This is a genomic window from Microcoleus sp. AT9b-C3 (genome assembly GCF_036705485.1).
GTDB lineage: Bacteria > Cyanobacteriota > Cyanobacteriia > Cyanobacteriales > Microcoleaceae > Microcoleus.
Window position 1 is genome coordinate 55,293 of the sequence record NZ_JAUBUR010000027.1, and the last position, 44,851, is coordinate 100,143.

Sequence of the window (44,851 nt, forward strand, 5' to 3'; positions counted from 1 at the left end):
TGCTGCTGACACAATAGAGTGAGTGAGTGCCATCATTTCACAGCTTCTCCCACAGGCATAACTTTTCCGGCTTCGTCTATTAGCTCTAAACCATATTCTGACGCATCTTCTAAATCTAAATCTGACACTTGACAACAATCATAGAACTCAGCATCGCCTGCAATGCCAAGCTCATAAATGTTTACCCACTGTTCTGGGTGTAACTTGTGCGCTTCTGTTGCAGGAATACCTTGAATCATTGTCCTAACCTCTTCTTGGCACCTTCGACACGCCCTAATTGTTTGGCAGCCATCGCCGCAGTCAGGGCAACGCCACCAAAGATTTGCCAATTCTTGTTACCAGTTCCCATTCCTACATAGCGAATCACGGCAAAAGAGAACAATCCTGCCAGAATGATCGGCATCATCACCAAATACTGGCGATGCTCCACTGTTTGATTGATGCCGTGTTTCTCTTGCTGCACTACTTTCCTGGCCAGCATCGGATTCCTCCCCGCTAGCGGTTGCAGTTGGGAAAGTCGAGCTGCTGTGAGATTCAAACCCAATTTTGCTGCTTCATCTTCCATTGCATATCTAATAGCGCGATCGCTCGGTAATTCTAATTCCACTTCGATCATCTTGATGAAGATATCGCGGGCTGGGTTAGCCACCGCAAAACAACAAACCCTGCAACCAGCTTCGATTAAATCCTCCAGCCAGAATCGAATTCCCGTGGTGAGGCGCTTGGCTTCGGGCAACAGCAATAAGGCATCAGTGGGAATATTGAGCGCGATTTCTTCTTTGAGTTGGTCTAAGGTCAATTGTTTAACTTTGCCTTTGTCATCCTCCACTTCGGTAGGAATGTCCAATTGTTCGGCTAACTGCTGAAAGAATTTCTTGCCACTACCTTTGTAGGTAGCCGTAGCAATGGAGAACTCCCCCGCCAATTCCAAAGCAACCCCCGCTGCCACATCTTCCAATCCCGTGCCTAATTCCCCGGTGACGATGCAGCAGTGACCGCTGCGGAGGATTTCACAGACTTTGGTTACTTCGTTTCTGGATTTTTCTGTTGATTCTTGTTGCGGTGCCGCTGCAACAGTTGCTGAGCTATTGATGCGGCATTCGGCTTTGGGTTGGCTGCATCCCTCACCGCTTGCAGTTTCGCTTTGAGGTCAGGGGGCAGGTCATCCTCGGTCATCCCCGCAGCGAGGTGCAGCTTTATCAGTTCCGGCATCGCTACCTGTTGCACTTTGAGTTCGGCTGCTTCCCGAATTAACTCTTCTAGCCCGTCCTCATCCTCCTCACTCCCAGGTATCTCCGGCTGCACAGGAATCTCTAACGCCGATGCCAAACCCGAATTTTCCGATAGCGCTAGCTGCCCGCCACCACCGAATCCCTGCATCTTGCCCGTTTGTCGAATGTGTTCGCTCAACTCCTCCATCAGTTTCATTTGCTCGGCGTTGAGATACGGGCCATCCGCATCCCGGCTTGCCTCAATTCCCAGGTACTTTAATCTGTTGTAATACGTAGATGTTCCGATACCCAGCTTCTCGCAGATTTCATCGGGTCGTAGTTTGGTGGAAAGTTCTGTTGTCATTGGATTTTTGGTAGTTTTTTAATATTGGATGTACATAATATGTACTATACACCGCACAAAATCCACCTATCAACCGGACTATGGAACTGGAATCCACCCGGAGTTTAGCTCAGTCATTCCACTGTAAGTAATCCTGTAAAACAAGTGTATTTTGTTACTTAGCGGTGTTTAACCAATCAAATAGGAATGAGAAACAATGCAAACAGACATGGGCAACAATCGGAGTCGAGCGTGGAACATGGGAACCTTAGCAAAAAGGCGGAAGAATCGCAAAACTGGGGAAAGCGTGGATATCCTGACTGGTGCAGATTGGAACGAGGGTATGGCGAGCAAGAACCGCAGCGGAGTTTCCACCATCTCTGAAAGCATCGGGGGAGACGACATCACCGACTGGGCGAGATTTAAAGTGAATGTTCCCGTGCAAGTGAACCTGGTAACGGACAATGCCATCGCCGCCATTGTCAACTCTAGTCGCAGCGTGGTTGTGGATTCGAGCGACGGATATTCGAGCAACTTGACAGCTACTTTGGAACCGGGAGTCTACTTTCTCCAATTCAGCACCGAGTCTTCCATTGGGTCTTTGTTTACCTCCAAGTTGACCCTAACGCAGGTGAGTTAATCAATCCGTGCAGATAATGGCATTGGGGCAGTGTTGTTCGATGAGGGAACGGACAACACTCCACTCACCCCGCCCCCCAGACCATCCGAGTTTGTAAGGCAGGAAAGGAGTTAGTTGCAATTCCAAGGATTTACCGTGAAGTTTGGACAAACAAAGCGCCAGGGCTTCGTAATCGGTATAGCGTTTCTTGCTGCCATGTAAGTTTTGACCTGCCATATTGCACACCCAAAGCTCAGGAATGGAGCTAACCCGAACCATTTGGATTTTGCCGGGAACAAAGCGCTCTCCACCCGCATCGGGGCCACAGAAGCGTTGATACTCCGATTCCACCCCTGACCACTTGGCTGCAATTGCTTTGCCCAAACCCGTATGAAGCACACCGGTGCAACAAACTTGATGAGCGATGATGCCCGTTTCGATATCGGGGATGATTTTCAACTTTATTTCTAGTACCATGTGCCTTATGATACTTGCCTGTTAGAAATGCTAAACAAATCCAAGTTGTTGCAAGTAATAATTTTGTAACAAACTGTAATAACCTGGATTAAAGATTAATTGGTGTAGCATCAAAGTCACCTTGGATAGGGCAAGTCTGAGGATACCAAATGCAGATTATCTTGGTGGGCAAGTACACCGAAACACAACGAGAATCTTGGTATGCGGGAGCACCGAAACACAACCCATAGTTGGGTGTACCAAAAGACCGAAACACAACCCATAGTTGGGTGTACCAGAAAACCGAAACAGAGCCAATATCTTGATATGCGGGAGTACCGAAACAGAGCCAATATCTTCGTGGGCGGGAGCACCGAAACAAGCCAATAGCAGGAGTGTACCCCAGCATCAAAACACGACCAATGGCTTAGTGTACCAGAACTCAAGGAATATCTAGATATGCGGGAGCACCGAAACACAGCGCATAGTGAGAGTGTACCCTAGGATCGAAACATAACGAATAATTCGGTGTACCCAAGCATCGAAATAGCGAAGAATATCGGGCAACGGGAGAAGTGAGTAGAATGCAACCGCTGCCCCAAGTGGATGAGCTACCAGCGCCCACAGGCGTGATAGTAATCCGATTCTATTTCGTGCTGGAGTTCGAGGTGAGCTAAATAAGGTTCGATGGATTGTTCTGGTTCGATGTATTGTGCTAATTCTTGTTGTAAGAACACGGCAATGAATTGCACTAAGCTAATTAGGAGCATGACAATTAGGGTTCCTGCTTGTAGTTTTATACCCCTAGCGATAGCCATTTAATTAATTTTTTATTGGTGATGAGGTAGCGTTGATACTTGGTTTTTCTTATTCCCAGCAATCCCCTGATTTAGGTAACAATGCACTAATCTAATTTAGGATTGCTGGGCAATCTAGGTCTGCGGGGGCACCCAAACACCCAGCACCCAAACTCTCGGTACGCTGGGATGAAGGATTAGATGCAGGGATTGGATGAGTTGCCCCTTCGCCCCGTTCTCATGGAGCCTAGCAGGGTACTCACCACGGTGCAGCGTTCTGCATTTTCTTTGACTAGATGAATGCGACCCAAGCGCCCGTTACTCACACCGAGCCAGTTGTACTGCATTCGATAAGCTCCATCTTTCTTGTCGTAATAAAAAGTGGCAGTTTTGATAGTGACTTTGGGGTCTATGCCCGCACTTTGCCACTGAGGAGGTTCATCAACTCGGTGAACTGAATATTCAATGCCCTGGGGTGTTTGTCGAATCTGACACTCCATGATCAATCTTTCACGTCGAGCTTCGGATTTAGCTTTTTGGAAGCACCAATAAATCCGATCGTTTGCTACGCTAACTTGTTGAGAATTCATAAACCCCATCCATCCTGGTACTGCGATGGCGCACAGGATGTTGAGTACCGCGATGAGAATGAGTTTTTCGGTTAGTGTGAATCCAGAATCGGTGGAATAGCGCATGACACTTGCCTCATGATTTACACCCGCTGCGGTAGCCGTTTTCTTGGTATTTCCTGTTTTCTTGTTACCTGAAGTAGTTGATAAACAAAAAAGCGATCGCACTTTGGGTAAGTACGACCGCTTGCTTATTCGAGAGCGCGTTTACTCTCGGTCAGCTTCACTAACTCGGCGTTTGGATTGTTTTACGCTTTTGATTCCGAGTTCGGCATCGATGTCGGGTTCCATTCCTAATAAATGGACGTTGCGCTCCATCCATTCGCTAACTTCATCCAGGGTGGCAGCACGTCGTTTCAATGGCCTTGGTTGAGGTTGTTGAGGCTTTGGATTCTCGGCTTTGATGCGATTGGCTTGATTCCGAGCTTCCTCAAACTCTTGCGGGTCTGCATTCTCGGCTGCGTCTATCGCTTCATTGATGCGGCGGGTGGCCTGCTTTTCGGGAGCTTCCACTTGGCGTTGGGTGAGTTTGTTCTCGTTGATTTCTAGGAGCCTCGCCTTCACTTGTTGGAGATTGCGCTTGCGGGCTTGGGCTGATTCCAAACCTAGGAAGAAATCGGGTGCTGCGATAAATTCCTTGATGCCGCTATTTACCTTGGCTCCCAGTTCGAGCATTTCACCCAGGAGTTTGGCTGACTTGGATGTGAGCGCCGCTACTCCCGTGGTGTCGAAGTAAATCCTTCCCTGCCAGCAAGTATCGCCCCGCATTTGTTCGACCAATACATCCGGGATATTCGAGAAGTTGGGTGCGGAGATGGCGATCGTCCGCTTGTTGGGGTTGCGGAAATCTGCTTCGATGCGGATGCCGTTGGGGAGGTCACTCGTGTATCGGGGTACTGAATCCAGGGATTCCAAGGATTCATCTTCAATGCGTTCGAGGATGCGGTTTCCCCATTCATCCAGGGCCGCTGAGAGTAACTCTTCAGTGACGGCTAACAAATCCTTGAGTTTGGTTAATTCTTGGATGCGTTCTAAGCCAAAGGTATCCTCGAAATGAGAACAGAAACGTTCCCAGAGATATTTATTGAGCTGTTGATAATCCCATTCATCTTTGGAATAGGAACCATCATCTTGACGGCAGCCCGGTGCGATGATAAATTGCTCCAATTCTCCCTTGGATTTAGCATCCATGAAGCTGGCTCGTTTATCTCGATGTTGCCAAGCGACTTGTCTCAATCCGTAGTAAAGTTTCTTGTAGGTGGAGAGAGCATCCTTGATAATGGTTTGGGCTTCGGCACCGATTGCTGCTTTTTCTGAAGCCTTGGGTGCGTAGATTCCGAGTTGGGATTTGTTGATGAAGCTCATGGTCGTTTCTCCTGAGTTAACTTTGTTTACACCGAATGCGAAAGCAGTTTTATTTACTTTCCTTTTTTCTTTTCTCTTCTTGTCTCTGAGCCTTTTTATGCCTTGCTCAGGGCAAGTTTCTAAGGACGATAGCGCACGATTCTCAGAGCCAAGTTGTATTGAGTGGCTAGATTAATCATGTGCTGGGTTCCCCGTGACGAGCCATCCCAGAAAACAATGCAGTGAGTGGCATATTGCGCCATTTCCTCATTGCGCCGATAACCCGCTGATTTACCGTATCGATTCCAATCTGCGGGCATTTCCTTGAGTGCCATTCCCCGTGATTGGGCGTAGCGTTCACCGAGGCGATCGGCACCACGCGCTCCTCCAGATACTATTTCTATTTGGTCGGGAGAATAGCGCTGGAGGTACATATCTACCAGTTGTTCGAGTAATTCGTAATCGTTGAAATCTCTTGAACCCGCGAGAATTACTTTGAGCATTGTCTTTTTCTCCTGTTGTTAGTACCAAAAAAAGGCAGAGAGTAAAATCCCTGCCTCATCTCAATCTCATCCCCAATCTCGTTAACTCAGTTGTTGTTTATACTCGCTCCGCATTTTCCAAAATGTGATGCTAAATCGTTCTTGACTGTGCCACAATATTGCATGGGGTGATTTGCAGTTAAATTCATAGATATCTCCATCCTGCAAATCAATAACTTCCCGATTGTTGGGTAAACCAATCCCAAACTTTGCGGTTCCGAGATTGACACCCCTGGCGATAGCTGTTGCGTAGTTGTGATCTCGATGCCAATCAATTTTCCCGTTATAAGTCAGCAATGCTATATCGCATCCTGGGAAAACTCGTTGAGCAAATTTCTGGATTCGATTATCCGTATAAGCTGGATAAACTCTGGCATTGGTTCGCAAATCACATTCGGCAAATATCCACATTCTCATTCTGCCGGGTGCATAACGGGATACATCTCGGCTCATATCCTGGATTCGTTCTCTACACCAATCCCTCAAATCCTGGATGGAATTTGGGTCTACTTTGTTAATGAATTTAACGGTCATTTCTTTGTCCTCAGCTACTGACCCCTCACAGCGAAGCTCCAACGCTTAGCTCATGCCAGGGAATTACTTAAACTCCCGCAGCGAAGCTCCCACCCTTAAGTCTCAGCTACCGTAAAGCTTTGCACCCATTTCAACCGTCCCTATTACCGCTTGTTGCAGTGACGGCACAGCGCTTAAAGCAACGTCCCATCCCTTTGAATTTCAAGTGCGATCGATACTGCGGGCGGTGGAGGTTTCCCCAGGGCGATCGGTTGTGCGGGCGATCGTTGGTAAGTTGTGTGTGTGGATGGTAGCGGGCGATCGTTACTTACTCCAACTATTCAATAGTGCAGATTTAAAGTGTTGCAAAGATATATCGGGATAGCATTAAATATAGGTTGCGTTTAAGTATGAATTAGGCAGATAATAACTCCCAGGACTAACCTGGGAGTGCGATTCAATTAGTAGGGAATATCATGTTGCCCAAGTATCTGTTACCCGGTTGCTAACATCCCAAGAACTGATATTTTTGATTCCCTTGGGAGTTTTCACAGCAGCGGGAATCACCGATACCTTAACTTCCACATTGCGCTTTTCCCAAGAACGGCGGTTGTATGCTTTAAGTTGTTCCAAGTCCATGCCCCATTTTTGCTGAGCGTAACTCACCAGTTGTTCCAGAGTAAAGCGCTTATCCTGGGGCGTTCCGAATACTTCTGCAAACTTAGCTTTGTAAGCATCCCAGGAGAACGTATCACCCTGAGCTAATTTAGATTTCCTGAGCGCTCGTCCTTGTAGTTCTCGGATGGCATAGTAAACGCTTTCCCACTCTTTCTCGGAGTAATCTTTGACGGTAAAATCATCACCAAAGGCAGCATCAAAGTTAGGGGATTGGGGTTGTTTGGCAGTTGTGCGAGCCATAGTGTACCTCTGATTCGTTGTTTTCACCATTGCGATAGCCGTTTTGTTGCTGTTTATTTGGTTTTTCAAGTGTTTGAGTTATGGGGAATTGCAGTTACATCAAAGTTACTAGAAGTTACTCAATTCCCCACAACTAAGGATTAGCTCTCAGATAAAGCTAAAGGTGGAGATGATGAAAATTGGAGTGCGGGGATGGTCAAAGGGCGTTCTGGTTCCAGGGCTTCCCAAGTCCATTTTTTGGTTTGTTGGTCGTAACCTAGGAAGTGCTGTTTCCAAGTTTCTAGGGTAGGTTTTGTGTGTGAGGTAACATAACAGCAGGGAGATTTCTTTTTCTCTCCTACGATTTGGCGTTCTACCTCAAACTCAAACACGCACAAGCTCTTGAAAGCTGCATTCTTGGGTTTGGCGGCAATGCCGTTTTCGATGGCATGGCACGCTGTAATCTCGGTGCAGAATTGTTGCCAGCGCTGGCTAAAACTAGCTTGATTCGCACCCTTGGCTTTGTAGCTTAAAGGAATTGAATGCAGGGGTTGATTGTCCGAATTGACCAAGAATACTTGGAATAACTGGATGTTGCTAATGCGCTCGTTTTCCTTAGCCGTGCGATCGTACAAGCCTAGGATTACCGTTTGCTGTAGTTTTTCACTTTCATCTCGGTCAAAGGCGAGTACGGGTGTTTTTGGACAAACAATCATCCTAGGTTTGCGGATGAGGATACCCTGTTCAACCTCTCCCGAATTGAAGGTGTACTCAATTAGTTGGGATTCATCAAACTCTAGCCAACCGGCTTGTGCCATCTGATCGGCAGTTATGAAGTAGCCACAATGTTCTAAGTTCGATTCTCCCCGCACTGCTTGAATGCGTGGTAGACGAGCTTCGGGGTCTACGAATTCAGGACTGGCAAACTCATCGCGTTCGATGGTCGGTTCTAGCATTTCGGGAATTGGCATTGCTTCAGATTGGATATCAGATTCAGATTTCTTAGCCATGATAAAACCTCTTACTTTTTCACCCTAGCGAAAGCCATTCTCTTTCACTTTCATTGGTTATTAGTTATTGATTTTTAGCTTTGATTGGCTGCAAGTTTATAGTTCATAGCTTGCAGCCTCGCTAAGATTACTTGGTATCGAAAAGTTGCTTCAGGGGAGCAAAATAAGGCAACAATGCTTCTACTCCTTCGCGAGCAGCAACTCGGATAACATCAGCTTGACAGAAAGGAAAATCTCGTTTAAACGGGTCTTCAAATTCATCAAATTGTCGAGCCCATTCTACTTTTTCAGGATGTTGGGATAAGTGTCGATGCCACAAAGCAATGTAGTATTGGATTCCCCAATCATCGATAGCAAAGCTGGTGCCTTGTTCGTTCGACTTCACGGGTAACTGGCGATCGCCTATTTGCCACGCTATTTGCTTGCATCCTTGGCGCTTCCAATACCTCGCAGCAGTCCAGTTACCGGGGTCGGGGCAACCTTCAAAACGCTTGGCGCATTGGTAGTGGTTCTCGATGGAATCCTTTGTACCAAAAGCTTTCACATAGCAAAAGAATGGGCTGTAGCGCTTGTCTCCACGGGAATGGCACTGCAATATGCGCTTGTCACCTTCAACGCGGAACTCACCCACAAATACTCGGTGGCTCATAACTTTTACCTCAACTCAATGAATTGTTTACCCCAGGCGATAGCACTTACCTGGGGGTTTTCTTTTTCCATCAATCAGCCACTATTGGAGATGGGCTGGATTTACCGAAAGCGGGCTATATTCTTCACCTTCAGGGATGAAGTCTTCAACAAAAGCACCGTTTACTTTAACTGTGGGTACGGGGCCTTGATTGCTTTTCACTTTGTGATACTCGGAACGCACAGCTTCTCTTGCTTTGTCTTGTAAAATTTCGATGCAGCAATCTTCATCTTCTTCGGCGTCTATTTGCGCCCACAACGAGCAGGATAAGTCAACTGAATTGAAGTTAAGCAAGTTGAATTTACGGGTATACACCACGGCTATTGTTCTGATGTTCATGGGTTTGCTCTATTTGGTAATGTTGCACCCCAAGCGATAGCAATTACTTGGGAGTTTTGTTGATTATTGATGCTGTTAGAAATGGTTTGATTCAAAATCATAAGCTTGAGGATTCGGGGTAATCTCGTCCTCAGTCAGCCACTTGGTTTCTCCTTGTCCCATCAAAGCTTTGACTCCGTAGTACCAAACGGGTTGGGCCATCAAAGAGCCATGCTGCCACCTAGGGGCGTAGAGTTCGATGCCAAAGATGCGCTTTTCTTCCCAATCATTAATGGGTAAATCTGGGATAATCAACCACACTTTTTGACCGATCGAGTATGCCGGGGTCGGAACAATCCACTCATCTGAATCGGCTGCAACTTCGAGACAACACCGCAACTCGATGGTTTGAGTAGTTAATGCAATGCGGTAAGGCTTGGGTAATTGAATGGGTTTATTGGGCTGAATTAACATGGCAATTATTGGCTAGTTTCACCCCAAGCGATAGCCATTAATTTGAGATTTTATAGTTCATTTAAATTAGGATTTATCGATAACTTAATTCACTTCAATAAAAGAGCTAACGCTTTGGTTGCAAACAAGATTAATCAAAGCCATGAACCAGAATCAACCAGGCTGCTACTTAATCCACTGGCAACCCGCCATCGGTAATCTAACTAATCCCAGAGGCACGGCATCCCATTATTTAGGTAGCACTCAGAAACCCGTGGGCGATCGCTTGAGGGAACACAAGTCTAAAGTGGGAGCGCGAATCACCAAAGCTGCGGTGGAACAAGGGCGGGAGTTGGTGTTGGTGAGGACTTGGCGCGGGGGGTGGCATCGGGAACGGGAACTTAAAAAGCTCCACAACAATCGATTGCTCTGCCCTATCTGCAATCCCCGGTGTGATAGCAAACACCCTAAATCGAGGACGCACAAGAGTTGTGGAGTAGCACTAGGGAAAGATTAGCGATCGCGCAAGCGTGTATTAGATGAAGCAACTACGCTGTGTTTTCTGAATCTAATGCTCCTTACTTTAAAATAAACTGAGTTGACCCTCACTTACACGGCATTTACGAGGACGCCTTGGGAGTCCGCTACGCCACCCCGGATAGGTTTTTGCCGGCCATCCTGTACTGATAAAGTGGGGAATCTTAGCAACTTCTTGGAGCCATGTTTTGTAGGGAGTGTATTTTCTAAATCCAAAGGGAAAGCGCTCCTTTGATATCCATTTCTTAGCCGCTTTTCCTTCTATTGCTTCTCCCATTAATAAGCATTGAGCTTCGTACTCTAAAAGAGCATCGGCAATGCTATAAATTGCTTTATCCCTCCAAGTCACTCGCTTCATTGCTTGACTTCCTTTTGACTACACTATGGGTGTTTTTTACCCATGCCGAGGCTGTAATATTTATACTTCCTCGGCATAGGTTATTTAGTTATTCTCTAGTTGCTGTTGGTGTTCCTTAGCTTCCGAAATTCTACGCTTGAGGGTGTCTAATGCCATTATCGCTGTCCAATTACCCCGGTTAGCTAGTTGAATATATTGCTGTATCAATTCTTCGGTAATTTGTTGGTCTAGCCACTGCACCAATTCTACGGTTGCGAGGCGCGCTTGGGGATTGGTATTGCCGAACATCTCGAACATTCCCAACTTCTGCATCTGCTCTAAGGTCATATTCTCTAACGCTTTTACGGCTTCTTCAAACTCTTGCTCTGATAAGGTGAGTGACTCCTGGGGATGCTGCTGTAACAGAAAGTAATCGATTTCTTTGTACGCACCGATATACATTTTATGGCTCACTGTGTCACATAAAATAGCGTGTTCTGGCATTTCATCATCAGAGCCTAAGTTATAAGACTCGGCTCTCCTGACTTTATGGTGTATAATGTAACAAACAATACATTAATTATCATGAATTTTTATTTAGACTACATATTAGACTTGCCTGGAGTGAAGGTTGAAAGTTGTACTCAAATTGATGGAAAAATTATATTAGGACTGAGCATTGTAGAAGAAGGTATGGTTTGTCATCATTGCCAAAATTATACCGAACAGTTGCATCAGAATCGACCAATCTTAGTAAGAGATTTGCCAGTGTTTGGTCGTCCTGTGTATTTAAAAGTCCCGCGACGGCAGTTTTACTGTCCTAATTGCCAACGATATCCCACAGAAAAAATAGATTTTTTGGACATAAAAAGACGGCATACTCAACGATACGAACAAAATATTTATGAGCGCGTCAAACAATCGAGCATGGAGCAAATTGGGCGAGAAGAAGGACTGAGTTATCACGAAATAAAAGGAATATTTGACCAGGTAAACAAAAATCAAAAAAAACCAGATTGGGAACAGGTTAAACGAATTTGTCTGGACGAGATAAGTATGCGAAAAGGTCAAGGAAATTTTGTGACTGTTGTCAGTGACCTGGGCGAAGGTAATTTAATTGAAATGATTGATTCCCATCGCTGTGAAGAAATCATTGAAGTCCTGATGAAGCAAGCAATTGAGGTTCGAGAACAAGTTGAAGAAGTGAGTGTTGATATGTGGGGAGGATTTCCTAAAGTTATCAAAAAAGTATTTCCCAATGCCCAAATTATTATCGATCGTTTTCATGTGATGAAAGTAGTCAATAAAGACTTGAATAAATTACGTAGAGCCGCCGGAATAACAGATAGGCAAAGTAAATATTTATTGTTAAGTAATCGAGTAAATTTGAATCTTCTTCAGATTGATAAATTAGAATTGGTACTAGGTAAATCAGAATGCTTGAGAATTGCATATGAGATGAAAGAAAAATTTAGAGAAATATATGAGACTAATTTGACTGTCAAAAAAGGGCAGACAAAAATTAAAGAATGGCTAAATCATGCACAAGTATTTTTTAGAGAATCTGCATCAACAATTGAAAACCATTTTGAGGGTATTTGCAACTACTTTCTTAATCGCACAACAAGTGGAGTGATGGAAGGAATCAACAATCGAATTAAGTTGATAATGCGGCAAGGATATGGCTTTTCTAATTTTAATAATTTCAGAAATCGTGTATTAGCTTGCTTTTCTGATTAGATAAAATTATAACCACAAGTTCAGGAGAGCCTAAGACTCTAAGTGAATTGCTAAGGCTATGTGTTCTATGAGAGGTGCATACACGGCGTAGTAACTAAAGGTAGCCATCCCCCTGCCGTTGCTCCATGTAGCTTTGCTTCCTTGATAGTACATGGCAAAGTATTGACTGTTGCTGACTCCCACCATTTCAGGTAACATGGGTGGCATGGGTACGGGTAATTCGATAAAGTGCGTTCCTAGCATTGGGGTGACTCCTGATTTAGTTCAATAGAAAGAAAACAGCCTTCAGCTTTATGGGGCAAGCTTTTAACCCCATTCATGCCTTGGGTTCTCAAAACTTGGTCTGCTTCATCTAACAACTCAAACGAGTTAAAGTAAACTTGAATTAGGGCTGCGTTTTTATGATGCTTTAAGGTGTATCCTCGTTCGTGGTGACAAGGGTTACGACATTTCACAAAACCAGCTTTTCTGAGTAAATTGTGAATTTTTCTGGTCATTTGAGAGTCTCCTATTCAAATAAGAAGAGCGCTTTATCATCATCTTCATGATTCTTGGCATATTCGATGTCTACCTGCTTTCTCAGTAGGTCAAACTCATTAAATAAGTCAGTGCGGACGTACTTAGTATTCTTGACACTAGAAAGCTTGTAATAGGCGTGTTGCCACTGGTCAAAAGAGTTTAATGATGCGCTGTAGTGCAGTAACCAATCACAGTTATTCAGGTGCTTAAATCCCCATTGCTCATTTGTCCATTCGGTATTCGCATCCCTGCTGTGCCAACAAAGATACACCGCTCCTGGGAATCCTTTGAGTAACACTATGTCGTAGAGATTCCAAGCTTTGGTGTATTCATGGCACAGTTCTTCGTTGATGCAATCTCCGCATTCATCCAAGCCCATCTGAGTACAATCTAACCCTAAGTTGCAGTGCATGGTCTTACCTCTAACTTACTATGTTTTATACCCTAGCGATAGCCATTTTATTCAAATTATTTGATGTTTTTATTTTAACATCAAGCCTGAAACAATCACTTTAGATTTATGATTATTCCAGGCTTAATGGCTATCTATCGAACTCTCAAATGAGTTTCTCTTTCACCGAATTGTGCAACTCGTTGAGCTTCGATATCTCCCGCTTCCAAGGCTTGTCGGATAGCTCCATTATCGGGTGATACTTCAATGCGTTGAAATTGGGGAGGAAGTTCTTGGGGTTCACAAGAAAGTTTGAGGGGCAAGACTCCACCGTTGTTGCTGATAGTTAAACTAAAGCGGTGTAGGCTTAGTTTCTTGACACCCTGGGATTCAAGGCAAATCTTGAGTTGTTGCTTCATCCACTCCACTCGTTTGCTATCGGTAGCTGCGAGTTTACTCAGGCGTTCTGCTTCAGCTTTGCGTTGTTTACTTAGGGCATGGCGGTTGGTAATGGCAGCGCAATAGTTATCGACTTTGGTGAGCCATTGCTCGTAGGTACTATCCCGTTGTTCGAGGAGTTGTTGCACCGCTGCTTCTAATTCAGGTGTGATTTCTTCACCTTCGATGCTGTCGATTAGTTCATCCAAATCTTCCAATTGGGCCGTGAGTTGGTGTAATGATTTACCGCTTACTCGTTCTTTGGCTCGGTGCGCTTCACAACGACTGGAGATAAGAGCGCGTTGGTCTGGGTTCATGTGCTGCCACGCTTGCTGCACAATGGATTCAGGAGTATCGGGAGTGTCGTGCTGTGCCGCTAATTGAGCTTTGAGGGTGCTTAGTGCTTCTATTCCCTGCTCGGATGCTGCTAATAATTGAGCAACAATGCCATCCAATAAGGAAGTGTTAGGCGTAGATTCAATCAATGCAGTGGAGGTAGAAGATTCTAGGGATACGGTTGATTGTGTTTTCTTTCTGGGCATGATGTTGTTGCTATGATTGTTTACACAAGAAAGCGATAGCCATTTTGTTTTAGTTTCGTTAGTTATTACTTATGCGTTATTATTTAAAATGATTGAAGTGCCCCAAGTGCGGACTTGAGGCAAGGTTTATTAGGCAATTACCCAAATTAGATTCGTGACAACTAATTGAAACTGCGCTTCTGTTAACCCAATTGTTTCACCATCCTGCGTAGATGCAGCAGCAATTACTTGACCACTCAGTGCAATACTTCGACGGGTGATGCAGGTTAAGGGTAATTCCTTGAATGAGAATTCCTCATCGCAGATTAAGTCGATGTTGGGGTCAGGAAATTGATGGCGCACGTATTCTATGTACGCATCCTCACCTTCAACGCCTACTCGGTTTTGCAGGTCGGCAAGTTCCCACTTCTCTGCTACTTCTAGTCTGTGGATTCCTGTGTTGTTAATCAAAGCGTAGAGCATAGGTAATTCCCTATTATTTACACCCCAGCGCTAGCCATTTTATTTAAATTATTTGTATATTTGTATTAATATAAATTGGATGCTCCCATGACACCAACAAACTTGGAAAATGTCACAATACCGAGACACAAAGCTGCTCTCAAGCGCCAGGAATTGAGCTTACCAATGGCTGCTGCTGTTGATGGGGGAATTCTGTTACCTCATCACACGCACTTGGATTATGGATGCGGTCGCGGTGATGATGTGCGCTTCCTTCAAGCAATGGGTTTTCGCTCCCGTGGTTACGACCCTTACTACTTTCCCCGCACTCTCAAAAGAACGGTTGATGTTGTCACTTTGCTTTATGTTCTAAGTACAATTGAAGTTCCCGCGCTCCGGTGTGAAGTGCTCTATAGCGCTTACCAACTCGCTCGTCAAACTCTGGTGGTTAGCGCTATCACCGGGCGATCGACTAATCATGCGGGCATTGCTTACAATGATGGCGTAATTACGCGGTGGGGTACGTTTGAGAAGTGCTATTCCCATACCGAACTCAAACACTTAATTGAAGATACTTTGGGCGTACCTGCACGCTACCTGACTCACAATACCTACATTGTTGCTCATAACTCTCATGCTCTTCCTTTGATAATCCATAGCAGCGATCGCTCTTATTTAGCACAATGCCGCTCTCTACTTCATTCCCAGCAGCAGGAATTGAAGAGTGCTTGGATTCCTCCTGCTGATGCCATCATTGAAAAGCATTCCTCCATCCAGAAAGGTAAGCGCTATTGCTATTTCAGGTTAAAGTCTCGTTCTCGTTCTCTCCCCAACGGCAAGCTAACCATGCACCTGGGCAATGCTACCAACGAATGCTACTTGGATGCTGTGCAAGCGATGGAGCGCAGGGACTTACTCCGCATCAATGAACGGAGGTTGATTCGGATTGAAGCTATACTTGATGGGATGAGCGAATGATGGGAGGATAGAGCCATGACTAATGTTATTTCGATGAAAGATTGGGTACCGGGTTGGGTAAAAGATGCCTACCTCACTGAAGATGAAATTGCTACTTTTGAGGAAGAAGCCCGCCAATCTCAATTAAAGCAAGAGGATGTCGGGAGTGTTTCGGATAATCAAGGTGTGTTAGTTAGGGAAGCTGTAACCAAGTTAGAATCAATAGACCGAGACTGTTTAGAGAAATGGTTGCATCGCATTCCTGCTGAATTGTTGGTGGAATTAGTAGAGAAAACACAACACTAAGAAAAATTAATAAAATGGCTTACGCATGGTTTGTAAATAAATAGTAATTCAAAGATTATGGGCAATACAACACGTCTTGGATGAACGGCTGTTCGTTTTAGTGAAAAACCAAAAGTATACACCAAAGCCGGATAATGTAGCTTGGTGTATACACTTGTTTGGCAAAGTAATTAGGAAGTTGCTATCAGTTTCTATGAGAGAGCCATAGTATACACCAAGGTTTCTGATAAAGTTTGGTGGATACTGCTTGTTTGCAAAGTAACAAAAGAGTTACATCCACTTCATTGCTTGCATGGCAGCATACACCCACCGTCCCTGCTGCTCTCGATTCAAGGTAGGTCATCCCCGCTTCAACATTGCCCTTGCCTTGAAAATATCGATTATTGAATCCTGCTAAGCCACCGCACACTCTGCCGTGCTCGTTAGTGGCTCTACCTCATTCAAGCTTCACTATCCACACATTCATGGTTAGCCGATCGGGATAACACAAGGGGTAAGACCCCTTATTGCACCCCGATCGCTGTTGCGTTTCTATGCTGTGTATGCCTTTGAGAAGAAACCATATCAGCAGTCAAGGCGATCAAGGCACATTGTAGGGTCTTACCCCTCATTATGCTGCGATCGCCTTCTAATTCCCTTGTGGTATATGGGTTCGAGTAGAAGCGATCGGGGTGATCAGGGCGATCGGGCACTCCTATCCTTTTTTATTAAGGGGGTGTCTTGTGAATTGAGAACTACCCCTACCCCTTCATTTTTTTGGGGAGTAGTACCCTGATCACCCTGATCACCCTGATCACCACCTTCAAACCATTGATTTTGCGTAGTGTTTTGAGTGATCAGGGCATAATGAGGGGTAAGACCCTACACTATACCCTGATCGCCTTGTTATTGCTCAAACCCTTGATTTAGCGTAGTAAGTTAGCTGATCAGGGTAATATGATGGGTTAGACCCCCCGTTATGCCCTGATCGCCTTGTTACTTAAAATCAGGGGTAAGACCCCTCGTTTGTATGGTGGGTATCGAACGCAGAAATACCCTCCGCACCTAGGAAGAGAGAAAGATGCGGATTGAAGCGGTGGTTGATATGGAAAAAGTTAGAGAGAAATTCAAAAACTAAGAGAGTTCAAAGAAAAAGCTACCGCATGGTTTGAAAAAGACGGGGCCATCAATCACAGTTGCCTACCCAGTACCTCAGTAACTATTGCAGTTACTCCTAAGTTATTGGTAATGGCTTCCCTAACTTTAGGGAGTTTGCCCACAGGAATATAGACGCTCTTCACCTTCCACTTGCCGTTTACTTTAACCTTGTAGCGGTAGTGGTTAACCATGCTTTCTCCCTTCCAAAAGCTATACACCAAGCCACTACCACCCTGAACTACAGGAGCTTGGTGTATACTCTCGGCTAGTGAATCATTACTTGCATTAGTGTCACTTTGATTGCCATCACTTTGGTATACACCAAGACTCTGTGTTGAGGTTTGGTGTATACTTGCGACGGGTGAAGAGATTGGGGTGTTAGTATTAGCTTGATTGCCGTTGTTTTGGGATAAACTAGGAACCGTGTGATGGTTGAGTAAGGCTTGGTGTATACTCTGCTTTGATAGAGTAATGCCAAAGTTGCTGCTAGCAGTATTCTGGATTGCTGAGTATACACCAAGGGAAGGTAATGAAGCTTGGTGTATACTATCGTTTCGTGGACTGAGGGGTACGTTGCTATTAGTAGTGCTTTCAGAGTCAAAAGATGCAATGACAGGAGCTAATTGAGCTTGGTGTATACTCTCGACTAGCGAAGTAAGGTCAGAGTTGCTGTCAGCTTTAGTTTCTGAGTCCGAGTATACACCAAGGATGTCAGCAGTATGGGTTGATACTACTTGATTCAGTGCCACAAATTCAAAGCGTATTACCCACACTTCCTGGCTGCTGTTGCCTTTAAAGTAGTGTTGAATAAACTCTGCTACTGACGAACACATTCCCCCTTCAGCCTGCAAATCTTCATCGGGCATTGCTGCAAGTTGTTCTTTGTAGGGAGCGCAAAGTAACCGACACCAACCAATTTGCTTGCCTCCATAACGGATATCTTTATCCAAAGCTTTGATTAGCTTATTCTGCTCAAAAGCATTGATAAATTTATGGGCGTGTTTATCTTTCCAAGCGCGACGTGTCACCGTTTTATGGGTTAGATAGGGTAGCGTCTTACCGAAGCTAATACCCAACCCCGATAATGCAAACTCGGTGGTGTTTTCAATCAATGATGCCGAAGGCTTTGGCAAGATGCTGCACTCGTTTGAGGGCAATGTAAGCTTGTCCAGGCATAACGGTTTTGGCAAAGACGTACCTGGCTCGGATTCTACCTTTAGTTTTGCTCTTGACTCCAAAGTGGGAGATAGCGATGTTCTGGTAACAAGGCAATCCGTCCAGCCCAGGGGGAATCCGAATATCAACTCCATTCCCATTGCGGATAAATAATGGGATGGGGAAATGATGCCCAGCTTCCTGAGCGATTGTTCGCACTTCGTTAGCCCAGCCGGTCTGGAATTGGTGCTGGTATTGCTGCTGTGCAAAGTCCTGAAGGTAAGCGATGATAAAGACTCGGTTTCTCTGGTGTCCAGCTCCCACTTCCTTTGCCGATAGGAGGAGCGGGTCTGTGACACAATATCCCGCCATTCGCAAAGAGGCAACGACTTCTCTACCTCCTCGGACGAGCAAGCCTTCTGGATTTTCGATAACCACAAAGCTGGGTCGAGCTTCGAGGATAATTCTGAGCATTTCCCACCACAAACTTGATTCTGGATGAGCCAATCCTCCCCGCTTTCCGGCATTGCTCGTCCCGGTGCAGGGGAATCCTCCCCAGATGCAATCGTATTGTCCAAGGGTCGCGCTAAAAGTTCGGATGTCGCTGTGAATTGGGATGTGGGGATAGTGCTGTCGGAGTACATATTGAGCATCCTCATCGATTTCTACAAACTGTTTAACGGTGAAACAATTTAGAGCAGCAGCAGCTAACTCAAAACCACCTATGCCGCTGAAAAGTGAAAGCGTTCGCATCATCTTCGCTTCTCCTTTTTGGGAGTCACAATAGAGCTGATTAAATTGGTGATTTAGCGGGTGCTAATAACCCCTTAGCATCCAGAATTCCCGCTTCTAAAGCTAAGTCTGGTGTATCAAATTCACCCTTTAACTCACCGAAGAGGGAAGCGCTATAAGCCAACCGATAAGCGAACTTCTGGGAATTGCTTGACGAGCGCCACACTTCGACATAGTGCCAGCCTTTCAAGGGTTTGCTGAGCCAGAACTTATTCCGAAGGATTGGAGCTAAAACTTGCTTTGCTTGCCATCGGTGGTTGCAGTTGTCGCAGCAAACCTCCAAGCTCTGGGGATGACGGCGATAAATATCAAGAGAAGCGCAATTTGGGCATTGTTTGTTCATAATTAAAACCAATCCTCCGACTTGGGTGAGAATCTGCTTGGATGCTCTGAAGGCGGTTGAGCATCTGGTAATAAATTGAGTTGCTTGGGTTCAGGATTGGTGAGTTCTGCCTCGGCATTTGTTACTGCCAAATCTTCAAGAGCTTCCGATTTCTCACTAGCTAATTCAATGGCTTGGGCGTACACCGATGCTCCTAAGTCAAATAATCCCGATTTATTGATTCTTTCCACCCAGTTACCGATACCTAACAAACACTGGCTCCATAAGTCAAATTGCTCCCATTGATGGTTCAGTGCATCTACATCCAACACCGACCAAGTTTTTATTGCCTTCCTCCACTTCTCGATATCCTGGGGAATCCGCCTCTCGAACTCTTCCCTCAATCCTTTGAGTCGGTCTTTTACTCCCGGTGTCAAGGCAGCAAAGATTTCAGGGCGCTGGTGATTCGGTACACCCAATCCTTTCACCGCTTCATAGGAGTTGCCATTTCGGTTTGCTACTTCAGAAAGCTTTGATATCCATTCATCAATGCTGAGCAAACGATCAGGTTGATCAGGGTTGATGTGGGTACTTGACTCTGCCCTGATCGCATCCTGGTTTCCTTGTGGCGTATGGGTTTGAGTAGGGGCGATTGGGGTGATCGGGGTAGACGATAACTCCTCACCTCTTTTTTTAAAGGGGGTGTCGTGTTGCTGAGGAACCCCCCCCACCCCTTCATTTTTTAAAAGAGTAGTACCCTGATCACCCTGATCACCTTGCTCACTACCCTCCAACCCTTGATTTTGTGTGGTATCTTTGCCGATCAAGGTAGACTGTGTGGTGTCACCCCTCGTTGTACCCTGATCGCCTTGTTGATTAAAATCAGGTGTAAGAGGCTCCCTCTTTTGTTGTTCGCTCCATTCTTCAAAAGCTAATAAACCACCTTCAGAGCAGAGGAATTTGGCACACCGCCACTCTGGTTCAGGGGGTTGTGGGTTGGGTTTACCTTGGTAGCCGTTAGAAGTCTCCTCAGTGAGTGAAACATCGACCATGACACCGGGTAATAGAGTCATGTGAGTCCAATGAGCTGGGTGTAACTCGCCATCTTGGCGGTGTCTGGGTACGTGGTGTTGGGGGATTACTGTTTTCAGGTGAGCGATGAACTTGCTCATCCCCCGGTTATCGGAGTAGCCGTGTGCTTTGCAGTAAGCGATAAACCAACTGTGGAGTTCGTGGTTTTGGATGGTGGAAGGAGCATCAGTCGGTCGCAAGCACAAATCAATGAAGCTGCGTATCGGGTCGCCGTAAGTAGCGGCATCAAGTTTGGCAAGGCGGATGCGGTTGTTGGTGGAAGGTTGCAGCAGCAAGGCATCGCGTTCAACTCTGGGCATAGCCAACGCCCAAGATACGATATCCGCCTTCACCGCCGAAAGTTTATGGCGCAGGTAGGGGTCTTCCAATCCTTCCCGTTCTTTGGATAGCAGTGGTAAACACCGTCTATCCCACCCATCACCCGCATTCTCAATTTGCAGGTGGCCAACGGAAGCGGCAACAAAACGGCAATTCCATTCTTTGGTGTATCCGCAGGATGAATAAAGGCTACGACCCGAAAGTTTACCGTTGTCCACCAATTCATAAAACGGACGAATCCCGGTGATGTAACCCCCGGTGTCGGGAATGGTGTACAAAGATTTACCGGTTAGGTGCTGATGTCGAGATTCGGGATTTGCCAGTTCCGTGAAGTCCCCGGAATGGGAATCCTCCAAGCCAAAGATTTCACCCCAGAGTCGAAGCAGAGTTCCCTTACCTGAACCCGAAGGCCCGATGATGTGAATGAACTTGCCATAGGGTGCGGTAGGGTCAATCAGCATCGAAGTGTAGGCTCTCACTGCATCCAGTTGGTCTTCACCAAAAGCGGAGGTGATGAAGTTCAGGAAAACATCGGGGCAGGGGCGATCGCGCACGTAATCCGATTCAATGGCAGAAGTGAGGTAGTGAGTGGGGTCGTGGGGCAGGAGTTCTCCCGTTCTCATATCCACGGTGCCATTCTTGAATGCTCTAAAATGCCGATTGGGGGGAGGTTCTAGGTAAAGGCGCTTCAGGGCGTACTTGAATGCGGAGTTGGTGCAACCTTCACTGGAGAAAGGGAACGTTTCTTCCCATTCCCACTTACTCACTTGATGGAGTTTGAACACCTTTTCGCTACACGTCGCAATCATGTGTTCGCATCGCTTCTCGTCCTGCCGTTGCCACCAACCCGCCCCGGTGTACTGATACATGGCGCTGTTGATGGCTTTGTAATGCGTTCCGAATACCTTCCTCACCGCAAAGTCATCGAAAGTCCGCCCCCTGGTGTAGTAGTTGAAGTCGAGGCCCAACTTGTCACAAAGATTTCGATAAAACGCATCTCGCTTGCGGTCGGGGCATTTGGTTACTTGCTCTGAATAATCTTGATTGCCCACACGCAATTCTTTACCAAACTCCAGCAACCAGGAGGGTGGGGAATTTCCCAGAGTTTCACCAATAGTTGGCCAATAGAATATGTTGAGCGCTACGGCATCCTTAATATTGGCTGCCCACTTAGTCGCTTCTAGGAGCACTGCCTGTTTGTCAGCATCGGTGTTGCCCTGAGACTTAGTTATTTGTTGGGCTTTCCACCTCAAGCCATGCTGAGCTTTTTCCAAATGGGTATGTTCCAACCAAGCATCGATGCCGTTGCGGGTAATGAATTTATCTGGGTCGCCATCGCCATCTTCACCCACAGGCAATCGGGGAGCTACGTAGGGTGTAATCCCTGCCAGCAACAAAGATTTAATGCAGCTTTCAATCCCCTTATCTCCCGCGCTATCTGGGTCAAGGCAAATAATCGCTCTCTCGATACCCGATCGCCGTAGTGACTGCACCTGTTCTCCAGATAAACTGGCCGCGACACACGCTACGACTCTGGTATCTCCCAGGGCTTGAGCCACCGCTGCATCGGTAACGCCCTCGACCACCACTACTTCTTTGTGACCTGCCGCCAAAGCTCTATCAAAGTAAAGTGGTGATTCCTTCGTTGCCAGCCACGCCCCCTCCTCATCCTTGGGATTCCAGCAAGCGTATTTCTTGGGGATTGTCGGTTCGAGCCAAGGTTGCTCTATCTTTTGAGCTTCCGAAAGTTTTCCCCAAGCTCGGTAAGCCGCATCTCTCTCGCCCTTCCACCCCCGGTGATGCTTTTTGAGAGGCAAAGGTTTTGTGGGACAGTGACCGTACACAGTAAGCGGTTGACCCAATGCCGTGTGCCAAGGAAAAGTGACATACCCTTCCCACTTGCGGGTCAACACGCCCACTTCTTCCGCAATCTCTAAATTGTGGTTCTGCTCTTTGAGCGCTGCTGCAACTTCATCCTTGCTCAGGTAGTAGCCCAATCCCAACTCGGCGATCGCTTCTCGGCTCATGCCCCTTTCTGCAATCAAGTGGTTGAGAGCGCCCGTCCCCGCCTCGCTCCACAGCCAATCCCGGCACTGAGCGTACACCGCTGCCAATATCCCCCGGCGCGCTTCCCACTTCGTAGCTACTTCGATTTCCCTGGGAGTGTGTTCGCGTTCCGGTAGCGTGACTCCCACCCTCGAAGCTGCGTCCCGCAAGGCTTCTACCCAATCAATACCCTTGGGATGCTCCCAACGATTGGTCTTAATACTGTGGATGTAAGCAATGGGGTCGCCTGCAAACTCGCATCCCGCATCGTAGAAGCGCAGAGTATCGGGCCACACGGTAAACGAAGTTCCCGACTTGCTCTTGCGAAACGGACTACCTCCCCGCCACTTCTGGGCGCTGCGTTGAAAAGCGTGTGAGGGATGGTCGTACACCAAGTCGGCAGTGAGTCGAGGCAGCACCTCCTGCTCCCAAAACCTCAACAAGCTGCTATTTTTAGCGGGGGTGTTGCTGTTTTCCGAAGAATCTGTCATGATAGAATTCCTTATTAATAATTTTTGAGCCCTCTTCTTTTCAACGAGGGTTTGTTTTTTTTTGAACCCGTGTTCTTTTCTGCGTGACCGATGTGTTAACTTTGAGTTATGCTATGAGTCAATTGATTCGCCAATCATTGACAAATTATCCCCTCTGTCACCCATAAGCGACAGATATGTAATAAATATTTACAATGACTGAACCCGTATCACCTTTATTGAGGTGGCTTTGTGAAGAACAGGCGGACATTCACGGCACAGAATTAGCTGAACTAAGCGGTATTGCGCGGCAGACTTGGAGCAAAGTGCGGCAGGGAAAACAAGATCTCAGCAGCGACTTGCTGTGGCGGTGTATGGAGGTGATTGCCCGGTTGCGCCCGCGCAGCGAGTGCGCTCAGGTGGTTCGTATCGTCACCTCTCAAAATGACTTGCAGAGGAAGAAAAGGGAGAGAGAGGAACCTCCGCTGTTGAGAATTGAACGCGCCTTGTCCGAACTCAAAGACGAGACTGAAGAAAACCAAGCCATGCTGTTGATGGCAAGGCGTTTGAGGGAATCGCAGAATAAGGTTACTTTGATTAATTTTTAGGAAAGTCAACTTTAAGCGATGCGTTGCGACACCGAAAATGGCGACGCTGTGCGAGTACCGCCACCTTGATGGAGCGGTTATTTTCATCAGGCGTGTTGTCTACCTTCTTGCTGCTGCCACCAATTGAGCCAGTGAAGGTGGTTCCTGATTGCCATTGTCGGCGGTACACCAAGAATCCAGCATCCGCCCGTACAGCACGCTAGTTTCACAAGCGATGCGGGCGTATTCTTTGCCCAAGGGCGAATCCGGCTCGCATTGGGGGATGAGGTCGATGCCCAGGGCTAGGTGTTCTTGGTCGATTTCGCGGTGAACTACCCAGTAGCGGTTGGTTTTGAGTCCGATTCTGGCGAAAACCGGGATGACTGCCGAAAAGAAGTCGAAACTCACGCCCTCAGAAATGAGATTCATGGCAATAACTTGATGCTCGTAGGATTCCCGCAACACGGAGCGGAAACAGTAGGCGCTCACCAACTGCGTTTCTAGGGTAGCAGCGACGGAGGTCGGGTTTTCTCCCGGTTCCAGGAAACCGTGTTTGTGCATCCAATCGAGCAGCAGCGAGGCGTGGTCTACTTCTTCTGTAGCGTGGTGGGCGAAGCATTGTTGATACCGAAAGTCCCGGCACATTGTATAGCGCATCGCCAGTGCCGCCGTAAAATCACTCGATTGATAGTAGAGTTGCGTGACCCAACCCCGAACATCGTCGGGATGCTGTGCTGCGGTTAGCTGCTTGTAAAAAGACCCTGCCAGCAGATGCTGGCGGTACTTGGCTCCCAAATCCAATAACCATTTCATTTTGGTATCTCCTCTTTACAAATTATGGCAATACAATAAGTGCATTCTATGGTACACCAGTATTATAATGTGAGTCAATCAGTATTTTTGCGGTACACCCCTATCAAAGGTGTGATAGAATGCGCTAAGCTAATTCAAAAGGTAGACTCCTGGATTTCCAACAATGGGGAGCGAAAAAAGTAAAGATTTGTTAGTTGAGAATTTCTGATGCTGTCAATTTCAGAGCGACTACATAATCAAGAGAATGCGGGTATATTAATTGTCAACCACCACCGCCAAATGGTAGGAGTCACGCCCAACTTATTGAGGATTTGGCAGCTACCCGAACTCATTGTGCGGTCATTATCCGACCAACTCGCCTTAGAGTTTGTATCCGAGCAATTTGATAATCCGCAATTGTTCCTCAAGGATATGACAGAAATCTACGAACAAACGCACCTAGAGATTAGGGAAAAAGTGCAGCTCAGGGACGGTCGCATCATCGAGCGCCATTCCCACCCCTTATGGTTTACTGGAGTTTATGTCGGTAGATTGTGGATGTTTCAAGTAAATTAGTGTAATAGATAGCAGAGAATTCTTAGCGCCACTCTGTCTTTTAGTAGTGGCTTTCAATGGGTAAAGTATGAATCAATAATATGAGAAAGAATTATGCCAACTTGTATGACAGACCCGGTTTTACCGCTCATCGTTGTGGATACTGCTTCGCCCATCACCATTGGCGCTCAAATCACCGAGCAAATTAAGCTGTTGATTGCGCGTGGTAATCTCAAACCCAATCAACCCTTACCGCCGATTATCCAATTAGCTAAATACTTAGGAGTGAATCATACCACTGTAGCGCAGGTATACAGCGAACTGATTGCTTTGGGATATTTCGTAGGCAACCGAGGTAAAAGAACGGTGGTTGCCGATTCTTCCTTCATCAGACAGATGGTTGCTCGCAAAAGCTTCTACGACTTGCTCAGTCAAGCTTTTCATTCAGCATCTCAATACGGGTTAACCGCATCCGAGTTTTCAGCAGCAGCTTACGCTCAAGCAGTCATGGTCGAGCGCCATCAAATAAATGTAGCTTTCGTAAATTTCTACCCGGATAGTATCGATATCAGTGCGCGTTTAGAAGCAGCAACAGGATTAGCTTTCGTATCGATACCTTGGACGCATTTACACACAAAAGAACCGGGCGCGTTGGAACAATTATTGTCGGCAGATTTAATCGTAACTACCATCAAAAACCTGTGGGATGTAGCTCAGATAGCTGACCCCAATAAGGAAGTAATCGGAATTGAAGTGCAACCTGATATGCCGTTATTGAGCCATATCTCATCGCTACCCCGCAATGCCAAGGTGTTGTTTGTGTGCCAAGAACAAAGCAGCAGCGAAGCAATGAAGCAAATTATTGACTATAACGTGCATCACGTAGAATCAAAAGCAGTTACCTTAGAATTTGTACAAAATAATGTGGCAGAACTCCCAGGATTTGATTTAGTGGTATGTTCGAGCCAAGTTGAGAATCAGTTGAGTAGGTACATTCCCCCAACTGGGAAATTAATGACCTTCAGCATCGGCATCGATCCGGTGAATTTGCTCGTACTCCAAGCTCGTTTAATTGCGGTAGAGATGGAAAAAGTAATGTAACATTGGTTGCATTAACTATCCTCTTTATCACAACATTAATCCTCAACAATCCTTTGAATTCGTGCCACACCAACTAGAACTTTTTCCTGAATTTCAACCAAAATATTCTGTTAAATTGCCTCAATTAACGATGAGTTCCGAGAGGCTGCATTCTTGGAAACAGCGCATCCTCGAACATCAACAATTTGCTGCTTCCGAACAACCGCAACAAGGAACATTGTTCGAGCTCGCACCCAGTGCCTGTGACTCCAACAGCATTGACCCGTTTATTTTGGAACTGCACAATCTCTCCTTTTGTGAGAAACCCGATTGGGGCGATCGCACTTGCCTCTACTTCGTTATCGACAACGAGCTTCCCTTGCTACTGTATATAGGAGAAACAGACCGTACTCCCAAGCAAAGATGGATGAGCCACGATTGTCATAAGTACATTGCCAACTACATCGAACTGCATCGCCGCTACTCCCTGAATGTGAGTGTAGCCATAGCTTTTTGGTATGGAGCGCCGAGCAACCGAAAACAACGGCTCCAGTTAGAATTGGAGCTTATCTATAAGTGGAAGTCGCCATTTAACAAAGAATGCTGGCAGTGGTGGGGACAACCGTTTGGTAAGTGAATTGCTCAAATTCCCCCGCAGTAAGAAAAAGTGAAAGCGATCGATAGCTTACTTGAGAACCTGCTGACAAAATTGCTGTTTTAACCTTTGTTGTCCATTATTGAATTTTATTATGAACTAAAACCACATTCGGAGCTAGCTTTCTCATAAAAATAGCTTTGACTCTGTTAAGAAATAAAACAATAGAAAATAGAGTATTGTAGTTTGGGTTACAAATATAAGGGATAACATCTAACCTACTTTCATTTCTCTCTTCATTCAGAGGTCTTGCTATGGCGATTGAACTGTCAAATCTAACATTTACCAATCGGGCGGATATTGTCCCCGCGTCGGGGGTCGAGGAAATACTCAATACAGGTGTTGCTAATCCTCTTGGTGGCAACGACATAATTACTGGTACGGGGAAAATTGTTACCGGAGTCTACAGCAACAATTTTTTCTTTGTTAATATTAGCGGATTCTATAACAACGGCACACTTAATACCGCCCACGGTAACGACATAATCACGGGCACCGTCAATGGCGATGACGTATTCCTTTACGATTCCCATGCTGGTATTTTAAACAACTATGGGATTATTCATACCGATGATGGTAACGACATAATCACAGGAATTCTCCAAACTCCCGGCTCCTATAACTCTCCTACTGCTGGTATTTATAACCACTATGCTACCATAAATACCGGGGATGGTAATGACATAATTACTGGCACTGTTGAGGGAATAATCACTGGTATTAGCCAGGTCGGTGTGGGAATTCAAAGCGACTATGGCACTATCTATACTGGTGATGGTAATGACACAATTACGGGTACTGGTAGCCAGGATTTAGGTATATTTATTAATTACGGTGGCACCCTCGATACTGGAAAAGGGAATGATGTAATCACGGGTATTGGCAGGAGTGGCATCAACAACTTTATGGCCACCTTTAATACTGGGGACGGTAACGATATAATAACTGGCACTACCAACGAATTATATGGCTGGGGGATCCGCAACTCTGGATCTATGGATACTGGCAATGGCAATGACGTAATCACTGGCACTAACATTATCGGTGGTGGTGTCGGTATTTGGAACGAGGAAGGCGGCAACATCGATACTGGTGATGGTAACGACATAATCACTGCCATTAGCCAGGCAGGTCTTTACAACTTTGGTAGCATTAATACTGGTAATGGTACCGACTCCATCATTCTTGAGGGATATAATCAGATTGGTAGCGTATTTTTAGGAGATGGTAAAGACTATTTTAAGGGCTTTGGTAGTGGTGTTTTAAATGGTGGAAACGGTAAGGACATACTGGAATTAACGTCGGGGTCGAGAAGTTATACCGTCGGTATATCGGGAACAACGGTGAAGTTCACTCAGCTTAATGACGTTGGGATAAATGACATTTTGATAACTTCCGAGTTTGAAGAACTCATAGCTGGTAGCACAAAGTATGACTTCAGCCGTCTAACCAACGGTCAAACAATTAATGTGGTTTAGCAGTCTGTTTGAGAATTAGGGAACAGCTAGTTAACAGAAAAGTTGGGCTGTCCTAAAAGGTCTTTAATTCTTTATTGATAACGCTTTTCGGCAATTTCCTAAAAGAATGGGAGTTTTGGTTGTGGGGATGGGTTCTGGTTGTTGGTTTATACTTGAGAGCTAACTTACCTCCGTTCCCCTTTCCCGTTTATTGAAATCCACGTCACCCTTGAAAAATTAGTCAGTTAATCAACTCTAAACCAGACCTGATGTGTAAGCGGTCAATGCTTTCAGAAAGCCCCAGCAAACTACCGGAGCTTAACACACAATTACTTCAGCTTCAAAGCCCTTGATTGCACCTGAATGAGTAACCTTTCAGCAGTCTGTTGAATCGCATCATCAGGTGCATATCCTGAATACCAATCAGTCGGATAGGGGTATCTTGCACTATGCCTACAAATACTGCAACGTTAAGCAGGCAACCCTAACCCCTTCAGAATCATGGGTAATAACTTGGTACACGCCTCTACAATGCTGGCAGTCTGGGGCAAACTGCTCAATGTTGCCTCAAACATCTTCCTCGCTTTCCGTGTCAGCCCTTGTTTTTTAGCAGGTTCCTCTGTTTGCTTAGCTTCTGCTAAAGCTTGCACCTGCTCTAATAAATCCACTTTGTCGGGGTCGGATAGATCGGAATCACTTTCGATGGCTTGTTGGAGTTGTGCCAGGAGTTCTTTGATGTTGGGTTCCGAAGGTTCCGAGGAATCGGGCAACTGATTGAGAGTGTTGGTCACGCTGCCGCTAATCGTGCCCAAATTAACGACTCCATCACCGCCAACTAACCCGCTGATGTCGCCAATGCTGCCACCCCCTGAATGAATGTTGATTCCTTTGTTTTGAGTCATTACTAATTCTCCTTTAATGATTTGAATTGTTTCTGCGTGAATCTTAGATTGATGCGTACCTGTTTCGATAAACTGCTCAATCGTATCCTTAAGTGTACGAATTTCACCATCTTGTTCGGCCAGTTTTAGCTGAACGGCAAGCGGCAATTCTTTCTTGATTCGAGCGTAATCTCTAAAATACTGATGACTTAACTCTGATTTGTCCGCCCCTGCTGCAGTTGTAAACCTGAGATTCAAGCCATTGTTGCCCCGCCGTTCGATAGCCACAAACCGCAGCTCTTGCTCTGGATGGTTGGTGGATAAGTTTTTAAGTGCAATGGAGATAGCGCGGGGGTCAATATCCTGACTGTGGTACAAATCTAGAGTATCCACGTAAGGCTTGATGAAATCAGCAAACTCACCCTGAGCAAAAGTTTCCCCCCAGTTATCCGGTTTCCGCAATCGGTTGGGATTATCTTTGGTTTCCAGGCGCATGAATACATAGTCGCATTGCACGTCCTCTAGCTTGGTGCTACCTGTAATCCCCCAATCTTCGATACAAGCTCCCGTGAGAATTGCTCCCGTCATATTTGTACCATCGAGTTGTGCTTGCTTCAGGATGGCTCTGGACAAATTAGCATTCCGCAAATTAGCGTTGTTGAGGTTTGTTCCAATAAAACTGGCATCTTGTAGATTTGCACCTTGTAGGTTCACTCCTTCCAAATTCAAACCATCAAAGTTTTGAGCCTGTCCGTTAAGTGTGACGACCAGTTGCCGAATTTGCGGATTGGCAAGGTAGGTATTGTCTAGACGAGCATAATTAAGTGCTTTAACTTCATAGAAACGAGTACAAGTAAGACTAGCCTCTCGGAAGTCGCAAAACTTAAGCGTTGCACCAGTAAAGTCTACATCAGTTAAGTTGGCTCCCTTAAAGGAATTTCCTCCTCTTGTCACTATTGCTATTACTGCTTGCAGCCTCCATAATCCACCCAAACTGCAAGTGAGTGCTTTCTGGCTAAGATGCCAGGAAATTGCAATAGTTACAATTACGATCGGCATTACTTTGGTTAGGGGTACACTTATAATAGTTACTGCAAGCATTGGGATAAATGTACTTACAGTAGCTATCACAATAGAGCCTAGTGAAACTCTCAATAAAATTAGCGATAAAGTGGCTAGTTCTATACTTATTGAAACTAACACTATGGCTCCAGATCCTAAAAAAAAAGGAACACTTACGTCAAGGCTATTCGTTGGGGAAGGCAGAGTGATCGATAATAATAGAAGTGGCAGTAAGGCTCCTATACCTATAATAGTTCCCAGAACAAAGTTTTTTCGTATACTACTAAATAATGTGATACTTAAAGAAAGTAAAACTGAAACCCCATAAGGGAATGAAGATTTTGTCAATAATCCCGTTGCTAGTAAGCTTCCTGCTCCTAGGAAACAACCAGCTAAGCTAGCTAACAGTAGTGTTGCAAAAAGCAGGAAAACTTGCCAGCTCCATTTAATTCCAAAATTAACATTATGGAACTTTGATTTTTCAAGGTTTACCTTAGTAAAATCTATTCCTTGTAAAACAGCAAAATCAAAACAGGTTTCTGCCCACCCTACATCATGCGGTCGTTGCATTTCTTAAATAATGATAAGCTACTGAATTATCAGCCTACTTCACTACACCTTTTGTCACAGTCAGCATGACCGTTTCTCCAGCAATTAACTAGGCATACTAATTGAGGAATAGCGTCAGGGGGGCGGTCTGGTATATCAAATACTCCTGGTGGAATAATTCTTTTAATATTAATTCCTTCCGACGTACTTGAAGAGTCTACTACCTCAAACTGAAAATTTTTGATGGCATTATCTATTGGATTTAAGGAGTTATCTGAAGACTCGTCGAAAAGAGAATCAGATAATTGAACCGTAGTTATTCTGAAGCTGATGAGTGACTTAATCCATTCTGTTGCAAGCTCTTTTTGCTCCTTAGAGAGATTGTCCCATCCCGGACATAAAATCTTTGCTGTCATACTGCTAGCTCCCCTAATTTTTAGGTTAAAGAATAATAGGAGTAAATCAGATGCTTTATCAGCCCTGAAGTTACTGCACTCGCAACTGGTGAACGAACTGACGACTTCCACTTTCTTTGAGGCTATCCGCCGTTCGCACTACCTCGTCAAACGCCACCTGAGCCATCGCATCATCGTGCTTCGACAAGTCTGGTAAAACTCCAGCATACATCCAAGCTTGACCAATTCTACTCACTTACTAGAGCCTGGTTGCCACATCAGGACGGTTTTAGAATTGCTGGGAGACCAAAACCTACAGACAGCGATGGTTTACACTTGTGGAAGATTATCCAGCCAGCGTTGATGGATGCGTTTGCCCCAATTCTTCATCCCTAAAGGTTCTAACTTGCCTTATTTTTAGCTAACTAACAGCCATTATGACCGACTCGATCGCCACCCAACTCAAACAAGCTTCCGAGGGCTTACTCTTCGGAAGCGAAACCGATGCCCCTTTTGAGGTCATTCATTGGCCGGCACAGGGAGAACTCACTCCAGCGAAGTTGCTGCAACTCACCGAACATTCACCCGATGCTCCCGTAAAATTAGTGAGCGTTGATAAGTTCTTTGCGATCTCCACTCAAGAAGAAGATTGGCACGATGAAGAGGAAGAGGAAACGGCGAAGCGCTTTCAGAACTTAGTGAGCGTGTTGAAGCAAAACCTCTCGCAATTGCAAGTTTACCGAGTTGGCAGCATTGAGATTGATGTCTACATCGTCGGGGAGACGGACGGTGGCGGATTGGCGGGGCTGTCTACGAAATTGGTCGAGACTTGATTGCAACAGACAGGATGAACTATGATTGTTTGTTAATCATTGAGTTACATAGCAACCATAATTAGAGTCAGGAAGAGAAGTTGTAATATGAACAAACCCGGCAAAGTATTTAGTTGGCTTGCTTCTCTTTACAGTTTTGGTATGCTAGGGATTTTATTATTCCTCTCTTACACAGAGAACAAGCCATACCAGATGGGTATTATAGCTTCCTTTCTTATGCTGCTAATTGTTTTTCCTCCCCTCTGGTCGTTCCTTGATCGAGAATATAATGTCAGAATTTACTGGCTAATCAAGTTTATTTTATGGATTGGTTGTTACGGATTCGTAATGGCAAATATTAATGCAGTTGGTTAAAATTATCAAGCAAAAAAGTATACTTGATAAAAGTTGTATCCCTTCTTTACTGACTGTCCACTTTGCTTTCAATCACCTGCTGAACCTGGGGAGACACATTCGATAAGAAGTTCAGCCCTGTTTCCTTCTCAACTTTTGCCACGGAAACTCGAAAGCTTTTCCATCCCGAACCTTTGACGCTGGCATCGTTGGGCATCATCACAGCGATCGTCCTAGTGTCGGCTCTAATTCCCTGCATCCCTAATCCTTGTCTATCCATCACCACGATAACTTTCCAATTCCTTGCCGGCACCGCAATCTTTTCTTTTTTGCCGATGCTGCCTTTCCTCCCCACGGGCCCAGCTACGATGTAAAGTTCTTTTCCTTGCTGCACTAATTCTCTGCAATATTCCTCCAAATCTCCCCACACGCCTCTGTTGAGTTCTGGCACTTGGGGCATCATGTTGGTCATCAGGAATGTGCTGCTGTTATCCGCTTCGTTGCGGGTGCGATCGGCACTGGGTGCAATGTGTCCCCGGTCGTAACCACTTCCGGTGTAATCTGTTGGTCGCACTTTGTACCAAGCATCTGGGAGGGAATCATCGGGGCGGAAGTTGTCTTGGCGATCGGCTGCTCCCATCCAAGAGCGGTTCAGTTGCCACGAAACCCAGTTGGCGGTCTTTGTTTTACTGTTGTAGCTCATCACAAACTGCGACTTCACCATCAAGTAATTGTCGATGTTGGCAACATTGGGAGCTGCATTGCTGGGATTGCCCAGGAGCAAATTGCGGTTGTTGGTTGCCGAAGCGATCGGTGGCTGCGTTGTGGGTTTCTGCACTCTTGGTTTAGGAGAAACAGGCGTTCGTGAAGATGGCGGGGCTGATGTCAGATTGCAGCCAGCCATCATCCCCAAAATCAGAGCGATCGCCCCCAACTGCCATATTTTGTTCATGCTGCACCGCTCCCTTATGATTCCTGTGCCAGCTTACCAACAACAGTACGCTTGCCTCAAGAATGCAGCAATTGACGGGAGAGATAACTGCAACAGATAAGACAAATATTCAAGCGTCCAAACGTTCAAACGTCCAAGCATTCAAATGTCTTTGTTGACCTTAAGCTGCTGGAGGTATTGAGCGACGGACTTTTCAACCAACTCGCTAATTTCTTCACCTGACTGTGCGGCAGCAGATTTGAGGTCGCGGTGCATTTGTTTGGGCAAATAAACAGTGGCCCTGACAAAGTTTGGGTCTTTGCTTTTGGGTAACGCCGGAGTTGGTGCAGGTTCGAGGTCAGGTTCCCCAGGCTTGAGTTTCTTGGCTTTCAGTAAATCATCAAAGCGGCTCATGGCAATATCTCCTTACCGACAGCGGCATAACAACCCCAAGCAGCTTTGGCGTAGGCATCTTTGACAGCACTTACGGGAACCCCTGCCAGCGCTGCTTTTTGAAATACCGCCAGCCTCCTGACCTCAGCTTTAAATATCGGCAACTGAGCTTTCTCGATCGTTCTCCGAGATTCTATCCCGACTTTGCTGGGAGCAGGTGGGATGAGGGTGAGCAAAATGCGGTAATTCGAGTTTAGGGAATGCAGAGCTTCCACCATTTGCACCATAGCGGTGAGGGCCATCGCATCGGGAGAGCTGGGCAAAATCAGCAAGTCACAACCTTCAGCTACAGTTTTGAGTTCATCGGGGTCTGGTCGGGCAGGCGTGTCTATCACGATGTGCTCGTAATCTCTGGCAAAGCGAACTCCTTGCTTTTCATCCACCACTTTGAACGGGAGGGAACCCCGCGCTGCCCAATCCAAAGCACTGCGGTTGAGGTCGCCGTCTACCAAAAGCGTGGGCGCTTTGGTTTGCAAGTAAGCTGCTAAGTGCAGTGCTGTAGTTGTCTTTCCGACTCCGCCCTTGAATGAGGCGATTGTCACGATCATAGGTTTATCGCTACGTTGATTAACTCAACTTTATCTGTTAATCATCTAAATGTCTAGACATTTGAATGATTGAACGTTTAAAACGATGCCGTATTGAGCGAGTTATAGTGCGGGTTGGCTCGGCTAATTAACGATAACAACGTAGCGCTCGGTTACAGGTGATTGGAGGCGGTGGATCTTCCCAAAAATCAAGCAGTTGCTGCACTGCAAGAGTTTGCCCCTATGCGCTCTCTCGAATGTGTGATACTGTCGTGGGTCGCATCGTCGCATCACCTGCGGTTGATTTAATCATCTAAACGTCTAGATGTCTGGGTAAGTAATTCAAGATTTATGCACTTGGTATCTGGAGATGAGCGCGCCTAGCGAAGCTATCCCGTAGGAAATCGCCCTCAACCTTTCTGTTACACGCTCCTGGGCGCTAAAACGAGCCAAAGTCTTTTGATGGAAGCTGCATCGCCAGCACCAACGCACCAACATCACCACCACCGGAAGCTGCATTGCCAGCGCTAACGCTAACACCCAAACCGGAAGTACCTGCACCAGACCCCGTACCCATTCAATCAAAGGAGCCTAGCCTGATGAGCAAACTGCAAGCACCGGATAAAGAAGCGACGGTCAGGTTTACCGTGGATATGTCCGAAACTCTGCACCGCAAACTGTCTATGTTGGCTGCAAAGACGGGGCGCAAGAAAGTGGACCAGAGTGCGGATGCTGTTGGAAGAGGGGCTTAAGGAGGTGGACGGGTAAAAGCGATCGTTTTAGCGGCATCAAGGTAGCGAAAAACTTCTCTAAACCATCAAAATCTTGTAGCGGGCTGGTGGCATAGTGGCTGGCCCACGAACCATCCGGCCAATCAGGGATTGAACCCTGCATACCAAAGCACAGAAAATAGGTTAGTTTTTATAAAAGAGCGTGCATCCCAATTCAGCCCATACTCGCATTGATGTGAATTTGCTTGGTAGTAACATTCATTAATAGTTATGCAGGATGTATAAGGGCTAATTGATAGTCCAATATGAGAACGCATTGAAGTAGTAAATGAATGAAATATTCGTTAAATTAGGAAAAGGAGCTTTCCACTTAAAATCATGGGACAATTCGATTACCTACGCGACCAGATTAGTAACAATATCTGGATCGATAAAGAAATCTTACAAATATCCGAAGCAGTTACAACAGCACTAAACGAGGGTCAAGAATGGTACTTTAGTCTGCCTCACCTCCAATTTATTATGGCAAACCCAGTGATGGGAGGGATTAAGGATTTACTGACCGCTTCCCAAGATTTAGGAGCGACGGTGCTTGATTGCAATCTCGTGTTTCTAGAAACGGTTTACGGCATCAACAAAGCTTTTAATAGCAAAGTTCACAAAGACCTAGCGGGTAAAGCTCAAGTTGAGTTAGCCAAACTTGCCGCTAACAACACCGAAAAAGCGATTTACGAAGCCTCGGTTATGGCGCACAACGAATCACTCAACTTGCCCGAACTCTCGGTAAAAGTAGCCGCCATCGAAGCAGAAATCGCCTCAATTCAACAGCAAGGAGCAACAGCAACTGAGCAAATAGAGCAGTGGAAGAACGACGCTATCACCAAGCTAGAAGAGCTGAAAAATGAACTCTTAGCCTTAATTGAAGGACTCCAAGGCAATCCCAGAAGCAACGCCCGCGCCAGACTCAGAAAAGTAGAAGCCGGGATAGCAGCTATGCAAACTGGGAATATCCCGCCAATTATCGCCATGAATCCTTATGAAATTAGCTCACAGTTCGACCTTTCCATACATTCCACCTTTCGGAAAGCGCCCGTTGTTCTTAATGCCATAGTTCCTATTGCTGTTGGAGGTGCAGCAACAGTAGCAGGAGCTGCAACTGTACTCACTGGAATTGCAAGTTGGTTGTTGAGCAGTTTCTTCCTCAAAGCGGTGAACATCCCAGCTACACTGCTACCAGCGCTCACGAATACGGTAGTGTCGATTGTCCTGAAAGTAATGGGTAGCGCTGGTGCTAATGCAACGAGATATTTAGCCGCTTCCGCCCTGAAGGCAGGGCAATCCTTACTACCCAAACTCTTTGGAGCAACTGGGATGCAAGCGAGTGGCTGGGCTTACCTAATGGCTTGGGCAACACCGATAATCGGAGCAGCCGTGATCATTATTCAAGCCATGCGGAATAAGCTTTTATTGGCGGATATGCTGTATACTTTTGCCGAACTGAGGGATGTACCCGGCAAGTTTAATTTAACCCAGGCGCACATGATTGACACCAATCGAGTTGAAATCCTAGAAGAGTTTAAAACTTGCGCTAAAGACCTAATCTCTGAAGCTCGATTGCCGATTGAACGCATTATCGGAGTCGGTTTAGATCGCCAAAAAGAATATGCGGTTTGTTACATTTTGACCAACCCCGACTCTCCTGTTCAAGTGTCAGGAAACGAAGCAATTGCAGCAGCACTTGGAGCCGATAAGATTGCGAGAATAGCATCAGGACAATTTGGCTTTTTTGATTGGGAATAATTACTGAGATGGCTACCGATTATAAATTAACTTATTCTTGGATTGACGAAAGCGTAGCGATGGTTTCCACAATTGCTGTTTGGTCGGTGTGGGATTGCGTCGCCCAAAGCTGGTCAACCAAACCTAAAGTAACTCTCCGAAATACCCTGCTTTCAGGCTTGCACCAAGATGCGGGTAAGGAAAGATTCTGTATCGGAGAAATCCCGGAAACTGCAAAAGACCCATTTTTGTTAAATCCATTCGTTGCGGATAAAGAGCGCTACACCCTAGATTTAGCGAGCAACTCCCGCAATCGCGGTCGATTCACCTTTAACTTAGCGCCCGTGGGTTCGAGCTACTACGGAACTAAAGGAACAGACCAATGGAAGCGAATTATTTATGGTAGCATCCTGCATACCGGATGCAAACATTTAGTAGCTCAAAAGTTCAATTATGTGGTGGTTGATGATGAACTAAAAGATGCTCAGGGCAATCCGCAAGATGACCCGACCAATCAACGGCATTGGAAAACCGGGGACAGCCACGGTAAAGCTTCTCGCTATTTTATGGAATTGCTGGGAGCGGGAACAGTGGAAACCGAGATTGAACCTAATCCAGAAATTCCGCTCCAATTTAGGATAGCCTCATTCAAACAATGGGTAGCCAAAGGTACCATCGCCTACAATCCCGAACTCGATGATTCAGGTTTTGATTTGGTAATTCCCCTATCATCCTTGAAGGGTAACAAACCAGCCCTAGGAAACTATACGGATAAACTGCTGTGCGGGTTGGTATTTGAGGCAGAGCAGCGCACCGCAAAAGCAGGGTGGATGCTATTTCAGTGGTTTGATTACGAAACGCTAGAACAAGACAGAATCATCAGCCGTTTAATTAATAAATGCGAGCGTTTAGTCGGCGCTCTCAACTCAATTCAAAACTTAGCCGAGTTGTTGAGAATCGACCAAAATGAAGCAGAGCAGGAAATACAGCAGGGCAATGAAGGGCTGCAATCAGAGGCGGAATATGTCAACACGGCGATGCAAATCATCAAATACGACGTGCGCGGAAAACTGCTGCTTCACCCCTATATTATCGCCAAGGTTAAAGAGCGTCTGAGAGTAATTTGGTTGAATTTAGCGAAAGCTGCAGGAGTTAGGTTCTGGTCGCTGATGGCACAGCCCGATGAATATTTTGCGAAGTACGAAATTACCGACGCTAGCGGAAATACAATTTTTAGCAGAAAAGTGTTTTGCGCCCCCGGCATGGCAACGGGTGAGTACATCGTGTTCTGCAACCCCATGCGCCACTGGGGTGATTGCCAATTGTGGGAAAACGTACACGAGGGTACTTACGCCCAGGGTGGTGGATTGATGGCCGCTTCTCGGAAGTTACTGCTCAATCTGGGACGGGACACAGACGGAGATTTTATTCAACTGATTCGCTCGACTGAATATCCGAATCTCCGCAATGCGATCGCCAATTTCTCCCAACCACCGCAGGTAAAGAAACTCCCCAAGGTTCCCCTTGCAGGCAACCTCCAACAAGTAGCGATCGACAGCATGAACGACAGCACGGGCATTGTCGCATCGTTGATGGGACGAGCTAGGGGTGCAGGAGTTGAAGGGATAGTGCTGATGATTCCCCCCGGCGGGAGACAAACAGAACCCGAAGAAATGGCAATTATCGATTTCCTTTCCCAGCAGCTCCAAATCGCTGTTGATTCACTCAAATCGGCGTATCCCAACAACGATGCAGGACTCAAAGCAGTGGGAGATTATTTAAACGGCCTCGGTGATGCAGCTCAAATTCCGTGGCTCTCTGATTTTAAAAAGGATGATTGCTATTTGAGCCGACCTTGCAGCGTAGCACCCGATGCGATTGATACAGTGTCTCGGCTCGTTCGGTTGGTAAACAGCTATTGGCAACCAGCCCAGCTAGAAACTAATTTAAACCTTACCTCCTTTGCGAATTCGCTTTTTTCCGCAGTATCGGTATCCGAGGCTCAACAAAATTACGCATTCCAGCAAAGAAACGGGTATGCTTCGGAAATGAGCGCTGCCATCGCCTGGAAAGAAGAAAACGAGGGCGACACTACTAGAATCCGCGAAGTGGCCTTTAAGTATCAAGCTTTAAGAGATGCAGCCATCGAACAAGTCACTCAAACAGACGGCACTCCCTACACCGTTAAATCTTGGGCAGCAGCTTACTGGCGGGCCAGCCATACGGTCAAAGAAGATTCGAGAAGTTCTGGCTCCTTAGTATTCAACCTATTCCCCGATGAAATTATGGCCGAACTTAAAGAAAACCCAGACCCGCCCAGTTTCTTCGAGGTCTACAACGTCCACAAACAACAGCCCAACCATTGGTCGAAGGCTAAGTGGAAAGGACGCACGGTTCAAATTAGAGTCGTGCTGCGGGATTGGGCAGCTCCCCGCACCGGCAAGATTGTCCCCACGCTAGCCGTAGATTTGATGTACCCCCAAAGCGCTGAATTAGTCGGGTTCTATCCGCTGGGATTTATTGCAGAAGCAGACCGCTCTAAAGTTGCGATTGGTGAAACTCGAACTATGAAGATTTGGACGAAAGGAGACGGCGAAACCGGCATCCCCACCACTAAAGTTTGGCTGTTCGATGAAAGCATGACCGAGGAACAAATTCAGGATGTCCTCATGTTCGGTCGCGCGGCATCGAGTTTGTGGGAACCGGAAGACTTCGGTCTTTCACCTTAATTGTACATTTCCCAAGTTTAGGAATAATATCCGCTAAAAGTGGGGGCAAGAAAGATAGGCTTCTGGAGCAAAAAACCGTTACTTAATTGGAACTTGTCTCGCGTGCGGGGGAAGTTTCGTTTAAACGTAAAGTTTGATAACTAACTATTTGGTCAGTCCAGAGTTTAAACAGGTACATACCCTAGGAAAAACCCCTTTCTTCTACCCAGCGTTTATCTCTAGTAAGCAAATAATGAAACTTTAGGTTTGCTCCAACTCAGTATCAGTCACACCTGTACTTTTGGCTAGCTAAACAACTAATGAATGGGTTAGTCCCCTTATTGGATTTGTCCTTCTATAGTGGTTGTACTATCCGATATTAACTTTGCCGACGGGTTTTTGAAGATCCCAATCCATCAAGGATGACGGTTCTTCCGTACCTGTTATGCTAAATTGCTTCAAGCTATAACCTTTTTTGATCGCAAATATAACTAATCATTGAGGATAACCGTATGGCTGTTCAAAATTCACTTCTATTATTGGTTAACAAATCTATGCAAACCACTTTAAAAACATTGCAGCAGTTTGCAAGAGATGAGTTTATTTTCAGAAACAGTATTAGTATAGCTTTTGGCGAAGAGATTGATGAAAGGGAGTTGCAGTTAACTTTTAGTAATGGAAATTTCACCAATTTACCTTCTGTTAAAATCTGTAGCACTACTGAAATAAATGGGGCATCTGGAGCATATTCTGCGGATACAGGTAAGATTTATTTGGCACAAGAATTTATTGAGGCAAATATTGATAATCCTCAAGCAGTTGTTAATGTGCTGCTGGAAGAAATAGGCCATTATATAGACGCCAAAATTAATTTAACAGATGCAGCAGGAGATGAAGGAGATATTTTTGCCCGGTTAGTGCAAGGAAAGAGTTTAAGCCAGCAAGAGTTAGAGGTTTTACGAGCTGAGGATGATACTGCAACTGTGATGTTGGATGGTCAGATGATTGGAATTGAACAGAATAGCGTCATACCAAAAGGAGTTAGATATAATGAATATGCTTTTTTAACAACCCATAATTCCCATGTTACTCTCCCAGATGGTTGGCTCTCAGCTAACCAGCGCCAGACAATTACTCAGCAACTTGCAGATGGTGTAAGAGGCTTAATGTTGGATACATATTACAAGGAACCAGGCTCTGGAGACGTGTTTAAGGTGATTCCCGAACCTGGAGTATATTTATTGCATGGAGTAGATAAACTTGGCTGGATAGCTGGCGCGACTTATCCTTCGCGTCCAACAAAACGACTTCATCAAACCTTAAATGAAATTGTAGATTTTCTCAATCAAAATCCCTCAGAAATAGTGACTATTTTTTTAGAGGATTACACTACTAAAGAGAATTTAGAGCAAGAACTAGAAAAAGTTCCTAATATAAATAATTTATTATTTGATCCTGACTATGATGATCCTAATACAATATTAATTAATGAGAATATAGAAAGTGCAAAACAATGGCCTTTAATCTCCGAAATGGTTAAGGAGAATAAGCGATTACTTATTTTTAGTGGCAGGGAAGATAATGGGACGCTTTCTGGAGTAGCTTACGACAGAAAGTACATTATACAGAATGTATATGAAAATGATGGACTTCAATCAAGATGGGACAATGGTATTTATAAATATAAATCTTATCCTAAACTATATGTCTTCAATCACTTTGGAATACAAGCACCCTCTGTGCTTCCTGATATGGTTTCATCGGAGATAGATAATGATTTTAACAAAATCAAAAAGAGAATAGAAGACGGATTAGATTCCGGGAATAATCAAAAACCTAATCAGCTTCCCAATTTTGTCACTGTTGACTTTTATGATACCTTTGGATATGAAACCAAGCAAGTTGTTGACTACTTAAATAATACTTATGATTTTAGAACAAAGAAGAAACTCCACTCTCACTTAGTAAGTAGTAGTGATGCTCCTGACCGGGATTATGTTATAGGTGGTTATTTTCCTGAGTGGGGAATATATGGTCGTGATTTCCAGGTCGAGGATATTCCTGCTGATAAGCTCACCCATCTTTTTTACAGTTTTGCCCAAATCGATCAAAATGGAGAAGTGGCAATCTTTGATACTTGGGCAGCAACCCAAACTCCTTTCCTCAATGAAGCAACAGGTGAAGCAAAATATACTTATGAACAATCACAGGCAAACGAAGCCGGAAATTTTGCTGAATTACAAAAACTCAAAGCCGCAAATCCTCATCTACATCTCATGCTTTCAATCGGAGGATGGTCTCTTAGTGGCCCATTTTCTACAGTAGCCTCTACAGAGGTATCACGAGAAAAATTTGCTCAGTCGGCGGTTGAATTCATGGTTGAATATGGATTTGACGGTCTTGATATTGACTGGGAATACCCTGGTGAAGGAGGAGCTTCTTTAGCTGAAGTGGAAACTCTTGCCCCTAATCGTCTTAATAAAGAAGTTAACGATAGCTCTGATGACAAGCACAATTACACTCTATTGCTAGCGGAGTTGGACGAACAAATAAAAATACAAGAAGTTACTGATGGGAGAGACTATCAACTCAGCATTGCTTCTCCCGCCGGTTTGGAGAATATTGAAAATATAGAATTGCAAGAAGTCTCGAAATATATCGACTTTTTCAATCTCATGGCTTATGATTTTCATGGCTCGACTTGGGAACCAAATACTACGAACCATCAAGCCGCTTTATTTGCTAATCCCAATGCTCCTTCAGCAGCAGAAATCGTTGATACATTGAATATTCATTCTGCCGTTGAGGCTTATTTACAAGCCGGAGTAGATCCTCAAGATATCATTCTAGGTGCACCTCTTTATGGACGTGCTTGGTCTGGGGTTTCTAATAGTAGTAGCAATGGAGGACTTTTTCAATCCGCTACAGGTGCAGCAACAGGAACTTGGGAAAATGGAGTATTAGACTACGATGATCTTTACAATCGGTTAGAAACTCAACCAGAAAACTATACTAGGTATTGGGACGATGAGGCTAAAGTTCCTTATATTTATAGTCCCATCGTTGAAGGAGGATTCTTTAGCACCTATGAAGATAGTCAATCAATAGAGCTCAAAACTAATTATATCAAAAACATGGGTTTAGGGGGAATGTTCTTCTGGGATGTTTCTAGCGATCTTCCCAGTAGTCATAATGAGTCCTTAATCAATCATGCTCACGAATACTTAACTTGACATTGAGCCTAAATTTTACTGTGTGGTAGTGCTAATGGTGCTCCTATACAGATATCGTCTCATTTCTTATTCCTCTATATTACTCTGATGTCACTCTTATGTCACTTTTGCGCCAAAGTATAAGAGAACAAAATCTCTCAAACCCGAGCTGGATATATGGTTAGGCCTCGTCAAGCTCACTTGATCAATGAGAGTGAACTTTTATTTGTTTCTTTCGCTTAGTGGCAGAAGAGGGGTATCTAGACCGCCCGGTAAGAATTCCCGATTGCCTTTCTTGGCGTCAAATTTTACAAGCTTTAAGCTGTGCCATCCATTCCCCAAATCCCACACGGCGAAAGCGAGTAGGCTCGATCTTAGTAGGTTCCAGGACTTGCCAAGAGTGCCAGGGAAAATGACCGATTGGAAGAACACTGCTATTGGAAGTGGACTGTTTAGTGGTTAAATCCTTAAATTTGAGCCAGGTTCCGTTTTGCTTCCACCCCACAGCTTCTCCAAACTTGGTGTAATCTCGATTCACTTGAGGACTTTCCCAAATTTGGCGCTGAATGCCGAACCCAAATCTTGAACCGCTTGCTTGTCGCCAAAGTTGATCTAGAGTTTTGAGATGTTTACAGGGCATCGAGCGGATTTGTTCGGGTGTAATCTCGTCTACAGTTTGTTTAAGTGCCAAGGCATCCGTTGAAATCACCGCCTCTTTAAATAGATTGCTGATTGCCGAATCCATCCATCGCCAATCCCCAGCTTGTGCTGCTTTCTTCAAATCGTATGAAGGCCAAAAGCAACCCTGCTTAGAAATTGCGCCATTTGTCATGGTGGCGTTGCAAAGCCGTGTATCGCGAAAACTCGTAATACCCGTATCGGTCAAATCCGCTCGATCGAGATAAGCCGGATCGTGCTTGAGTCCGCTGAAGTCAGCTCCTACCAGTTTTGCTCCAATCATAATCGCTCCCTGCAAATTGGCATCTCTAAAACGCGCACCATTCAGGCTAGCGTTGCTTAAGTTTGCCGAACGGAGGATTGCCCCAGAGAAATTGGCTCTGGTAGCCTGAGTATAGGAGAGCAAAGCATTGGTTAAATTTGCGGAGCGCAAGTCAGTATCAATCAGGTGAGTAGCGGCACCAGAGAAGTCTGTCCCTTGGAGGTTTGCCCGTCGCAGGTTCGCCTCTGATAAATTTGCCTCTCGGAAAACTTGGCGAGAAAAATCGGCACCGGCTAAGTTTTTACCGCTCCATTGCACCGCCCTCAATTCAAGAATCTTCTCATACCTACGCAGACGGTGCCAGTGGGAAAGTTGGGCTAGGGCAAAGATAGCGATCGCACTTCCTCCCAATCCTCCCAATATCCACCAAACACTTTTTTTGTGCCACATCCTGAATTACCCGCAGTAAGAATTTTGCCAGCCTATTCTAAGCCAAAATTGAGAAAATTCTGTCTGCCCCCTCTCCAATTTGCCGTTGGTTTGCATTATAAGTACCTTCGTGCAAATACCTGAGCAACATCAAATGCCAGCTTGTAAGTTCATCTAGCCAATATAGAAACATTCTCTGAATATCTGCATCCGATGTATTGAGCAGTCCTGCATAAAAAACTGTATTTCTCAGCCCTTCTAATTCTTGTTATTGGTGGTGGCACATTGCAGAACCTAGGGCGGGAAAAATGCCAGTCTGTGCGTTCCTCCACACCAAACGCCAGAGTTCACTACCATCACAATTGTGCTTCAGCCAAGATTATTTGTAACGCCCCAGGTTTTACTGCTGTGCCTCATGCAGCAGCGCGTGTAGAAACTTCTTCAAGATCGGATGCGAAGTTGGGGTACAGCCGAGATACCTGCATTCCGAGGACATGATATTAACAAACGTAACAAATAAGTCTCGGCGTTGCTTAATCAGGGTATGAAAAAAATAACTTGAAAATCCCGAAGTTTTGTGGATACTGGTTTCTCTGACTTGC

General features: G+C 45.5%; 51 protein-coding genes (1 of these 51 running past the window's edge). 16 read left to right on the top strand and 35 right to left on the bottom strand.

The annotated features are described in order from the left end of the window. From QUB77_RS22205 to QUB77_RS22220, 4 genes are all read right to left on the bottom strand, one after another. On the bottom strand, positions 1–36 hold the 5' portion of the coding sequence (locus tag QUB77_RS22205; RefSeq protein WP_333323448.1) for a metal-dependent hydrolase. The gene continues 978 nt to the left of window position 1, outside the view; the window shows 36 of its 1,014 coding nt (coding positions 1–36); the start codon lies at positions 34–36; the stop codon falls past the left edge of the window. Continuing rightward, positions 33–239 carry a hypothetical protein gene (locus QUB77_RS22210; protein WP_333323450.1) on the bottom strand — a complete coding sequence of 69 codons (207 nt, stop codon included), beginning with the start codon at positions 237–239 and terminating at the stop codon, positions 33–35. The genes QUB77_RS22205 and QUB77_RS22210 overlap by 4 nt, the downstream gene beginning before the upstream one ends. Further along, a complete protein-coding gene (locus QUB77_RS22215) occupies positions 236–958 on the bottom strand; it encodes a hypothetical protein (RefSeq protein ID WP_333323452.1) in 723 nt (240 codons plus the stop codon). The genes QUB77_RS22210 and QUB77_RS22215 overlap by 4 nt, the downstream gene beginning before the upstream one ends. Before the next feature lie 65 nt (positions 959–1,023). Beyond that, the gene (locus QUB77_RS22220; RefSeq protein ID WP_333323454.1) at positions 1,024–1,575 is read right to left on the bottom strand and encodes a hypothetical protein; all 552 of its coding nucleotides are present in this window, start codon (positions 1,573–1,575) and stop codon (positions 1,024–1,026) included. Positions 1,576–1,771: 196 nt separating this feature from the next. Here QUB77_RS22220 and QUB77_RS22225 point away from each other — a divergent pair, with 196 nt between their 5' ends. Continuing rightward, the gene (locus QUB77_RS22225) at positions 1,772–2,194 is read left to right on the top strand and encodes a hypothetical protein (protein ID WP_333054207.1); all 423 of its coding nucleotides are present in this window, start codon (positions 1,772–1,774) and stop codon (positions 2,192–2,194) included. Here the strand turns inward: QUB77_RS22225 and QUB77_RS22230 are convergent, their stop codons facing one another. The 6 genes from QUB77_RS22230 to QUB77_RS22255 form a co-directional block, all read right to left on the bottom strand. Then, positions 2,195–2,650, bottom strand: a complete 456-nt coding sequence (locus tag QUB77_RS22230; RefSeq protein WP_333054206.1) for a hypothetical protein — start codon at positions 2,648–2,650, stop codon at positions 2,195–2,197. A 590-nt stretch (positions 2,651–3,240) separates the two neighbouring features. Next, positions 3,241–3,447, bottom strand: coding sequence for a hypothetical protein (locus tag QUB77_RS22235; RefSeq protein WP_333054205.1), 207 nt, complete (start codon positions 3,445–3,447; stop codon positions 3,241–3,243). 176 nt (positions 3,448–3,623) lie between these two features. After that, positions 3,624–4,121 (bottom strand): hypothetical protein, encoded by a 498-nt coding sequence (locus QUB77_RS22240; protein WP_333054204.1) that lies wholly within the window; start codon positions 4,119–4,121, stop codon positions 3,624–3,626. Positions 4,122–4,262: 141 nt separating this feature from the next. Further along, positions 4,263–5,420, bottom strand: coding sequence for a hypothetical protein (locus QUB77_RS22245; protein WP_333323457.1), 1,158 nt, complete (start codon positions 5,418–5,420; stop codon positions 4,263–4,265). 119 nt (positions 5,421–5,539) lie between these two features. Beyond that, positions 5,540–5,902: a DUF2493 domain-containing protein gene (locus QUB77_RS22250; protein WP_333323458.1), complete on the bottom strand. Its 363-nt coding sequence runs from the start codon at positions 5,900–5,902 to the stop codon at positions 5,540–5,542. A gap of 81 nt (positions 5,903–5,983) precedes the next feature. Continuing rightward, positions 5,984–6,475: a hypothetical protein gene (locus tag QUB77_RS22255; RefSeq protein WP_333323460.1), complete on the bottom strand. Its 492-nt coding sequence runs from the start codon at positions 6,473–6,475 to the stop codon at positions 5,984–5,986. 205 nt (positions 6,476–6,680) lie between these two features. Here QUB77_RS22255 and QUB77_RS22260 point away from each other — a divergent pair, with 205 nt between their 5' ends. Beyond that, the gene (locus QUB77_RS22260; RefSeq protein ID WP_333323462.1) at positions 6,681–6,839 is read left to right on the top strand and encodes a hypothetical protein; all 159 of its coding nucleotides are present in this window, start codon (positions 6,681–6,683) and stop codon (positions 6,837–6,839) included. A gap of 89 nt (positions 6,840–6,928) precedes the next feature. Here QUB77_RS22260 and QUB77_RS22265 read toward each other — a convergent pair whose 3' ends face one another. The 5 genes from QUB77_RS22265 to QUB77_RS22285 form a co-directional block, all read right to left on the bottom strand. Then, entirely contained in the window at positions 6,929–7,372 is a 444-nt protein-coding gene (locus QUB77_RS22265; protein WP_333323464.1) for a hypothetical protein, read from the bottom strand. A gap of 140 nt (positions 7,373–7,512) precedes the next feature. After that, on the bottom strand, positions 7,513–8,361 hold the full coding sequence (locus QUB77_RS22270; RefSeq protein WP_333323466.1) for a DUF5895 domain-containing protein: 849 nt from the start codon (positions 8,359–8,361) through the stop codon (positions 7,513–7,515). Between the two features lie 127 nt (positions 8,362–8,488). Continuing rightward, positions 8,489–9,010: a hypothetical protein gene (locus QUB77_RS22275; RefSeq protein ID WP_333323468.1), complete on the bottom strand. Its 522-nt coding sequence runs from the start codon at positions 9,008–9,010 to the stop codon at positions 8,489–8,491. An 81-nt stretch (positions 9,011–9,091) separates the two neighbouring features. Then, entirely contained in the window at positions 9,092–9,388 is a 297-nt protein-coding gene (locus QUB77_RS22280; RefSeq protein WP_333323470.1) for a hypothetical protein, read from the bottom strand. A 75-nt stretch (positions 9,389–9,463) separates the two neighbouring features. Further along, positions 9,464–9,841, bottom strand: coding sequence for a hypothetical protein (locus QUB77_RS22285; RefSeq protein ID WP_333323472.1), 378 nt, complete (start codon positions 9,839–9,841; stop codon positions 9,464–9,466). Between the two features lie 142 nt (positions 9,842–9,983). Between QUB77_RS22285 and QUB77_RS22290 the strand changes: the two genes are divergently transcribed. Further along, complete coding sequence (locus QUB77_RS22290) at positions 9,984–10,337, top strand: hypothetical protein (RefSeq protein ID WP_333054191.1); 354 nt, start codon at positions 9,984–9,986, stop codon at positions 10,335–10,337. Between the two features lie 66 nt (positions 10,338–10,403). Here QUB77_RS22290 and QUB77_RS22295 read toward each other — a convergent pair whose 3' ends face one another. Continuing rightward, complete coding sequence (locus QUB77_RS22295) at positions 10,404–10,715, bottom strand: hypothetical protein (protein WP_333054190.1); 312 nt, start codon at positions 10,713–10,715, stop codon at positions 10,404–10,406. A gap of 84 nt (positions 10,716–10,799) precedes the next feature. Further along, a complete protein-coding gene (locus tag QUB77_RS22300) occupies positions 10,800–11,198 on the bottom strand; it encodes a hypothetical protein (RefSeq protein WP_333054189.1) in 399 nt (132 codons plus the stop codon). A gap of 45 nt (positions 11,199–11,243) precedes the next feature. Here QUB77_RS22300 and QUB77_RS22305 point away from each other — a divergent pair, with 45 nt between their 5' ends. Continuing rightward, positions 11,244–12,434, top strand: coding sequence for an ISL3 family transposase (locus QUB77_RS22305; protein ID WP_333054188.1), 1,191 nt, complete (start codon positions 11,244–11,246; stop codon positions 12,432–12,434). Positions 12,435–12,464: 30 nt separating this feature from the next. On the opposite strand, the gene QUB77_RS22310 is transcribed toward QUB77_RS22305, so the two are convergent. The 5 genes from QUB77_RS22310 to QUB77_RS22330 form a co-directional block, all read right to left on the bottom strand. After that, the gene (locus QUB77_RS22310) at positions 12,465–12,677 is read right to left on the bottom strand and encodes a hypothetical protein (RefSeq protein ID WP_333054187.1); all 213 of its coding nucleotides are present in this window, start codon (positions 12,675–12,677) and stop codon (positions 12,465–12,467) included. Further along, entirely contained in the window at positions 12,671–12,931 is a 261-nt protein-coding gene (locus QUB77_RS22315; protein ID WP_333054185.1) for a hypothetical protein, read from the bottom strand. Before QUB77_RS22315 ends, QUB77_RS22310 begins: the two co-directional genes overlap by 7 nt. 11 nt (positions 12,932–12,942) lie before the next feature. After that, positions 12,943–13,365 (bottom strand): hypothetical protein, encoded by a 423-nt coding sequence (locus QUB77_RS22320; protein WP_333323476.1) that lies wholly within the window; start codon positions 13,363–13,365, stop codon positions 12,943–12,945. Positions 13,366–13,499: 134 nt separating this feature from the next. Continuing rightward, complete coding sequence (locus QUB77_RS22325; RefSeq protein ID WP_333323478.1) at positions 13,500–14,324, bottom strand: siphovirus Gp157 family protein; 825 nt, start codon at positions 14,322–14,324, stop codon at positions 13,500–13,502. A gap of 129 nt (positions 14,325–14,453) precedes the next feature. Continuing rightward, positions 14,454–14,786 carry a DUF3846 domain-containing protein gene (locus QUB77_RS22330; RefSeq protein WP_333323480.1) on the bottom strand — a complete coding sequence of 111 codons (333 nt, stop codon included), beginning with the start codon at positions 14,784–14,786 and terminating at the stop codon, positions 14,454–14,456. Between the two features lie 87 nt (positions 14,787–14,873). Here QUB77_RS22330 and QUB77_RS22335 point away from each other — a divergent pair, with 87 nt between their 5' ends. Together QUB77_RS22335 and QUB77_RS22340 are read left to right on the top strand one after the other, a co-directional pair. Then, complete coding sequence (locus tag QUB77_RS22335) at positions 14,874–15,743, top strand: DNA phosphorothioation-associated putative methyltransferase (protein WP_333323482.1); 870 nt, start codon at positions 14,874–14,876, stop codon at positions 15,741–15,743. A gap of 15 nt (positions 15,744–15,758) precedes the next feature. After that, entirely contained in the window at positions 15,759–16,028 is a 270-nt protein-coding gene (locus QUB77_RS22340; RefSeq protein WP_333323483.1) for a hypothetical protein, read from the top strand. 1,169 nt (positions 16,029–17,197) lie between these two features. Here the strand turns inward: QUB77_RS22340 and QUB77_RS22345 are convergent. Genes QUB77_RS22345 through QUB77_RS22360 form a run of 4 tightly spaced genes read right to left on the bottom strand, consistent with a single transcriptional unit; the run spans position 17,198 to position 23,381 of the window. After that, positions 17,198–18,298 (bottom strand): hypothetical protein, encoded by a 1,101-nt coding sequence (locus QUB77_RS22345; protein WP_333323485.1) that lies wholly within the window; start codon positions 18,296–18,298, stop codon positions 17,198–17,200. Further along, positions 18,270–19,076 (bottom strand): DNA cytosine methyltransferase, encoded by an 807-nt coding sequence (locus QUB77_RS22350; RefSeq protein ID WP_333323487.1) that lies wholly within the window; start codon positions 19,074–19,076, stop codon positions 18,270–18,272. The genes QUB77_RS22345 and QUB77_RS22350 overlap by 29 nt, the downstream gene beginning before the upstream one ends. A 37-nt stretch (positions 19,077–19,113) precedes the next feature. Next, positions 19,114–19,455, bottom strand: a complete 342-nt coding sequence (locus QUB77_RS22355; RefSeq protein ID WP_333323489.1) for a hypothetical protein — start codon at positions 19,453–19,455, stop codon at positions 19,114–19,116. 2 nt (positions 19,456–19,457) lie between these two features. Beyond that, positions 19,458–23,381, bottom strand: a complete 3,924-nt coding sequence (locus QUB77_RS22360) for a toprim domain-containing protein (protein WP_333323491.1) — start codon at positions 23,379–23,381, stop codon at positions 19,458–19,460. A gap of 194 nt (positions 23,382–23,575) precedes the next feature. On the opposite strand from QUB77_RS22360, the gene QUB77_RS22365 reads away from it, so the two are divergent. Then, on the top strand, positions 23,576–23,968 hold the full coding sequence (locus QUB77_RS22365) for a hypothetical protein (protein WP_333323493.1): 393 nt from the start codon (positions 23,576–23,578) through the stop codon (positions 23,966–23,968). Positions 23,969–24,067: 99 nt separating this feature from the next. Here the strand turns inward: QUB77_RS22365 and QUB77_RS22370 are convergent, their stop codons facing one another. Continuing rightward, entirely contained in the window at positions 24,068–24,760 is a 693-nt protein-coding gene (locus tag QUB77_RS22370; protein ID WP_333323495.1) for an iron-containing redox enzyme family protein, read from the bottom strand. Between the two features lie 207 nt (positions 24,761–24,967). Here QUB77_RS22370 and QUB77_RS22375 point away from each other — a divergent pair, with 207 nt between their 5' ends. The 4 genes from QUB77_RS22375 (at position 24,968) to QUB77_RS22390 (ending at position 28,507) form a co-directional block, all read left to right on the top strand. Beyond that, a complete protein-coding gene (locus tag QUB77_RS22375) occupies positions 24,968–25,315 on the top strand; it encodes a hypothetical protein (RefSeq protein ID WP_333323497.1) in 348 nt (115 codons plus the stop codon). Between the two features lie 93 nt (positions 25,316–25,408). Continuing rightward, positions 25,409–26,395, top strand: a complete 987-nt coding sequence (locus tag QUB77_RS22380; RefSeq protein WP_333323498.1) for a GntR family transcriptional regulator — start codon at positions 25,409–25,411, stop codon at positions 26,393–26,395. Positions 26,396–26,456: 61 nt separating this feature from the next. Then, a complete protein-coding gene (locus QUB77_RS22385; protein WP_333323500.1) occupies positions 26,457–27,011 on the top strand; it encodes a GIY-YIG nuclease family protein in 555 nt (184 codons plus the stop codon). A gap of 272 nt (positions 27,012–27,283) precedes the next feature. Then, positions 27,284–28,507: a hypothetical protein gene (locus QUB77_RS22390; protein ID WP_333214290.1), complete on the top strand. Its 1,224-nt coding sequence runs from the start codon at positions 27,284–27,286 to the stop codon at positions 28,505–28,507. A 449-nt stretch (positions 28,508–28,956) separates the two neighbouring features. Here QUB77_RS22390 and QUB77_RS22395 read toward each other — a convergent pair whose 3' ends face one another. The 3 genes from QUB77_RS22395 to QUB77_RS22405 form a co-directional block, all read right to left on the bottom strand. Then, on the bottom strand, positions 28,957–30,468 hold the full coding sequence (locus QUB77_RS22395) for a pentapeptide repeat-containing protein (RefSeq protein ID WP_333323502.1): 1,512 nt from the start codon (positions 30,466–30,468) through the stop codon (positions 28,957–28,959). A gap of 560 nt (positions 30,469–31,028) precedes the next feature. Then, positions 31,029–31,394, bottom strand: a complete 366-nt coding sequence (locus QUB77_RS22400; protein ID WP_333214294.1) for a hypothetical protein — start codon at positions 31,392–31,394, stop codon at positions 31,029–31,031. Positions 31,395–31,464: 70 nt separating this feature from the next. Further along, positions 31,465–31,629 (bottom strand): hypothetical protein, encoded by a 165-nt coding sequence (locus QUB77_RS22405; protein ID WP_333214296.1) that lies wholly within the window; start codon positions 31,627–31,629, stop codon positions 31,465–31,467. A gap of 181 nt (positions 31,630–31,810) precedes the next feature. On the opposite strand from QUB77_RS22405, the gene QUB77_RS22410 reads away from it, so the two are divergent. After that, on the top strand, positions 31,811–32,206 hold the full coding sequence (locus QUB77_RS22410) for a nuclease A inhibitor family protein (RefSeq protein WP_333279077.1): 396 nt from the start codon (positions 31,811–31,813) through the stop codon (positions 32,204–32,206). 400 nt (positions 32,207–32,606) lie between these two features. Here QUB77_RS22410 and QUB77_RS22415 read toward each other — a convergent pair whose 3' ends face one another. From QUB77_RS22415 to QUB77_RS22425, 3 genes are all read right to left on the bottom strand, one after another. After that, on the bottom strand, positions 32,607–33,491 hold the full coding sequence (locus tag QUB77_RS22415) for a DNA/RNA non-specific endonuclease (RefSeq protein WP_333214300.1): 885 nt from the start codon (positions 33,489–33,491) through the stop codon (positions 32,607–32,609). A 141-nt stretch (positions 33,492–33,632) separates the two neighbouring features. Continuing rightward, positions 33,633–33,884 (bottom strand): CopG family transcriptional regulator, encoded by a 252-nt coding sequence (locus QUB77_RS22420; protein WP_333209942.1) that lies wholly within the window; start codon positions 33,882–33,884, stop codon positions 33,633–33,635. Continuing rightward, complete coding sequence (locus QUB77_RS22425; protein WP_333323506.1) at positions 33,881–34,471, bottom strand: ParA family protein; 591 nt, start codon at positions 34,469–34,471, stop codon at positions 33,881–33,883. Before QUB77_RS22425 ends, QUB77_RS22420 begins: the two co-directional genes overlap by 4 nt. A gap of 497 nt (positions 34,472–34,968) precedes the next feature. Here QUB77_RS22425 and QUB77_RS22430 point away from each other — a divergent pair, with 497 nt between their 5' ends. The 4 genes from QUB77_RS22430 to QUB77_RS22445 all read left to right on the top strand — a co-directional run bounded on the left by QUB77_RS22430 (position 34,969) and on the right by QUB77_RS22445 (position 42,901). Next, the gene (locus tag QUB77_RS22430) at positions 34,969–35,202 is read left to right on the top strand and encodes a hypothetical protein (protein ID WP_333323508.1); all 234 of its coding nucleotides are present in this window, start codon (positions 34,969–34,971) and stop codon (positions 35,200–35,202) included. 357 nt (positions 35,203–35,559) lie between these two features. Then, entirely contained in the window at positions 35,560–36,981 is a 1,422-nt protein-coding gene (locus tag QUB77_RS22435) for a hypothetical protein (RefSeq protein WP_333323510.1), read from the top strand. Positions 36,982–36,989: 8 nt separating this feature from the next. Continuing rightward, a complete protein-coding gene (locus QUB77_RS22440; protein WP_333323512.1) occupies positions 36,990–39,689 on the top strand; it encodes a hypothetical protein in 2,700 nt (899 codons plus the stop codon). Between the two features lie 491 nt (positions 39,690–40,180). Then, complete coding sequence (locus tag QUB77_RS22445; protein ID WP_333323514.1) at positions 40,181–42,901, top strand: glycosyl hydrolase family 18 protein; 2,721 nt, start codon at positions 40,181–40,183, stop codon at positions 42,899–42,901. A 280-nt stretch (positions 42,902–43,181) separates the two neighbouring features. Here QUB77_RS22445 and QUB77_RS22450 read toward each other — a convergent pair whose 3' ends face one another. Both QUB77_RS22450 and QUB77_RS22455 read right to left on the bottom strand, forming a co-directional pair. After that, on the bottom strand, positions 43,182–44,270 hold the full coding sequence (locus QUB77_RS22450) for a pentapeptide repeat-containing protein (protein WP_333323517.1): 1,089 nt from the start codon (positions 44,268–44,270) through the stop codon (positions 43,182–43,184). A gap of 379 nt (positions 44,271–44,649) precedes the next feature. Then, the coding region (locus QUB77_RS22455) for a hypothetical protein (RefSeq protein WP_333323520.1) at positions 44,650–44,851 on the bottom strand (202 nt) is incomplete at its 5' end.

Excerpts from the sequence above, each read along its gene's own strand:
- QUB77_RS22210 (WP_333323450.1), bottom strand. The coding sequence starts at position 239 with ATGATTCAAGGTATTCCTGCAACAGAAGCGCACAAGTTACACCCAGAA.
- QUB77_RS22220 (WP_333323454.1), bottom strand. The coding sequence starts at position 1,575 with ATGACAACAGAACTTTCCACCAAACTACGACCCGATGAAATCTGCGAG.
- QUB77_RS22225 (WP_333054207.1), top strand. The coding sequence starts at position 1,772 with ATGCAAACAGACATGGGCAACAATCGGAGTCGAGCGTGGAACATGGGA.
- QUB77_RS22230 (WP_333054206.1), bottom strand. The coding sequence starts at position 2,650 with ATGGTACTAGAAATAAAGTTGAAAATCATCCCCGATATCGAAACGGGC.
- QUB77_RS22235 (WP_333054205.1), bottom strand. The coding sequence starts at position 3,447 with ATGGCTATCGCTAGGGGTATAAAACTACAAGCAGGAACCCTAATTGTC.
- QUB77_RS22240 (WP_333054204.1), bottom strand. The coding sequence starts at position 4,121 with ATGCGCTATTCCACCGATTCTGGATTCACACTAACCGAAAAACTCATT.
- QUB77_RS22245 (WP_333323457.1), bottom strand. The coding sequence starts at position 5,420 with ATGAGCTTCATCAACAAATCCCAACTCGGAATCTACGCACCCAAGGCT.
- QUB77_RS22250 (WP_333323458.1), bottom strand. The coding sequence starts at position 5,902 with ATGCTCAAAGTAATTCTCGCGGGTTCAAGAGATTTCAACGATTACGAA.
- QUB77_RS22255 (WP_333323460.1), bottom strand. The coding sequence starts at position 6,475 with ATGACCGTTAAATTCATTAACAAAGTAGACCCAAATTCCATCCAGGAT.
- QUB77_RS22265 (WP_333323464.1), bottom strand. The coding sequence starts at position 7,372 with ATGGCTCGCACAACTGCCAAACAACCCCAATCCCCTAACTTTGATGCT.
- QUB77_RS22270 (WP_333323466.1), bottom strand. The coding sequence starts at position 8,361 with ATGGCTAAGAAATCTGAATCTGATATCCAATCTGAAGCAATGCCAATT.
- QUB77_RS22275 (WP_333323468.1), bottom strand. The coding sequence starts at position 9,010 with ATGAGCCACCGAGTATTTGTGGGTGAGTTCCGCGTTGAAGGTGACAAG.
- QUB77_RS22280 (WP_333323470.1), bottom strand. The coding sequence starts at position 9,388 with ATGAACATCAGAACAATAGCCGTGGTGTATACCCGTAAATTCAACTTG.
- QUB77_RS22285 (WP_333323472.1), bottom strand. The coding sequence starts at position 9,841 with ATGTTAATTCAGCCCAATAAACCCATTCAATTACCCAAGCCTTACCGC.
- QUB77_RS22290 (WP_333054191.1), top strand. The coding sequence starts at position 9,984 with ATGAACCAGAATCAACCAGGCTGCTACTTAATCCACTGGCAACCCGCC.
- QUB77_RS22295 (WP_333054190.1), bottom strand. The coding sequence starts at position 10,715 with ATGAAGCGAGTGACTTGGAGGGATAAAGCAATTTATAGCATTGCCGAT.
- QUB77_RS22300 (WP_333054189.1), bottom strand. The coding sequence starts at position 11,198 with ATGCCAGAACACGCTATTTTATGTGACACAGTGAGCCATAAAATGTAT.
- QUB77_RS22305 (WP_333054188.1), top strand. The coding sequence starts at position 11,244 with ATGGTGTATAATGTAACAAACAATACATTAATTATCATGAATTTTTAT.
- QUB77_RS22310 (WP_333054187.1), bottom strand. The coding sequence starts at position 12,677 with ATGCTAGGAACGCACTTTATCGAATTACCCGTACCCATGCCACCCATG.
- QUB77_RS22315 (WP_333054185.1), bottom strand. The coding sequence starts at position 12,931 with ATGACCAGAAAAATTCACAATTTACTCAGAAAAGCTGGTTTTGTGAAA.
- QUB77_RS22320 (WP_333323476.1), bottom strand. The coding sequence starts at position 13,365 with ATGCACTGCAACTTAGGGTTAGATTGTACTCAGATGGGCTTGGATGAA.
- QUB77_RS22325 (WP_333323478.1), bottom strand. The coding sequence starts at position 14,324 with ATGCCCAGAAAGAAAACACAATCAACCGTATCCCTAGAATCTTCTACC.
- QUB77_RS22330 (WP_333323480.1), bottom strand. The coding sequence starts at position 14,786 with ATGCTCTACGCTTTGATTAACAACACAGGAATCCACAGACTAGAAGTA.
- QUB77_RS22335 (WP_333323482.1), top strand. The coding sequence starts at position 14,874 with ATGACACCAACAAACTTGGAAAATGTCACAATACCGAGACACAAAGCT.
- QUB77_RS22340 (WP_333323483.1), top strand. The coding sequence starts at position 15,759 with ATGACTAATGTTATTTCGATGAAAGATTGGGTACCGGGTTGGGTAAAA.
- QUB77_RS22350 (WP_333323487.1), bottom strand. The coding sequence starts at position 19,076 with ATGATGCGAACGCTTTCACTTTTCAGCGGCATAGGTGGTTTTGAGTTA.
- QUB77_RS22355 (WP_333323489.1), bottom strand. The coding sequence starts at position 19,455 with ATGAACAAACAATGCCCAAATTGCGCTTCTCTTGATATTTATCGCCGT.
- QUB77_RS22360 (WP_333323491.1), bottom strand. The coding sequence starts at position 23,381 with ATGACAGATTCTTCGGAAAACAGCAACACCCCCGCTAAAAATAGCAGC.
- QUB77_RS22365 (WP_333323493.1), top strand. The coding sequence starts at position 23,576 with ATGACTGAACCCGTATCACCTTTATTGAGGTGGCTTTGTGAAGAACAG.
- QUB77_RS22370 (WP_333323495.1), bottom strand. The coding sequence starts at position 24,760 with ATGAAATGGTTATTGGATTTGGGAGCCAAGTACCGCCAGCATCTGCTG.
- QUB77_RS22375 (WP_333323497.1), top strand. The coding sequence starts at position 24,968 with ATGCTGTCAATTTCAGAGCGACTACATAATCAAGAGAATGCGGGTATA.
- QUB77_RS22380 (WP_333323498.1), top strand. The coding sequence starts at position 25,409 with ATGCCAACTTGTATGACAGACCCGGTTTTACCGCTCATCGTTGTGGAT.
- QUB77_RS22390 (WP_333214290.1), top strand. The coding sequence starts at position 27,284 with ATGGCGATTGAACTGTCAAATCTAACATTTACCAATCGGGCGGATATT.
- QUB77_RS22395 (WP_333323502.1), bottom strand. The coding sequence starts at position 30,468 with ATGCTTGCAGTAACTATTATAAGTGTACCCCTAACCAAAGTAATGCCG.
- QUB77_RS22400 (WP_333214294.1), bottom strand. The coding sequence starts at position 31,394 with ATGACAGCAAAGATTTTATGTCCGGGATGGGACAATCTCTCTAAGGAG.
- QUB77_RS22410 (WP_333279077.1), top strand. The coding sequence starts at position 31,811 with ATGACCGACTCGATCGCCACCCAACTCAAACAAGCTTCCGAGGGCTTA.
- QUB77_RS22415 (WP_333214300.1), bottom strand. The coding sequence starts at position 33,491 with ATGAACAAAATATGGCAGTTGGGGGCGATCGCTCTGATTTTGGGGATG.
- QUB77_RS22420 (WP_333209942.1), bottom strand. The coding sequence starts at position 33,884 with ATGAGCCGCTTTGATGATTTACTGAAAGCCAAGAAACTCAAGCCTGGG.
- QUB77_RS22425 (WP_333323506.1), bottom strand. The coding sequence starts at position 34,471 with ATGATCGTGACAATCGCCTCATTCAAGGGCGGAGTCGGAAAGACAACT.
- QUB77_RS22435 (WP_333323510.1), top strand. The coding sequence starts at position 35,560 with ATGGGACAATTCGATTACCTACGCGACCAGATTAGTAACAATATCTGG.
- QUB77_RS22440 (WP_333323512.1), top strand. The coding sequence starts at position 36,990 with ATGGCTACCGATTATAAATTAACTTATTCTTGGATTGACGAAAGCGTA.
- QUB77_RS22445 (WP_333323514.1), top strand. The coding sequence starts at position 40,181 with ATGGCTGTTCAAAATTCACTTCTATTATTGGTTAACAAATCTATGCAA.
- QUB77_RS22450 (WP_333323517.1), bottom strand. The coding sequence starts at position 44,270 with ATGTGGCACAAAAAAAGTGTTTGGTGGATATTGGGAGGATTGGGAGGA.